General features: G+C 71.2%; 47 protein-coding genes (2 of these 47 running past the window's edge). 21 read left to right on the plus strand and 26 right to left on the minus strand.

The features are described from left to right. Positions 1–1,554 carry the 3' portion of a phosphoenolpyruvate--protein phosphotransferase gene (gene ptsP / locus PXH83_RS01625; RefSeq protein WP_274555808.1) on the plus strand. It extends 117 nt beyond the left edge of the window, so the window shows 1,554 of its 1,671 coding nt (coding positions 118–1,671); its start codon lies beyond the left edge, outside the window; its stop codon occupies positions 1,552–1,554. 62 nt (positions 1,555–1,616) lie between these two features. On the opposite strand, the gene PXH83_RS01630 is transcribed toward ptsP, so the two are convergent. Continuing rightward, the gene (locus tag PXH83_RS01630) at positions 1,617–2,516 is read right to left on the minus strand and encodes a hypothetical protein (protein ID WP_274555810.1); all 900 of its coding nucleotides are present in this window, start codon (positions 2,514–2,516) and stop codon (positions 1,617–1,619) included. Between the two features lie 87 nt (positions 2,517–2,603). Beyond that, on the minus strand, positions 2,604–4,580 hold the full coding sequence (locus tag PXH83_RS01635; RefSeq protein ID WP_274555812.1) for an acetoacetate--CoA ligase: 1,977 nt from the start codon (positions 4,578–4,580) through the stop codon (positions 2,604–2,606). A gap of 220 nt (positions 4,581–4,800) precedes the next feature. Here PXH83_RS01635 and PXH83_RS01640 point away from each other — a divergent pair, with 220 nt between their 5' ends. Continuing rightward, entirely contained in the window at positions 4,801–7,143 is a 2,343-nt protein-coding gene (locus tag PXH83_RS01640) for a glycoside hydrolase family 31 protein (protein ID WP_274555814.1), read from the plus strand. 69 nt (positions 7,144–7,212) lie between these two features. On the opposite strand, the gene PXH83_RS01645 is transcribed toward PXH83_RS01640, so the two are convergent. Further along, positions 7,213–7,782, minus strand: a complete 570-nt coding sequence (locus PXH83_RS01645; protein ID WP_274562624.1) for an NUDIX domain-containing protein — start codon at positions 7,780–7,782, stop codon at positions 7,213–7,215. Positions 7,783–7,855: 73 nt separating this feature from the next. Here PXH83_RS01645 and PXH83_RS01650 point away from each other — a divergent pair, with 73 nt between their 5' ends. From PXH83_RS01650 to glpK, 6 genes are all read left to right on the plus strand, one after another. After that, positions 7,856–8,662 (plus strand): M15 family metallopeptidase, encoded by an 807-nt coding sequence (locus PXH83_RS01650; protein WP_274555817.1) that lies wholly within the window; start codon positions 7,856–7,858, stop codon positions 8,660–8,662. Between the two features lie 121 nt (positions 8,663–8,783). Then, a complete protein-coding gene (locus tag PXH83_RS01655) occupies positions 8,784–9,131 on the plus strand; it encodes an Mpo1-like protein (RefSeq protein ID WP_274555819.1) in 348 nt (115 codons plus the stop codon). Positions 9,132–9,201: 70 nt separating this feature from the next. Further along, entirely contained in the window at positions 9,202–9,648 is a 447-nt protein-coding gene (locus PXH83_RS01660) for a Zn-ribbon domain-containing OB-fold protein (protein ID WP_274562625.1), read from the plus strand. Beyond that, positions 9,645–10,835 carry a lipid-transfer protein gene (locus PXH83_RS01665; RefSeq protein ID WP_274555821.1) on the plus strand — a complete coding sequence of 397 codons (1,191 nt, stop codon included), beginning with the start codon at positions 9,645–9,647 and terminating at the stop codon, positions 10,833–10,835. Before PXH83_RS01660 ends, PXH83_RS01665 begins: the two co-directional genes overlap by 4 nt. Positions 10,836–11,144: 309 nt before the next feature. Continuing rightward, positions 11,145–11,870, plus strand: coding sequence for an MIP/aquaporin family protein (locus PXH83_RS01670; protein WP_274555822.1), 726 nt, complete (start codon positions 11,145–11,147; stop codon positions 11,868–11,870). Positions 11,871–11,953: 83 nt separating this feature from the next. After that, a complete protein-coding gene (glpK, locus tag PXH83_RS01675) occupies positions 11,954–13,486 on the plus strand; it encodes a glycerol kinase GlpK (RefSeq protein ID WP_274555823.1) in 1,533 nt (510 codons plus the stop codon). Positions 13,487–13,596: 110 nt separating this feature from the next. Here glpK and PXH83_RS01680 read toward each other — a convergent pair whose 3' ends face one another. From PXH83_RS01680 to PXH83_RS01695, 4 genes are read right to left on the minus strand one after another with little or no spacing between them, the layout of a single operon-like run. Then, positions 13,597–14,202, minus strand: a complete 606-nt coding sequence (locus tag PXH83_RS01680) for a GTP-binding protein (RefSeq protein ID WP_274555826.1) — start codon at positions 14,200–14,202, stop codon at positions 13,597–13,599. Then, positions 14,183–14,581 (minus strand): DUF742 domain-containing protein, encoded by a 399-nt coding sequence (locus PXH83_RS01685; protein WP_214916470.1) that lies wholly within the window; start codon positions 14,579–14,581, stop codon positions 14,183–14,185. The genes PXH83_RS01680 and PXH83_RS01685 overlap by 20 nt, the downstream gene beginning before the upstream one ends. Positions 14,582–14,590: 9 nt before the next feature. Next, on the minus strand, positions 14,591–15,031 hold the full coding sequence (locus tag PXH83_RS01690; protein WP_274555830.1) for a roadblock/LC7 domain-containing protein: 441 nt from the start codon (positions 15,029–15,031) through the stop codon (positions 14,591–14,593). After that, on the minus strand, positions 15,028–17,835 hold the full coding sequence (locus PXH83_RS01695) for a sensor histidine kinase (RefSeq protein ID WP_274555832.1): 2,808 nt from the start codon (positions 17,833–17,835) through the stop codon (positions 15,028–15,030). The genes PXH83_RS01690 and PXH83_RS01695 overlap by 4 nt, the downstream gene beginning before the upstream one ends. 445 nt (positions 17,836–18,280) lie before the next feature. On the opposite strand from PXH83_RS01695, the gene PXH83_RS01700 reads away from it, so the two are divergent. After that, entirely contained in the window at positions 18,281–18,784 is a 504-nt protein-coding gene (locus tag PXH83_RS01700) for a hypothetical protein (protein WP_274555835.1), read from the plus strand. Between the two features lie 203 nt (positions 18,785–18,987). On the opposite strand, the gene PXH83_RS01705 is transcribed toward PXH83_RS01700, so the two are convergent. The 5 genes from PXH83_RS01705 to PXH83_RS01725 form a co-directional block, all read right to left on the minus strand. Beyond that, positions 18,988–24,408 (minus strand): hypothetical protein, encoded by a 5,421-nt coding sequence (locus PXH83_RS01705; protein WP_274555837.1) that lies wholly within the window; start codon positions 24,406–24,408, stop codon positions 18,988–18,990. A gap of 81 nt (positions 24,409–24,489) precedes the next feature. Continuing rightward, positions 24,490–25,416: a hypothetical protein gene (locus PXH83_RS01710; protein WP_274555839.1), complete on the minus strand. Its 927-nt coding sequence runs from the start codon at positions 25,414–25,416 to the stop codon at positions 24,490–24,492. Next, positions 25,413–25,604 (minus strand): hypothetical protein, encoded by a 192-nt coding sequence (locus tag PXH83_RS01715; protein ID WP_274555842.1) that lies wholly within the window; start codon positions 25,602–25,604, stop codon positions 25,413–25,415. The genes PXH83_RS01710 and PXH83_RS01715 overlap by 4 nt, the downstream gene beginning before the upstream one ends. A gap of 2 nt (positions 25,605–25,606) precedes the next feature. After that, the gene (locus PXH83_RS01720) at positions 25,607–27,151 is read right to left on the minus strand and encodes a hypothetical protein (RefSeq protein WP_274555844.1); all 1,545 of its coding nucleotides are present in this window, start codon (positions 27,149–27,151) and stop codon (positions 25,607–25,609) included. A 69-nt stretch (positions 27,152–27,220) separates the two neighbouring features. Next, positions 27,221–27,934, minus strand: coding sequence for a GntR family transcriptional regulator (locus tag PXH83_RS01725; RefSeq protein ID WP_274555846.1), 714 nt, complete (start codon positions 27,932–27,934; stop codon positions 27,221–27,223). Positions 27,935–28,103: 169 nt separating this feature from the next. On the opposite strand from PXH83_RS01725, the gene PXH83_RS01730 reads away from it, so the two are divergent. Genes PXH83_RS01730 through PXH83_RS01750 form a run of 5 tightly spaced genes read left to right on the plus strand, consistent with a single transcriptional unit; the run spans position 28,104 to position 32,466 of the window. Continuing rightward, positions 28,104–29,381, plus strand: a complete 1,278-nt coding sequence (locus PXH83_RS01730) for an MFS transporter (protein ID WP_274555849.1) — start codon at positions 28,104–28,106, stop codon at positions 29,379–29,381. Continuing rightward, positions 29,378–30,166 carry a putative hydro-lyase gene (locus tag PXH83_RS01735; protein ID WP_274555851.1) on the plus strand — a complete coding sequence of 263 codons (789 nt, stop codon included), beginning with the start codon at positions 29,378–29,380 and terminating at the stop codon, positions 30,164–30,166. The genes PXH83_RS01730 and PXH83_RS01735 overlap by 4 nt, the downstream gene beginning before the upstream one ends. 19 nt (positions 30,167–30,185) lie before the next feature. Further along, positions 30,186–30,950, plus strand: coding sequence for a LamB/YcsF family protein (locus PXH83_RS01740; RefSeq protein WP_274555853.1), 765 nt, complete (start codon positions 30,186–30,188; stop codon positions 30,948–30,950). A gap of 23 nt (positions 30,951–30,973) precedes the next feature. Further along, complete coding sequence (locus PXH83_RS01745; protein WP_274562627.1) at positions 30,974–31,600, plus strand: 5-oxoprolinase subunit B family protein; 627 nt, start codon at positions 30,974–30,976, stop codon at positions 31,598–31,600. Next, positions 31,597–32,466: a 5-oxoprolinase subunit C family protein gene (locus PXH83_RS01750; RefSeq protein WP_274555856.1), complete on the plus strand. Its 870-nt coding sequence runs from the start codon at positions 31,597–31,599 to the stop codon at positions 32,464–32,466. The genes PXH83_RS01745 and PXH83_RS01750 overlap by 4 nt, the downstream gene beginning before the upstream one ends. 36 nt (positions 32,467–32,502) lie before the next feature. Here the strand turns inward: PXH83_RS01750 and PXH83_RS01755 are convergent, their stop codons facing one another. The 6 genes from PXH83_RS01755 to PXH83_RS01780 form a co-directional block, all read right to left on the minus strand. Continuing rightward, a complete protein-coding gene (locus PXH83_RS01755) occupies positions 32,503–36,114 on the minus strand; it encodes a hydantoinase B/oxoprolinase family protein (RefSeq protein ID WP_274555858.1) in 3,612 nt (1,203 codons plus the stop codon). After that, entirely contained in the window at positions 36,111–37,139 is a 1,029-nt protein-coding gene (locus PXH83_RS01760) for an SGNH/GDSL hydrolase family protein (RefSeq protein ID WP_420803104.1), read from the minus strand. Before PXH83_RS01760 ends, PXH83_RS01755 begins: the two co-directional genes overlap by 4 nt. Next, a complete protein-coding gene (locus tag PXH83_RS01765; protein ID WP_274555860.1) occupies positions 37,136–38,308 on the minus strand; it encodes a glycosyltransferase in 1,173 nt (390 codons plus the stop codon). The genes PXH83_RS01760 and PXH83_RS01765 overlap by 4 nt, the downstream gene beginning before the upstream one ends. Next, a complete protein-coding gene (locus PXH83_RS01770) occupies positions 38,305–39,507 on the minus strand; it encodes a glycosyltransferase family 4 protein (protein ID WP_274555862.1) in 1,203 nt (400 codons plus the stop codon). Before PXH83_RS01770 ends, PXH83_RS01765 begins: the two co-directional genes overlap by 4 nt. 156 nt (positions 39,508–39,663) lie before the next feature. Continuing rightward, positions 39,664–41,082 carry a HEAT repeat domain-containing protein gene (locus tag PXH83_RS01775; RefSeq protein ID WP_274555865.1) on the minus strand — a complete coding sequence of 473 codons (1,419 nt, stop codon included), beginning with the start codon at positions 41,080–41,082 and terminating at the stop codon, positions 39,664–39,666. Between the two features lie 267 nt (positions 41,083–41,349). Continuing rightward, the gene (locus tag PXH83_RS01780) at positions 41,350–41,742 is read right to left on the minus strand and encodes an ankyrin repeat domain-containing protein (protein WP_274555868.1); all 393 of its coding nucleotides are present in this window, start codon (positions 41,740–41,742) and stop codon (positions 41,350–41,352) included. Between the two features lie 261 nt (positions 41,743–42,003). Here PXH83_RS01780 and PXH83_RS01785 point away from each other — a divergent pair, with 261 nt between their 5' ends. Together PXH83_RS01785 and PXH83_RS01790 are read left to right on the plus strand one after the other, a co-directional pair. After that, entirely contained in the window at positions 42,004–42,198 is a 195-nt protein-coding gene (locus tag PXH83_RS01785; protein WP_018534760.1) for a hypothetical protein, read from the plus strand. Between the two features lie 37 nt (positions 42,199–42,235). After that, on the plus strand, positions 42,236–43,906 hold the full coding sequence (locus PXH83_RS01790; RefSeq protein ID WP_274555876.1) for a hypothetical protein: 1,671 nt from the start codon (positions 42,236–42,238) through the stop codon (positions 43,904–43,906). A gap of 53 nt (positions 43,907–43,959) precedes the next feature. Here PXH83_RS01790 and PXH83_RS01795 read toward each other — a convergent pair whose 3' ends face one another. Then, positions 43,960–45,465: an SCO1417 family PLP biosynthesis transcription factor gene (locus PXH83_RS01795; protein WP_274555878.1), complete on the minus strand. Its 1,506-nt coding sequence runs from the start codon at positions 45,463–45,465 to the stop codon at positions 43,960–43,962. A gap of 101 nt (positions 45,466–45,566) precedes the next feature. Between PXH83_RS01795 and yczE the strand changes: the two genes are divergently transcribed. The 4 genes from yczE (at position 45,567) to PXH83_RS01815 (ending at position 49,015) form a co-directional block, all read left to right on the plus strand. Further along, a complete protein-coding gene (yczE, locus tag PXH83_RS01800; protein ID WP_274555880.1) occupies positions 45,567–46,214 on the plus strand; it encodes a membrane protein YczE in 648 nt (215 codons plus the stop codon). Beyond that, complete coding sequence (locus PXH83_RS01805) at positions 46,214–46,975, plus strand: glycerophosphodiester phosphodiesterase family protein (RefSeq protein WP_420803207.1); 762 nt, start codon at positions 46,214–46,216, stop codon at positions 46,973–46,975. The genes yczE and PXH83_RS01805 overlap by 1 nt, the downstream gene beginning before the upstream one ends. A gap of 54 nt (positions 46,976–47,029) precedes the next feature. Next, the gene (locus PXH83_RS01810) at positions 47,030–48,385 is read left to right on the plus strand and encodes an MFS transporter (protein ID WP_274567615.1); all 1,356 of its coding nucleotides are present in this window, start codon (positions 47,030–47,032) and stop codon (positions 48,383–48,385) included. A gap of 255 nt (positions 48,386–48,640) precedes the next feature. Beyond that, positions 48,641–49,015 carry an RNA polymerase-binding protein RbpA gene (locus PXH83_RS01815; RefSeq protein WP_003959706.1) on the plus strand — a complete coding sequence of 125 codons (375 nt, stop codon included), beginning with the start codon at positions 48,641–48,643 and terminating at the stop codon, positions 49,013–49,015. 170 nt (positions 49,016–49,185) lie between these two features. Here PXH83_RS01815 and fxsA read toward each other — a convergent pair whose 3' ends face one another. The 4 genes from fxsA to PXH83_RS01835 form a co-directional block, all read right to left on the minus strand. After that, a complete protein-coding gene (gene fxsA, locus PXH83_RS01820) occupies positions 49,186–49,758 on the minus strand; it encodes an FxsA family membrane protein (protein WP_274555887.1) in 573 nt (190 codons plus the stop codon). Between the two features lie 42 nt (positions 49,759–49,800). Beyond that, on the minus strand, positions 49,801–50,571 hold the full coding sequence (locus PXH83_RS01825) for a polyprenol monophosphomannose synthase (protein ID WP_274555889.1): 771 nt from the start codon (positions 50,569–50,571) through the stop codon (positions 49,801–49,803). Positions 50,572–51,129: 558 nt separating this feature from the next. Further along, on the minus strand, positions 51,130–52,770 hold the full coding sequence (locus PXH83_RS01830) for an amidohydrolase (protein ID WP_274555891.1): 1,641 nt from the start codon (positions 52,768–52,770) through the stop codon (positions 51,130–51,132). A gap of 44 nt (positions 52,771–52,814) precedes the next feature. Beyond that, positions 52,815–53,255: an Lrp/AsnC family transcriptional regulator gene (locus PXH83_RS01835; protein ID WP_028814025.1), complete on the minus strand. Its 441-nt coding sequence runs from the start codon at positions 53,253–53,255 to the stop codon at positions 52,815–52,817. Positions 53,256–53,458: 203 nt separating this feature from the next. On the opposite strand from PXH83_RS01835, the gene PXH83_RS01840 reads away from it, so the two are divergent. Next, positions 53,459–53,854, plus strand: a complete 396-nt coding sequence (locus tag PXH83_RS01840; RefSeq protein WP_274555898.1) for a hypothetical protein — start codon at positions 53,459–53,461, stop codon at positions 53,852–53,854. A 2-nt stretch (positions 53,855–53,856) separates the two neighbouring features. Here PXH83_RS01840 and PXH83_RS01845 read toward each other — a convergent pair whose 3' ends face one another. From PXH83_RS01845 to PXH83_RS01860, 3 genes are all read right to left on the minus strand, one after another. After that, complete coding sequence (locus tag PXH83_RS01845; protein WP_274555900.1) at positions 53,857–54,957, minus strand: phosphotransferase family protein; 1,101 nt, start codon at positions 54,955–54,957, stop codon at positions 53,857–53,859. Between the two features lie 250 nt (positions 54,958–55,207). After that, positions 55,208–56,332, minus strand: a complete 1,125-nt coding sequence (locus PXH83_RS01850) for an Rv3169 family protein (protein WP_420803105.1) — start codon at positions 56,330–56,332, stop codon at positions 55,208–55,210. A gap of 405 nt (positions 56,333–56,737) precedes the next feature. Beyond that, positions 56,738–57,671 carry the 3' portion of an acyl-CoA dehydrogenase family protein gene (locus PXH83_RS01860; RefSeq protein WP_274555902.1) on the minus strand. It continues 239 nt past the right edge of the window, so 934 of the gene's 1,173 nt are visible here — the last part of the coding sequence; its start codon lies beyond the right edge, outside the window; it ends in the stop codon at positions 56,738–56,740.

Raw genomic sequence — 57,671 nt, forward strand, 5'->3', positions numbered from 1 at the left:
GAGCGCGAACAGGGGCGTGCTCGCCAGGCCGTGGAAGCTGTGGCGGCCGACCTGATCGCGCGCGGCAATCTGGCCGGCGGCGAGGCACAGCATGTGCTTGAGGCGCAGGCCATGATGGCGCAGGATCCCGAGCTCATGGCCGATGTGGACCGGCGTATCGCCGTCGGAAGCACCGCCGAGCGTGGGGTGTACGACGCTTTTGCGGCCTACCGGGCGCTCCTGGCCAATGCCGGCGAGTACTTGGCCGGCCGGGTTGCTGACCTCGACGATGTGCGGAATCGTATCGTCGCGCGTCTGCTGGGCGTTCCGATGCCGGGTGTGCCGGACAGTGACGAGCCGTACGTACTGATCGCGCGGGACCTTGCTCCTGCCGACACGGCGCTTCTCGACCCCGCGCTGGTCCTGGGCTTTGTGACCGAAGAAGGTGGGCCGACCAGCCACAGCGCGATTCTGGCGCGTGCCCTGGGTGTGCCCGCTGTGGTGGCTCTGCCGGGCGCCGGTGAGTTGGCCGAGGGCACAGTCGTCGCGGTGGACGGCAGCACCGGCGAGGTCTTCGTCGAGCCGACCGCGGACAAGCGTGCCGAGCTCGAGGCCGCTGCCGCAGCGCGCAGGGCCGCGCTTTCCGCTTCGACCGGTCCCGGTGCGACGTCCGACGGTCACAAGGTGCCGCTGCTCGCCAACATCGGCGGTCCCGCCGACGTGCCGGCCGCGGTCGAGGCCGACGCCGAGGGCGTGGGGCTGTTCCGTACGGAGTTCCTCTTCCTCGACGACAGCAAGCGGGCGCCGTCGGAGGAGAAGCAGGTCGAGGCCTACCGCAAGGTGCTCGAGGCGTTTCCCGAGGGCCGTGTGGTCGTGCGGGTGCTGGATGCGGGCGCCGACAAGCCGCTCGAGTTCCTGACGCCGGCCGAGGAGCCGAACCCGGCGCTGGGTGTGCGCGGGCTGCGGTCGCTGCTCGACCACCCCGACGTACTGCGGACGCAGCTGACTGCGCTGGCGAAGGCCGCTGCCGGACTGCCTGTGTACCTCGAGGTCATGGCGCCGATGGTCGCGGACCGTACCGACGCCAAGGCGTTCGCGGACGCGTGCCGCGAGGCCGGACTGCAGGCGAAATTCGGCGCGATGGTGGAGATTCCGTCCGCCGCGCTCCGGGCGCGTTCGATCCTGCAAGAGGTCGAGTTCCTTTCGCTGGGGACCAATGACCTGGCTCAGTACACCTTTGCCGCTGACCGTCAGGTCGGTGCGGTGTCTCGGCTTCAGGACCCTTGGCAGCCTGCGCTTCTCGACCTGGTGGCCGTTTCGGCCGAGGCCGCTCGGGCCGAGGGCAAAAGCTGTGGCGTGTGTGGTGAGGCCGCGGCCGATCCGCTGCTCGCCTGTGTGCTGACCGGTCTGGGGGTGACCTCGCTGTCCATGGGCGCGAAGGCCATTCCTTATGTCCGCGCGACGCTGGCGAAGTACACCCTCGCCCAGTGCGAGCGTGCCGCTGCTGCGGCGCGCGCCACCGACACCGCCGACGAGGCCCGTGCGGCCGCGCAGGCGGTGCTGTCCGGGGAGTGACCGGACAGGTGCTGTTCTGACCGAGGGGCTTCCGGCCGATTGGCCGGGAGCCCCTCGGGCGTTCATCGGTGGATGTCGGGCTCTGCGATGTCGAAGCCGGCGCAGTACTCGACGTCCGGTTCCGGGGCCAGAGGGTCGCCTGTGGCAGCGTCTGTGCAGTAGGCGTTGAAGACCTCTCCCGCGGTGAGTGCGACGAGGTGGCCGCGGTGCAGCCGCCAGCCGTGGAGCCGGTCGGGGGTGCCGGCCCTGGTGATCCTCAGCACCACTCCCCCCGGGCTTTCGACCGCGATACCGGCCGCCAGGACCGTCACGAACTCGGCGCCTTCGAGGTCAGTCACATGGGCCGGTTCACCGGTGGCCCGCTCCGCATGGAGAACGGCGATCAGTTGTTCTTCCTCGGCCGGGACGCTGCAGACGAGGTGGTGGCTGCCGGGACCGGCCTCTTCGAGGATGCGGGCGACGAGGCGCGAGGCCCGGTCGAAGGCTTCGCGGCCGATGTCCTGGCCGCACTCGGCGCAGTCCCCGAGGCGGGCCAGGAGCAGGGTCGCGTAGTCCCAGGTGGCCTGGCGGACCGCCTCGCTGATGAGCTGAGGCACGAGGTGGTCGATGGGCTGGCCGGTGTACGGGACGGATGTGCCGCGGACCGCGACTTCCGCGGTGAAGCGCGTACGGCTCTCGGCCGTGTCGGGGTCGAGTCCGGTGGCTTCACAGAACTCCAGGAACTCCTCGGGATCGAAAAGGGCCACGGTGGTGTGCACGCCCTGGGCCGCGAGGGCTCGAAGCAGGCCCTCCACCTGCTGGAGGTAGGCCGTGTGGTTGTCGAAGGTGAATGTGCGGTACTCCGTCATGGATGCGAAGTCCTCTTCGTCGGCCAAAAGGCCGACGGTGCTGGGGACTTCGCGACGGAGCGTACGCCTCATGATCTTGTTGTTGCCGTGCTTCGTGCCATTGGTGTGCGCCATGATTCCCCCTGAGCGCAGTCGATCATTGCTCACTCACAGTAACCGACGGCACTGACAGCGGTGACCGGCTGCGGGGAGCGGCGGGAATCAGCGCCGGGTGCGGCCAAGGTTTTCGTAGAAGCGCAGGAGGTCGAGGTTGTCGACCGAGCCCGGGTTGACGGCCTTGTCGAGGGCCGCGCCCTGGAGAAGACGCTTGACCGGGACCTCGATGCGCTTGCCTGTGAGGGTGTGCGGGATGCCGGGGACCTCGATGACCTCGTCCGGGACGTGGCGCGGAGAGAGCTGTGCGCGGATGGCCTGCTTGATCCGGGTGCGCAGGCCGTCGTCGAGGGTGGCGCCTTCGGCGAGGTGGACGAAGAGCGGCATCCAGTAGCCGCCTTCGGGCTCTTCAAGGCCGATGACGAGGGACTCCCGGATCTCCGGGAGGCGCTCGACCACCTCGTAGATGTCCGCCGAACCCATGCGGACTCCCTGGCGGTTGAGGGTGGAGTCGGAGCGGCCGTGGATGATCACCGAGCCGCGGTCGGTGATGGTGATCCAGTCGCCGTGGCGCCAGACGCCGGGGTACGTGTCGAAGTAGCTGTCGTGGTACCGGCTGCCGTCGGGGTCGTTCCAGAAGTGGATCGGCATGGACGGCATGGGGTTGGTGACGACGAGCTCGCCGACCTCGTTGGTCAGGGGCTTGCCCTGGGGGTCCCAGGCCTGGAGGTCCGTGCCGAGGCAGGCGGCCTGGAGCTCTCCGATGTGTACGGGGAGCGTGGGGACCGCGCCTGCGAAGCAGCTGCAGACGTCTGTGCCGCCGCTGACGGAGGCGGTCCAGAGGTCGGGGGCGACCTCGTCGTGGAGCCAGCGGAAGCCGTCGGGTGGGAGCGGGGAGCCCGTCGTCGCCACGCATTTGATGCGGGAGAGGTCGTAGTCGCGAGCGGGGTGGACGTCCGCTTTGGCGCAGGCCATGACGTACGCCGCCGACGTGCCGAAGAGGGTCGCCTCGGTCAGTTCGGCCACGCGCCACTGGGCGCCGGTGTCCGGGTAGCCGGGGCTGCCGTCGTACAGGACGACCGTGGTGCCGGTGAGCAGGCCGGAGACGAGGAAGTTCCACATCATCCAGCCGGTGGAGGTGTACCAGAAGAAGCGGTCCTCCGGGCCGAGGTCGCAGTGCAGGCCGAGCTGCTTGAAGTGCTCCAGGAGGATGCCGCCCTGGGACTGCACGATGGCCTTGGGGAGGCCGGTGGTGCCGGAGGAGTACAGGACCCACAGGGGGTGGCTGAAGGGGACCTGCTCGAAGACCGGCTCAGTGTCGGCGGAGGTCAGGGCGGACCAGTCGAGGGCGCCTTCGGGGGCTTGTGTGCCGAGGAGAGGGATGTGGACGACTGCGCGCAGGGTGGGCAGTTCGCGGCGGAGTTCGGCGACGGTGTCCGTACGGTCGTGTTCCTTGCCGCCGTACCGGTAGCCGTCGACGGTGAACAGGACGACGGGCTCGACCTGCTGGAAGCGGTCGAGGACACTGCGGGCGCCGAAATCGGGGGCACAGGAGGTCCAGACTCCGCCGACGGCGGCCGTGGCCAGCAGGGCGACGGTGGCCTGGGGGATGTTCGGCAGGTAGCCGCTGACGCGGTCTCCTGGGCGTACGCCGATGGCCCGCAGTTCGGCGGCGAGCGAGCCCACCTGGCGGCGCAGTTCGGACCAGCTGACCGGTGTGGGGCGGTGGGTCTCGTCGACGTGGAGGAGGGCGGGGTCGTCCGCGCGGGCCGGGTCCTCCGCTGTACGGAGGGCGTGCTCGGCGTAGTTGACGGTGGCTCCGGGGAACCACTGGGCGCCCGGCATGGATCGATCGGAAAGGACGGTTTCGTACGGGGTGGAGAAGCGTACGTCGAACCAGTCGGCGACGGCCTTCCAGAAGGTGTCGAGCTCGTCGACCGACCAGCGGTGCAGCGCCGCATAGCCGCCGTCGGCCGGTGCTCCGTACCGCTCGGCGGCCCATGCCTGGAAGTGGGTGATCCTGGCTGCGGCGATGCGGTCGGCGTCCGGCTGCCAGAGGGGCGCGTTGTTCGCTGCTGAGGTCATGGTGGCGGCTCTCCCGGGCTGTACGCGTCGTGTGCGTGTGTCGCGCGCACGTGCGGAAGGGTGTGCGCACGCGTCGGCTGACAGGGACGATGCCATGTGATCCTCTTCCGCACCAGGGCGGGCCGCCCACAGCCGGACACCTGATCATGTGGTCCCACCACGGGTGAACGGAAGTTGAACGCCCCACGCACACGCCCGGCCGGGTGGCAGGGTGAGCGGCATGGACGGTCGTGACCTGGTGCGCTCGGTGAAACTGGTCAGCTCGGTACAGGGGCTGCGCGCCGTGCGCGCGGCCTGGCGGCGGCGTCGTACGGATGCGTGGGGGCTGCCGCCGAGAGGGGCGGAGCGCGCCCGTGTGCCCGGTCCTGTCACCGGTGCGGAGCCCCGGCCAGGCGGCGGGACGGTGCGTTTCGCCCGTTCGGAACTGCGGGTGATGGTGGCGGTGGGCGGCGCGGTGTTCTGGGGCTGGGACGGGGCGGATCCCGAGCCTTCGTACGCGCTCGCCGGTGCCTGCCCAGAGCCGGACCCGAGGGCCGAGCTGGAGCCCGACAAGGACGGCGGCTGGCGGGTCGTGTCGGAGCGGGTCATGGTCGCCGTGTCGCGGAACGGGGCCGTCGAGGTCCGTACGCCGGGCGGCGTGGTGCTCCGCCGGGATCTGCCTCCGCGCTGGTGGGAGCCGGTTGCCGGTGGGCACGCGCGCTGGCTGCAGCGCAGCGAGGTGCCGGCGGACGCGCGTTTCTTCGGTCTCGGCGGACGGGCTTCGGGGCCCCGGCTGCGGGACGGCACGTACCACCTGTGGAACACCGATCCCGGCGGGAGGTTCGCCCCGGGTGACGACCCGCTCTACATCACGATGCCGGTGCAGCTCGTCGTCTCGGACGCAGGCACTCATCTCGCCTTCCACGACAACACGTGGGAGGGCCGGGTGACCCTGCGGGAGGGTGAGGAGGGTGCGGGGTCGGGGCACGACCGGCCGGGCACCAGTGAGTTGCGCATGGACGGCGGGCCGCTGCGCTGCTGGGTCGTCGTGGGAACGCCTGCCCGCGTGCTACAGGGCTGGACGGCGCTCACCGGCGCCCCCGCGCTTCCTCCGTCGTGGGCGCTGGGCCCGCAGCACGCGCGGTGGGGCTTCGGCAGCGAGCAGGAGGTCAGGCGGATCGTCGCCGGCTATCAGGAGCGGGATCTGCCGCTGTCCGTACTGCATCTGGACATCGATCACTACGACCGGCATCAGGTCTTCACGGTCGACCGGGAGCGGTTTCCCGGTCTGCCGCGGCTCGCCTCCGATCTCCGGGAGGCGGGGGTGCGGCTGGTTTCGATCGTCGATCCGGCGATCAGGGCCGAGCGGGGCAATGCGCTGTACGACAGCGGGTCGGCCGCTGGGGCCTTCGTACGGGATGCACGGGGCAATGAGGTGCGTGGGGTGGTCTGGCCCGGGGAGTGCGTCTATCCGGACTTCACCGATCCGCGGGCGCGTGCGTGGTGGAGCGCGTTGTACGAGGAACGTCTCGCGCAGGGGTTCTCCGGGGTGTGGCACGACATGAACGAGCCGGTTTCCTTCGCTCCCTTCGGTGATCCGACGCTGCCCCGGTCCGCGCGGCACCATCTGGAGGGCCATGGTGGCGATCATCGCGAGGCCCACAATGTCTACGGCCTGGGCATGGCGCGGGCCGGTTACGAGGGTCTGCGGGAGCAGCGGCCGGATGAGCGGCCGTTTCTCTTTTCGCGCTCCGGGTGGGCGGGGATGCAGCGGTACGGCGGCACCTGGTCCGGCGATGTGTCGACCGGCTGGCCCGGGCTGCGTGCCTCGCTGTCCCTGGTGCTCGGTCTCGGGCTGTGCGGGGTGCCGTATTCGGGGCCCGATGTCGGCGGGTTCAACGGCACGCCGTCCCCGGAGCTGTATCTGCGCTGGTTTCAGCTGGGCGCTCATCTCCCGCTGTTCCGTACGCATGCGGCGCTCACGGCGGGCCGTAGGGAGCCGTGGGAGTTCGGCCCGCAGGTGCTTGGACACGCGAAGGCCGCGCTGGCCGAAAGGGAGCGGCTGCGGCCGTATTTCGTGACGCTGTCCCATCTGGCCCGCCTCACTGGTGCGCCGTATGTGCGTCCGGTGTGGTGGGGGGCGCCGGAGGACCGGGCGCTGCGGGACTGTGAGGACGCGTTTCTGCTCGGGGACTGTCTGTTGGTGGCGCCGGTACTGGAGCGCGGGTCGGACCGCAGGGCGGTGCGGTTGCCGCGCGGACGGTGGTACGACACGGCGACCGGCGAGGCGTACGAAGGGCCGGGGCAGGTACTGCTGGATGCGCCGCTGTCCCGTATCCCTGTGCTGGCGCGGGCCGGTGCGGTGATTCCGGTGCGGGGTGAGGGCGGCGGGATCGAACTTGAGGTGTGGGCGCCGGCTGTGGGGCGTACGGGAGGCGGGCTGGTGGTCAGGGATGCGGGCGACGGGTGGGAGGCCGCGGAGATCGAGCGATTCACTACGCGGGTGAATGGCGGGCGGGTGGTTGTGGAGCGGGATGGCGGCGGGGAGGTGGAGCTGCCGGTGCGCGTGCGGGGCGGCCAGTAGACGGGCCTGTGCGGCTTGTCGCCACCCCGCTCTTCCCGCTGTGGCACAGTGCGGCTCCTCCGCGTGGCCTCAATCTCCCCCAAGGACTGCGTCCAGGGGGGACCCCAACGGGCTGGAAAAGTCTGCTCGGCTGTAGCGGCCGGCGAACCAGGCTCGTACCGCTTGGGTGTGGAGGGGGAAGGCCAGTTCTGTGGGCTCGCGCAGCAGGTGCCAGCCGGTTGTTTCGTCGGTGGGGACGGAGGGCGGAAGATCCGCCGCCGCGCGTTCGGGGAGCAGACCGAAGAGGAGGATGTGGCCGGCTGGGGAGCTCAGGGCGTCGGCGAGGCGCACCCGTCCCTCATCGGCTGCGATACCCGTCTCTTCCGCCAGTTCGCGTACGACCGCGTGCCGCCAGTCCTCGCCATGGTCGATGAAGCCGCCGGGCAGCGCGATCCCGCCGAGCTGCGGCTCGATGGTGCGCGTGATGACGACCAGTCCGGTGCCCTGTGCGTCACGTACGGGCAGCAGGGCGAAGGCGACGGGCAGGGGGTTGCGATAGGCCGTGGCGCCGCACGAGGGGCAGGTGCGGGGCCAGCCGGCGGACGGGCTGTAGGGGGCTCCGCAGCTGGAGCAGTGGGCGTCCCTGAGGGGCTTGTTCATACGTCCGGACACGCGCGGACTGTATCCGATTCCCCTTCCCCAGCCCGGTGTTGACCTGATAGAGGGAGGGGCCATGACAGGACTTGCCTCCGCACTGCGCGCCCTGGCCACCGCGGCCGCCACCCTGCTCGCCGTCACCGCCGCCTCCCCCACGGCGCTGGCGAAGCCCGAGCCGAAGGCCCCCAGGGGGTTCGTCTCCCTGCGGTCCGTGGACCCGACGATCATCGAGGAGATGCGCTACACCACCCCGCACAACTTCGTGGGCGTGCCGGTGGACGGCTACCGTCAGCCGGTCTGCATCCTCACCCGGCCGGCGGCGAAGGCCCTGCACCGGGCGCAGACGAAGCTGCTGAGCCGGGGTTATTCGCTCAAGGTGTACGACTGCTACCGGCCGCAGCGCGCCGTCGACCACTTCGTACGGTGGGCGAAGGATCTCGACGACGAGGCGATGAAGGCAGAGTTCTATCCCCATGTCGACAAGTCGCGGCTGTTCGCCGACGGTTATATCGCGGAGAAGTCCGGGCACAGCCGGGGCAGCACGGTGGACCTGACGATCGTGAAACTTCCGGCGAAGAACACCAGGCCGTACGTCCCGGGTGAGCAGCTCGCGCCCTGTTACGCGCCCAAAGCTGACCGGTTCCCCGACAACTCAGTCGACATGGGGACCGGATATGACTGCTTCGACACCCTGTCCCACACGGACGACCCGCGCATCCAGGGCGCACAGCGGGCCAACAGGCAGCTGCTCAAGGGGCTGCTCGGCGAGCTGGGCTTCGTGAATCTCGCCGAGGAGTGGTGGCACTTCACGTACAAGCCGGAGCCGTTCCCGGACACCTACTTCGACTTCCCTGTCGCTCGCCGTTCGGTTGCCGGGCACTGACAGGGAGAGACGGACGGAACGGGCGGCCGGGGCCACCCCCGTGGGTCCCGGCCGCCCGCACACTTCTTTCGGACGCGGAACGCCCGTATACGGTTGTCTGCCGAGTCATTACGGTGCCCGTATGGAGCCGCAGACTTTTGATACGTACGAGGAATTCTGGCCCTACTACGTGGCGATGCACTCCCGGGCCGCGACCCGGTGGGTCCATCTGACCGGCACCCTCACCGGGCTCGCGGTGAGCGTGTACGGCCTGGCGCGCGGCCGGAAGCGGTACGCCGCGGCGCTGCCGCTCATCGGTTACGGCACCGCCTGGCCTGCGCACTTCTTCATCGAGAAGAACAACCCGGCCACCTTCGGGCACCCGGCCTGGTCGCTGCGCGGTGACGTGCAGATGATCCGGATGATGCTGGCGGGCCGCGACCGGGAGCTGGCCGAGATCGCCGCCAAGTGGCTCGCGGAGAACCGCTGACCGTGGCACACTTCTGACGTTCCGTCAGTTTCCGTGTCGGGGAGGGGCTTTGTCGCGTACGCGCACACCCGTGGTGGCCGGTTGGTTCACCGTGGACACGGATCAGGAGGACTTCCGGCTGCTGGGCACCCGGTGCTCGGCCTGCGCGTCGGTCTTCTTCCCACGCCAGGACGCCTTCTGCCGCAACCCGGCCTGCCAGGGCGGTGAGCCGGCGGAGGTGCCCCTGTCCAAGCGGGGCCGCGTCTGGTCGTACACCGACAGCCGCTACCGCCCGCCCGCACCGTACATGTCCGACCCGGCCGTCGCGTGGGTGCCGTACACGCTCGTCGCCGTCGAGCTCGCGGCCGAGGGCATCGTGGTGCTCGGGCAGGCAGCGCCCGGCCTGACGACCGCAGATCTGGTGGTCGGCATGGAGGTCGAGGTCGTGCCGGGTGTCCTCCATGAGGACGCGGAGACCGCCTGGACGACCTGGCACTGGCAGCCCGTCCCCGCGGCGCCCGCAGAGGTGCGGTCATGACCGGCGATGTGGCGGTGCTGGGCGCCGGGATGCACCCGTGGGGCAAGTGGGGGCGCAGCTTCGTCGAGTACGGGACGGTGGCGGCCCGTGCCGCGCTCGCCGACGCCGGGATCGGCTGGCAGGAGGTGCAGTCGGTGGTCGGTGCGGACACGGTCCGCGGCGGCTATCCGGGGTACGTGGCGGGGGCGACGTTCGCGCAGGCGCTGGGGTGGCAGGGGGCGCGCGTGACGAGCGTGTACGCCGCCTGCGCGTCCGGCGCGCAGGCCGTCAACACCGCCCGCGCCCAGATCCTGTCCGGCATGGCCGACGTGGCGCTGGTGGTGGGCGCGGACGCGGCGCCCAAGGGCTTCTTCGCGCCGGTCGGCGGGGACCGTCCCGACGATCCCGACTGGCTGCGGTTCCGGGTGCTCGGGGCGACGAACCCGGCGTACTTCGGGCTCTACGCGCGCCGCCGCATGGCGCTGTACGGCGACACGGTCGAGGACTTCGGCCAGGTCAAGGTCAAGAACGCGGCGGCGGGCGCGCTCAACCCCAACGCCCGCTACCGCAGGGCCGTCACCGCCGAGGACGTAGCGGCTTCCGCCGTCGTCGCCGATCCGCTGCGGCTGCTCGACATCTGCGCGACCTCCGACGGGGCCGCCGCGCTCGTCCTGTGCAGCATGGAGTTCGCCCGTCGGCACGGGGCCGCGAATCCGGTCCGTATCCGCGCGGTCTCCACCGTCACTCCCACCTTCCCGAAGGCCGTGCTCGACCTGCCGGACATCGCCACAGACTCGACCGTGGCGGTGGCCCCCTCCCCCGACTCCTTCCGCGCCTCGATCGCGGGGGCGGCGTACGAAGAGGCTGGCGTCGGGCCCGGGGACCTTTCGCTCGCCGAGGTGTACGACCTCTCCACTGCCCTGGAGCTGGAGTGGTACGAGGACATCGGACTGTGCGGGACAGGGGAGGGCGCGAAGCTCGTACAGGAGGGCGCGACGGCTCTCGGTGGCCGGATTCCGGTCAACGCGAGCGGCGGCCTGGCGTCCTTCGGGGAGGCGGTGCCCGCCCAGGCGATCGCGCAGGTCTGCGAGCTGACCTGGCAGCTGCGCGGTACGGCGGGTGAGCGGCAGGTGCCGGGAGCGCGCGTCGGGCTCACCGCGAACCAGGGTCTGTTCGGCCACGGCTCCTCGGTGATCGCCGTCCGCTGAGGGGCGGTCCAGCGGTCGGTCCAGCGATCGGTTCAGAGCCGGTCCGGAGCCGGTTCGGAGGAGGCTCCGCGTCCCGTGCCCCCGGACAGCGGTTGGTGTCCGCGACCTTGACGCTCCATCAGCACCGGTGAACACTTCCCGTTGTCAGTCGGCGTCGCCGTACGACGGCTCCCAGGAGCGCGGGAAACAGGCCTGCTTCCGGGGCCCTCCCTGTCGCGGGCCAGGGGCTTCCCCACGGGCGATTCCGCCGGCACCCCCCTGCACTTCAGAACCGGGGATCCGTCCCCGGGCGAGGGCCTAGGAGCCGCCATGAGCAACGGGGACATCTTTGTCGGTGAGGTCATCGGCACCGCCATCCTGATCCTGTTCGGCGCAGGTGTGTGCGCCGCAGTCACTCTCAACTACTCGAAAGCGAAGGCGTCCGGCTGGATCGTCATCTCCTTCGGCTGGGGATTCGCCGTACTGGCCGGGGCGTACACCGCCGCCCCGCTGTCCGGAGGTCATCTCAACCCGGCGGTGACCCTGGGCATCGCCGTCGACACCGGCGAATGGGGCAAGGTCCCGGTCTACGTCCTCGGGCAGATGGTCGGCGCGATGCTCGGGGCCGTACTCGCCTGGCTGGTCTATTACGCGCAGTTCGCGGCCAACAGAGACGGGGCGACGGCGCTGCCGACGCTGGGGATCTTCTCCACCATTCCGGAGATCCGCAGTCCCGTCGCCAACCTCCTCACCGAGACCATCGCGACAATCGCACTGGTCCTGCCCGTCCTGGCGTTCGGGATGACCAAGGGGCTCGGCGAGTCCGGCACCCAGGCGCTGATCGTGGCCCTCCTGGTCGTCGGCATCGGCCTGTCCCTCGGCGGGCCCACGGGCTATGCCATCAACCCGGCCCGCGACCTGGGCCCGCGCATCATTCATGCGGCGCTGCCGATACCGAACAAGGGCACGTCCGACTGGGGTTACGCCTGGGTGCCGGTCGCCGGACCGCTGCTGGGAGGTGCCGTCGCGGGCCTCATCTACAACGCAGCCTTCTGAGTGCGGTCTCTTCCGAGTGCATCTTCTGAGTGCAGTCTTCTGAGTACTGACAGCTTTCAGCCAATTTCGGACGAGGGGACGTCATGACGGAACACTCCGGGCAAGCCGAGAAGTACGTCGCCGCAATCGACCAGGGCACCACGTCGAGCCGCTGCATCATCTTCGACCACGACGGTGCGATCGTCGCCGTCGACCAGCGCGAGCACCGTCAGATCTTCCCCAAACCCGGGTGGGTGGAGCACGACGCGACCGAGATCTGGTCCAAAGTGCAGGCCGTCGTGGCGGGCGCGCTCGCCAAGGCGGGACTGCGCGCCGGGCAGCTCAGCGCGCTCGGCATCACCAACCAGCGCGAGACGACCGTGCTGTGGGACCGGGCGACCGGCAAGCCGGTGCACAACGCGATCGTCTGGCAGGACACGCGCACCGCGGCCCTCTGCCACGAACTGGGGGGTACGGACGGGCAGGACCGATTCAGGGACGCGACCGGCCTGCCGCTCGCGAGCTACTTCTCCGGGCCCAAGGCGGCCTGGCTGCTCGACAACGTGCCCGGGCTGCGCGGCCGCGCCGAGCGCGGTGAGATCGCCTTCGGGACCATCGACTCGTGGCTGATCTGGAACCTCACAGGCGGCACGGACGGCGGCGTACACGTCACGGATGTGACCAACGCCGGGCGCACCATGCTGATGAACCTGCAGACGCTCCAGTGGGACCCCGCGATCCTGTCCGCGATGAATGTTCCCGAGGCCGTCCTGCCCGAGATCAGGTCGTCCGCCGAGGTGTACGGGACGGCTGTCGGGCAGCTCTCGGGCGTGCCGGTCGCCTCCGCACTCGGTGATCAGCAGGCGGCCGTGTTCGGGCAGGCCTGTTACGACACGGGGACCGCGAAGAACACGTACGGGACGGGCAGTTTCCTGCTCCTCAACACCGGTAACCGGCCGGTCCCTTCGAAGAACGGACTGCTCACCACCATGGGCTACAAGATCGGCAGCGATGCGCCGGTCTACTGCCTGGAGGGCTCGATCGCGATCACCGGGGCCCTGGTCCAGTGGTTCAGGGACCAGCTGGGGATCATCCGCAGCGCGGACGAGATCGAGACCCTGGCGGCGAGCGTCGACGACAACGGCGGGGCGTACATCGTGCCCGCCTTCTCCGGGCTGTACGCCCCCTACTGGCGCTCCGACGCCCGAGGTGTGATCACCGGGCTGACCAGGTACGTCACCAAGGCGCACCTGGCACGGGCGGTCCTGGAAGCCACCAGCTGGCAGACCAGGGAAGTCGTCGACGCGATGTACCAGGACTCGGGCGTGGCCATCACCACGCTCAAGGTGGACGGCGGAATGACCGGCAACAACCTGCTGATGCAGCACCAGGCCGATGTCCTCGGCGTTCCGGTCATCCGGCCGAAGGTCTCCGAGACGACCTGCCTGGGCGCTGCGTACGCCGCCGGGCTCGCCACGGGCGTCTGGTCGGACCTGGACGAGCTCAAGGCGCACTGGCAGCGCGACGTCGAGTGGACGCCGCGGATGGAGGCGCAGGAGCGCGACCGGGAGTACGGCAACTGGCGCAAGGCAGTGGAGCGGAGCTTCGGCTGGCAGGAGGAGGACGGTCAGGGCTGACAAGGGGCCTGTCCCCGAGGACGGCGTCCCGTACCCCTGTCGGTGGGGGTACGGGACGCTAGGGGCGGTTACGGCGGTGCTGTTACAGCGATACGGTTACGGCGTTGCGGTTACGTCGATGCCGTCTGGCGCCGGTCGGCCGAGCGGGTCATGGCGTGCTCGACCACCGCGATGAGTACGCCCTTGACCGTCTCGCGGTCACGCGCGTCGCACAGAAGGAGCGGCACTTCCTCGTCGAGATCGAGCGCGGTACGTACCGTCTCCACCGGATAACGGGCGGCGCCGTCGAAGCAGTTGACGGCGACCGCGAAGGGTATGCCACGGCGCTCGAAGTAGTCGATGCCCGCGAAGCAGTCCTCCAGGCGCCGGGTGTCGGCGAGCACGACCGCGCCGAGTGCCCCCTGTGCCAGCTCGTCCCACAGGAACCAGAAACGGTCCTGTCCCGGGGTGCCGAAGAGATACAGCACCAGGTCTTCGCGGAGCGTGATCCGCCCGAAGTCCATCGCCACAGTGGTGGTGTTCTTGCCCTCGACACCGTCGATGTCGTCGACAGGGCGGCCCGCCTCTGTGAGCGTCTCCTCGGTGCGCAGTGGCCTGATCTCACTGACTGCCCCCACCATGGTGGTTTTGCCCACCCCGAACCCGCCTGCCACCAGGATCTTGAGGGTGACCGGTTCAACCGGCCGCTTCTTGCGGCTAGAGCGCCCGAAGACCATTGATTACCTCGCGAAGGATGCTCTCGTCCGGCAGCTCCGCCGGCGGTACGGGACGGGTCACGTGCACCAGCTCGTCCTCGACGAGGTCGCCGACGAGCACCCTGACCACCCCGACGGGGAGGTCGAGGCCCGCGGCGAGCTCGGCGATCGACTGCGGCGCCTCACTGCAGAGTTCGACGATCTCGACGTGTTCGGGAGCGAGCGTCTGGTCGCGTCCCGGATCGTCCGCCGCGGGCTCCGGCACGACCACCGCGATCAGGTCGAGCCGGTGCCGGCTCGCGCTGCTCGTACGGCCGCGCGTCATGGCGTACGGGCGTACGACCGGACCCGCGTCGTCGTCGAACCAGTGCGGCGAACCCTGCTGGGTTGCTTCGCTCATGCCACCCACTCACCCTCCGGCGGGCAGACCGGAGCGTGGCGCGGTCGTCAGGTGGACCCCGACCCGCTTGACCATCAGCGTCATTTCGTAGGCGACCTGGCCCACGTCGGAGTCGGAGTCCGACAGCACGGCCAGGCAGCTGCCGTCGCCCGCCGCCGTGACGAAGAGGAACGCGTCGTCCAGCTCCACCACGGTCTGCCGGACCCGGCCCGCCTCGAAGTGGCGGCCGACGCCCTTGGCGAGGCTGTGGAAGCCGGAGGCGACGGCGGCGAGGTGTTCGCCGTCCTCGCGCGTCAGGTCCTTGGAGGCACCGGTGGGGAGCCCGTCGCTGGAGAGCACCAGCGCCTTGCGGATGCTGCCGACGCGGTCGACGAGCTCGTCGAGGAGCCAGTTGAGCTCTCCGGAGCCCCGGCCCGTGGCGTCGTGTGCTGCGGCGTTCGGTGCGGTCATCGACCGTCCCCCTCTGGTGTGGTTCCTGGTGCTGTCTCGCCCGGGCCCGGCTCGTCCTCGGCGTTCTGCCTGCGGCCGCGCTGCCAGCCGCGCTGGAGCGAGGCCATACGGCTGCGCACCTCCTCCGCGTCGCGCTCGGCGTCCTGCTCGGTGCCGGGTGCGTCGTTCGCGGGTTCGGTGCGGCCCGAGGCGGCCTCGCGCAGTTGCGGCGCGAGGTTGGCCTGGCGGACACGGCGGGGCAGGCCGCCCAGCGGGAGGCCGGGACCCTGGTCTGTGGGTGCCTGTTCCCGTGCGGGTGATCCGGGTGGTGCGGTGGGCGTGGTCGGTGGTGTCGGCGTGATCGGCCTGGTGGGCGTGGTCGGTGTTGCCGGTGTTGCCGGTGTTGTCGGTGCTGCTGGCGTGGTCGGCCTGGCCGGCCTGCTTGGCGTTGGCGGCGTGCGCCTGGCGCCGCTGACGCGGCGGCCGTTGTCGGCGACGAGGGTCGGCATGGTCGGCGTGTCCGGTGCCTTGCGGCGGGGCAGCGGCACCGCCTCGCCGGGGCGCGCGCTCTCACCTGCCTCGGGCACCTGGTCGGATGCCTGCTGGTGCTGCTCGCGGGCGGAATCGCGGGCGCGGTCACGGGAGCGCTCGCGCGCCCGGAACAGGCCTCCGCGCTCGCTCTCCGTATCGTCGATGTCGCCGAGGCCGCCGAGTCCGGGGCCTGTGCTGCCCACGCCGTCGAGCGAGGCCTCTTCGAGGCCCAGGGCGCCCAGCGGGGGCTCCAGTTCGACCGGGCCGTCCAGGACGGCCTGGGCGGCCAGCTCCACGGGGACACGGGTGAGCGTCGTCAGTGTCGGGCGGCCCTCTCCGGGCCCGCCTCTGCCGCCGGTGTGCTTGCGGTCGAGCCGGAAGCCGGTGCCGTTGGTCTCCGGTGCGTCCGTGAGCAGTGTGGCGGGGATGAACACCACGGCGGTGGTCCCGCCGTACGGGGACTGCTGGAGCGAGACACGGACGTTCTGCCGCTGGGCGAGCCGGCTGACCACGAAGAGGCCGAGCCTGTCGGTGTCCGACAGCTCGAACTCGGGCGTCTCGGCGAGCCGCAGGTTCGCGTCCAGCAGAGCTTCGGCGGTCATGCCGAGCCCGCGGTCGTGGATTTCGAGGGTGAAGCCGTTGGCGACGCGTTCGCCGTGCACCTGGACCGCGGTGTGCGGCGGCGAGAATACCGTGGCGTTCTCCAGGAGTTCGGCGATCAGGTGCGTGAGGTCGGCGACTGCGGGGCCGCCGACGCCGATGCGCGCCAGGCGGCGTACCTCGATGCGTTCGTAGTCCTCGACCTCGGCGACGGCCGCTCGTACGACGTCCATGAGCTGCACGGGCTTGCGCCACTGCCGGGACGCCGAGGCGCCGGAGAGGATGACGAGGCCCTCGGCGTGGCGGCGCATGCGGGTGGTGAGGTGGTCGAGGCGGAAGAGGTCCGCGAGCTCGTCGGTGTCCTCGGTACGACGCTCCATGGTGTCGAGGAGCGTGAGCTGGCGGTGGAGGAGGACCTGGTTGCGGCGGGCCAGGTTGACGAAGACCTCGGACACGCCTCGGCGCATGTCGGCCTGCTTGACGGCCGATTCGACGGCGGCGCGCTGGAGGGTGTTGAGGGCCTGGCCGACCTGGCCGATCTCGTTCTTGTCGTACTCCAGGCGCGGCGCCTCGGTCTCTACGTCGACGTGCTCGCCGGCCGCAAGCCTGCGCATCACGCTCGGCAGCCGGACGCCGGAGACCTCGTGGGCCTCCTTGCGCAGGCGGGAGAGGTCGCGGATGAGGCTGCGGCCGATCCGTACGGACAGGAACAGCGAGACGATCAGGGCGAGGAAGCCGAGCACACCGGCAAGGGCCGCTCTGACGAGGACGTCGAGGGCGACGGGCTCCACACGGTCCTGGTAGCGGTTGCCCGCTTCGGTTCCCTCGCGGGCGAGGTGGTCGAGTACGGCTGTCGCGGCCTCGTCCCAGCTCTTGGCGGTGACGCCGCGCGGGCTCTTGGTGGGGCCCGCGTCGATGAGGCGTTCCTCGGCGGTGCGCAGGGGCTCGGTGGCCGGGCTGCGCCAGTATTCCGCGAAGGCGCGGCGCTCGGTGGCGGGCAGGACCTCCAGGTTGGAGTCGTAGAGCAGCTTGCGATTCGCGACGAGGGCGGAGGCTTCTCGCAGTTCGGGAGCGTTGAACTGGCGGGCGACAAGGCCGGATGCGATCAGGGCGTCCTCGCGGGAGAGCATCTCCCGTGCTCGGGTGATGCCAACGAGGGCGCGGCCCTGTTTGTCCATCTCCACGTCTTCAAGGGCGTGGAGGCTCATGAGGAAGGAGTAGCAGGGGTCGACGAGGCGGCTGTAGCGGTCGAGGGCCTGACGCCTGGTGACCGTGCTGTTCTCGACGGAACGGCGCAGGGTTTCGATGTCTTCGAAGGCTTCGAGGAGAGTGCCGAGGCGCTTCGCCGCCTGGGGGCGGATCTCGTCGCGCACTGCGGGTTTCTGCGCGTGCGCCTTGATCTTCGCGACGGATTCGTCGGTGGCCGCGCGCTGGCGGCGGAGGGCGGCGAGGGCGTCGGAGGCCCGCGGGTCCGCCAGGTAGATCAGCGTCTGGCGGCGCTCCTGCTGGATCACCCTGACCGTGTCCTCGATGGGATAGCCCACCTGCTCGACGATGTAGGCGACGTCCAGCAGTTGGTTGGCTTCGCGACCCGTGATCACGGTGGCGAATCCCCACAGCGACGTGAGGGACACGAGCGGCACCAGCAGCAACGCCACGATCTTCCGGCGGATTGACTTCCCGCGAAAGCGCATGGCCTCCCCCAGCTCGGACCCCGCCGGGGCGGGGTGGTCTTCCGTCGACTGTCAACAAACGGCGTGAGCCTACTACTGCCACTCCCGCAACTCGAAGAGACGTCCGGGCGATTTTCGGCCGCGCTGTGGTGAGTTGATCATGAGTTGTCCTGTAATTGCGGGAGTTGGCGGGCGCCGTTGTGGTGGAGGACACCTGTACAGCGCGTCTGGGGCCGTACGGGGGCAGATGGCTGGAATTCTCCGTTCCGCGGGAATCTTCGGCGCTGCCCGTTCGTCCTGTTGTACGGGGAGCGGGTTCCGCATGAGGGCGCACGTGCCACATTCGGCCCGGGGGAACGGCGTAAATGTGCTCAACACGGGCAGCCAATCGTCAAGGCGCGTCAAGGCGGAGGATCCGCACCCGAGTTGAGTGGTACGCCAGGCGGTGGTGGGGAGTGAAGGTTCGATGGACACGGAAGAACGCCGTACGGCGTCCGTAGCGCCAGTGGCGTTCGAGGGGTCCGAAGGCGTCGAAGGCTTCGAGAAGCGGGCGGCGGGGACGGCCGGGGCGGGGGCTCATCGGCAGTTGTGGGTCGAGGAGCCTGCCGTACGGCCGCGGCTGCCCGATCCGGTGCGTACGGCAGCCGTTCGCGCGGTGATCATCACGTCCTTGACGATGATCCAGGCGATGGTGGCCTATCTGTGCACGCTCGCGGGGTCGTGGCTCGCCTTCCCGATGGTGCTGAGCAGTGTGGGCAGCACCGTGGTCGCCACATGGGGCGTGCTGGACGTGTGGGTCACCCGCCAGGTGTGGAACCAGCGCAACGGCGTGGTGTCCGTGCCGAGCAGTACGGCGCGTCAACTGCGGCGTGAGCGGCGGCGGGCACGCCGGGCGGCCCGGAGGTCGGCGCGGATACGGCCACGGGACGAGCGTTCGCAGCGAAGTACGGGCCGGCTCTCCCAGGCGTGAGGCGGGGGAGAGCCGTAACTGCTGTGCCCGTTTCGTTGGGGCGAATGCGCTGTGCGTGCTCGTCGGGGCCGTTACGTACGCGTCGTGCATGCTCGTCGCGGCCGTGGCGTACGCGTCGTGCATGCTCGTCGCGGCGTAGACGTCGTGCGTGCTGAGCGCGGCGTACGCGTGGTGCTTACGCGCCGTTGCGTACGCCGCGCCCGCTACTCGGCCTGTGCCGGTGTGCGCTTGAACATCCGCGTCGCCGTGATCTCGCCGTGCACCGTCTCGACGTCCGGGTCCTGCTGCGGCAGCCCCGGCCTCAGGTGCTCCTCCACGCTGATGTACTTCAGCCCCGCCCTGAGGTCGGCGTCATTCCGCAGCCGGATGACCAGCGGGAACTCGGCGAGCGCCGTCGTGTCGAACAGCCCTGTCGTATAGAGCAGCTGGACACCGAGGGCGTCCGAGACCGCCCGCTGGAGCTCCAGCAGATACGTGGCGTTGGCGCGGCCGATCGGGTTGTCGAGGAACAGCGTGCCCGCGTGCCGGTGCTTGTCGCGGCCGCGGTCGTTGCTGCGCAGCGCGGCCATCGTGCAGTACAGCGCGATCGCGGCCGTCAGCAGCTGGCCGCCCGAGAAGACGTCGCCCATCTGGCCGACCGGCACCCGCTCGGCGCGCAGCACGGCGTCCGGCTTCAGGATCTCGACCGAGATGCCCTTTGGCTCAAGCGCGGCCTGAACACCGCGCAGGAGCAGGGACATTCCGTCCCTGCGCAGGTCCGAGTTCTTCTTGACTGCGGCTCTCGTCGCCTCGTCGATGACCTCGCCGAGCCGCTCGACGAGCGTCGCCTGGTCGGGCTCCTCGAACCGGATCCGCAGGAACTCCTGGCCGGACCACTCGCCAAGCCCTTCCGGCAGCTGGGACAACCGCTGGGCCGAACGCAGCGTCGTCAGGGCCGACTCGACGAGGCCCCTCAGCCGGTCGACGATGCTGTCGCGGTTGCGCTCCAGCTGCGCCAGCTCGTCGGTCAGTACGCGCAGCCGGGGCGCGAACGCCGCTGCCCAGGCCGCGGCGTGCTCCGGCAGGGCGGCGGCCGGCAGCTCGCGGATCTGCTGGCGCGCGGGGGTGCGGACCTGCTCGTACCGCGTGGCATTGGCGTGCCGTACGAGCACGTCGCTCGCCTCGCGCACCGATGCCTCAGCGGCGGACAGGTCGGCCGCGCAGCCGCGCAGTGAGCGGCGGGATTCGGCGGCCGACTGCCGGGCCTCCTCCAGGGTGCCCGGGAAGGGCTCGGGGGCGTCGGCTTCCTCGTCCGCATGCTGGTGGTCCCTGAGCAGGTCGCGCAGCAGCGCCGCCGTCTCGTCGAAGCCGCCTGCGGCGTCCTCGGCCGTGCGGTGCGCCCGCAGCAGCTCGGCGTGGGCCGCGCGGGCCGACTCAAGGGCGTCGGTGCGGGAGGCGAGTTCGGAGGTGGCGGTGCGGAGCAGGGTCTGCGCGTGCTCCGCGTCGGCGGGCACGAGCTCCTCCGGGAGCTCGGTGTGCGCCGCGCCGTCCTCCGGGGCGAGGCGCTCGGCCTCGCCCCGGAGCCTGCCGAGCTGCTCGCTCGCAGTGGACGCCCTCGATTCCAGCAGCTGTACGAGGGATTCGGCGCGGGCTGCCGCTGCCTGACGGGACGGGCCGTCGGCGCCGTCCGTGCCTTCCAGCATCTGGGCGGCCCTGGTGCGGACCTTGTTGGTGAGCCGGTTGAGCTCGGCGAGGGCGGCGCTCTCGTCGCTCTCGGCTCTGGCCTGCTCGGCGCGCAGGTCGGCCCCTACGCCGACCTTTTCGTACAGCTGGGAAGCGGCTCGGTAGGCCTCCCGCAGCGTGGGCAGCGCGACGCGCGGAGCTTGCGGGTCCGGCTCCGGCAGCGTTTCGGGCGCACCGGCGATCTCGGCCCGCTCGGCGCGCAGGGTGCGCGCGGTCCTGTGGGCATCGTCGGCGGCGCGCTGAGCGGCGCGACGGTCCTCGTCGGCGGCTCGGGCGCGCTCCAGGAATACCGTGGCTCTGGCCTCCGACTCGGCGGCCTCGTCGGCCAGTTCACGCGCCCTGACCTGCCAGCCTGCGCGTTCTCGCAGGCGGTGGGCGAGGCCGGCGAGGACGTCCGCGACGCGGCGGGCGCGTTGGGCGGCGTCCTGGCGCTCGTCCCGGACGCGGGCGGCGTCCGCAGCGGCCTCGTCGGCCTCGGCGCGTGCCGTACGGGCCTCGGCCAGCACGGCTTCGGCGGCCTCGGCCGCTTCGCCGGCTGCCCTGGCCGTCTCCGCCAGCTCGGCGAGCATCCCGGGCGGGCAGTCCGCACGCCAGGAGCCCAGGCGGGCGGCGAGCGTACGGTCGCCGGTCAGCCGGGCCGCGAGCCTGCGGATCTCCTCGTCGCGGGCCGCCGCGCGGGACCTGAGCGCCTGGCGCTCTTCGTCGGCGGCGTGCTCGTCGTGCATGGCCGGGTTCGGCGGTACGAGAAAGACGTCACCGATGTCGGACGGCTCGGCGCCGGGCGCCGGTACGGGCGCGAGCAGGGCTGCGGCCGTACCGACAGCGACGGCGGAGCGGGGCAACAGGGCGGCGCCTGAGAGGGCTTCGCGGGCCCGGACGTGCGCGTCGGGGTCGGTGATGACGACGCCGTCGACCAGCTCCGGCCGTGCGGCGAGCACGGCGGCGTGGTCGGCCGGGTCGACGGCCTGCGCGAGGTAGCGCCAGCCGGGCAGGGCGGGGATCCCGTGCTCGCCGAGGAATTCGACGGTGGCGAGGACGTCGGGGCCCGGGGGCAGGAGGCCGCCGTCGCCGAGTGCCCCGAGGATCCGGGCGTCGTCGGCGGCGGCGGTACGCAGTTCGAAGAGCTGCCGCTCGGCGGAGGTGACGCCCTGGTCGAGGAGTACGAGGAGATCCTCGGCGTTACGGTCCAACTCCTCGACGGTGAGCGGGCCTTCGGCCGCGAGCCGGATCGTACGGCCGACGTGCGGGGCGCTGGCTTGGGCTGCGGCTGCGGCCTCCCGGTCGGGGCCAACCGGCGCGGCACTGAGTGCGGCTGGGCCACCCCCCGGCCCGGTGCCCGGTCCGTGCGGCTCGCTGACCTGCCCGGCGGTACCCGGTGTCGTACCGGGGGCGCCGGTCTGTCCGGCGGCACTCCCGGTGCTCGGTGCCGCGTCGCCTGCGGTGCCATTGGTGTGTGCACTGGTCGTCGGTGCCCGGCCTGCGGCACCCGCGCCATCAGCGGCGGCACCTTCAGGCGCCCTACCGGGGGCACCGGTCTGTCCGGCGGCGCTTCCGGTGCTCAGTGCCGCGTCGCCTGCGGTGCCATTGGTGTGTGCACTGGTCGTCGGTGCCCGGCCTGCGGCACCCGCGCCAACAGCGGCGGCACCTTGAGGTGCCCTACCGGGGGCGCCGGTCTGTCCGGCGGCGCTTCCGGTGCTCGGTGTCGCGTCGCCTGCGGTGCCATTGGTATGTGCACTGGTCGTCGGTGCCCGGCCTGCGGCACCCGCGCCATCAGCGGCGGCACCTTGAGGTGCCGTCCCCGCGGTCGTGCTCGGCCCCTCCGGGACCGCGCTCTGGGTGCGCGGCGTACCGGTGTCCGCTCCGGATTGCGCTTCAGATGCCTGACTGGCAACCGTACTTGGGCTGTCGGCGGCGGAGTCGGTGCCGGTCGTCTCGTCGCCGACGACGGCGTGCACGCCCCGGCGCGGCGGGCTCGCCTCGGCGCCGACCGCTCGGTTGGCCTCGCCGCCGTCCCTGCCGCGTCGGGGGTGCGGCACGCCCGACGATGCGGACGGGGCCGACGGGAGACTGAGCAGCTCCGCCAGTCGTTCCTCCGCGGCGATCGACTCGGCCTCGCGGCGCTCCGCCTCGTACGCGTGCTCTGCGGCCCGTGCGGCGTCCGCCGCGCGCGCCGCCGCCAGTTCCGCGCGGCTCTCCGCACCGGCGGCTTCCCTCGCACGGTCGCCCGTCGCCCGGGCGGCCTCCCGCGCCGCGTCCCAGGCTGCGACCGCCGTCTTCTCCGCGTCGGTCGCGGCCAGCGCGGCCCTTGCCGGGTCGGCGTCGGGGGCGGTGTCGTCGAGCCAGCCTGCCCGTACCGCCTCTGCCGTCTCCTGTTCGACCTCGGTAAGGCGCTGACGCAGGTGTCCTGCCTCGCTCCGGGCTCGCTGGGCCTGGGTCGCGGCCGCCGTGGCGTCGCGGTGCGCGGCCTCGCCGGCCTCCTGGAGAGCGGCGGAGCGCTCTTCCTCCTCGCCCGCGACGCGCTCGCCGTCCTCGGCGGCGGACTGCAGCGCCCGTACGAGCTCAGCCGCGGCCGTGGCACGGGCGGCCAGCGCCGGGGCTGCGTCCCGCTCCGCCTCGCGGATGGCGACGGCCACGCGCGCGGAGCGGTCGGCAGCGGCACGGTGGCGCAGTACGACTTCGGCGGCCTGCCAGGCAGCGTGCAGCGTACGGGCGTCGGCCAGCTCGCGGCGCTGCGCGCCCGCCGCCTTCTCGGCGGCCGTGAGGGCGAGCGAAGCGTGCCGGTAGGCGAGTTCGCTGGCGATGAGGGAGCTTCGGCTGCGCGCCTGCTCGGCCTCGGTGACGGTGTGCGCGGTGGCGGTGACCTGCTGGGCGAGCTCGGCGGTGCGGCCGCGCTCCTCGGCGGCGCGCGCGGAGAGTCTGCGGGCGAGCGTACGGGTCCTGCGCTCGGCGCCCGCGTGGATGTCGCGGGCGCGCAGCCGGGTCTCGGCTGCGTCGACGATGCGGCCGAGGAGGTCGACGGAGCCCGCCGTGAAGTCCCGCTCGGCGGTGAGTTCGGCCCTGCGGCCGAGCTTGTTGCCGAAGCCGTGGACGAGGTCGGCGAGGCCGTCGGTGTCCCGGGTGTCGGTGACGGCGCGCAGCAGCAGATCGGTGAAGTCGGAGTCCTTCTTGACCGCGAAGAGGCCCGCCGCCTCGCCCTCGTCCGCGTTCATCTCCCGCTGGTAGCGGAAGAGTTCGGGGTCGAGTCCCAGGTCGCCGAGGTGTTCGTTCCAGCGGTCGTGGATCTCTTCCCAGTGGATGTCCAGGTGCGGATACACCTTGCCCGCGTCGGTGATCGCGTCGCGGAAGCCCTTCATCGTGCGGCGGCGGCCCTGCGCGCCCGACGCGCCCTCGGCGGACGGGCGGACGGCGGTGGACTCGGCGACCGGCAGTGAGTCGAGGCTGAGTCCGGGCCCGGGGCGGAAGGAGTACCAGGCCTCGGCGAACTTCCTCGGGTCGTTGGAGACCTGCCGGCCGCGCCACTCGCTGACCTTGCCGACCACCACGCACTCGCCGGTGAGCGTGTGCTGCCATTCCAGCGCGACATGGCCGCAGTCGTCGGCGAGCAGGAACTTGCGCAGTACGCCGGAACTTGCACCGCCGAGTGTGTTGCGGTGGCCCGGCAGCATCACCGAGAAGATCAGCTTGAGGAGGACGGACTTGCCTCCGCCGTTCTCCAGGAAGAGGACGCCGGCGGGCGCGGGCCTGCGCGGCGGACCGACCGGCTCCTCCTCGAAGAACTCCGCCTGGGTGGGGGCGGGGTTGGGCACGGGCTCGCCGACTCCGCGCAGGTCGAGCACGGTGTCGGCGTAGCGCGCACCGGCAGGCCCGATGGAGTAGAGGCGGACCCGGGACAACTCGTACATGGCGGCGGACTCTCGTCGTAAGTCGTGAAGCGGCAGGTGTTCGGCGGCGCTGGAGGCACCGGGGGGCGCTGGGGGCCGGGCTCAGGTGTGGAAGGGCAGGCCCGCGTCGGCGGCCAGTTCGAGGTCGTCGGCGTCGGAGGGCGGCACGAGGGTCGCGCTGCCGTCGGCCACGGGCACCACGCCCAGTTCCAGCAGCTCGGCCATGGCTGCGCTGCCCGCCATGTCGCGGACCTGGAGCTGGTAGCGGGCGGTGGTGCGGTACGTCCCTCCCGCATCGTCGCCCGTCCGCTGGAGGAAGCCGGAGTCGGTGAGGAAGGCGACGGCCTTGCCGACGATGCCGGTGGTGGAACCGGCCAGCCGTCGTGCGTCCTTGGTGGCGCCGGTCGCGCTGCGTCGGGCGTAGACCCGCCAGGCGGCTTCGAGGCCGGGGGCTTCGGTGGCCGGGTCGGTGTTCTCGCCCTGTTCGTCGGCGCGCTCTTCCAGGCGGCGGCAGGCCTGGCGCACGAAGGCGTCGACGCCATTGACCGTGATGCGGCCGATGTAACCGTCGTCGGCGAGGTCTTCGGGGCGGGGGAAGGCCAGTGCGGCGACGGCGAGGTGGGCGAGGCCGTGCAGGAAGCGGTCGGCGGAGTCGGCGGAAGCGCGGCGGGCGTAGTCGCCCATGCGTACGGCGAAGACGGAGTCCTCGTCGGCGGACACGGCCATGCCGGCGCGGGTCGAGACTTCGAGCACGACCAGTCCCAGCCCGGTCGCGACGGCGTCGGCGAGGCGGGCGAAGGCGGGCTCTTCGCGGTAGCGGCGGAGGAGGTCGGCGTACTCGAGGTCGCGGGCGGGGAGCAGCTTGGGCTGCAGCCCGAAGGACACGAGGCGGGCGGCGTCGGCCGCGTCGGCGGGGGTGACGGCGCCGCCCCCGGCGGGCGTGGGCGCGGGCACCCCGGCCGGTTCGGCTGCCTCGACACCGCCCTGCTCGCTCCACGCGTCGGCGTGCTCTGCGTGGTGGTCGCTCACGGCTGCTGCTCCTCGATACGGATCTTCTCGGGTACGGATGGGACGACGGGGCCTGGGCCTGCCGGGCGTCGGCCGGTCATGCCGGCGCACGCTGTACCGGGGGTGGTCGCTGTACCGGGGGTGGTCGCGGCGATGGTTGTCCAGGAGACGGGTCTCCTCAGGAGCCCGGTGATGCTGCTCGTACGCATGCCTATGCCGCCTCCGTCCGGTCCGCTGTCATCCCGGCCGCGTTCAGCAGCGCCATCCCCACGATCAGGTCGGCCCCGCCGAACTCCGGGTCGTCGAGTTCGGTCCCGTCGTCCACGGCGAACAGCAGCCGCTCCTCGCCCTGCCGGTATGCGGTGCCGACCGGCGGGCTTGCCGCGTGGACGGCCAGCAGTGCGACGAGGTAGGGGAGCTCGGGGTCCCGGAGGCGGGCGTCGGCCAGCAGGCCGGAGAGCCTGCGCGGTGCGTCGGGGGGCAGGTCGAGCAGCTCCATCGCGCTTGCCAGCTGCTCCTCGCTGAACCGGCTGTCGTCGGGTGTGGCGATCAGGTCCGGTTCCGGCATTTCGGCGCCCAGGTGCTCCCGCTCCACCGGCGGCGTCAGCAGTATGTCGATCAGGTCCCCGACGCGTACGGATACTGGCGTGCGCAGGCCGGTGCCCCTCGCGAAGAACGCGTCGGTGACCCGGATGGCCTGCTCGACCGGGAGCGGCAGCAGTGGGGCCACCAGCTGGCCGTACACGTCGAGTCCCGCCTCCGCGGTGGGCGTGGCGAAGGCCTGGCGGTCCTGTTCCGCGCGGAACAGCGGTCCGGCTTCCAGGAGCCGCGACTGCAGCTGCGTGTGCCGGCGGATGCAGTCCTTGACGATGTCGACGAGCTCGGCCGCGCGCCGCTTGTGCTCGCCTGTCTTTGGATCAAAACCAGTTTCGGCCTCGTCGCGCGCCTTGCGGATGTTGGTGAGGATCGCGTTCTCGTGGCGGTAGCGGTCGGCGACGTGGTCGAGTGCCTCGGCGATCATGTCGGGCACGGCATTGAGCCAGTCGACGGCCCGCACATTGCGCCGGGTGGCCTCCAGCGTCCTGCGGAGCGTCTCGGCGTACTGCACGGTCCGGTAGCGCGCCTGCTCGGCGGCGAGCTGGGCGTCGGCGAGCCTGCCGCGGCTGATCAGGACTTCGAGCTTCACCTCGGCGGCGATCTGTGCGCTGGTGACGTCCGTGTCCAGGGCGCCGACCAGGACGTTGACGGCTTCGTCGGTGGTCCGCAGATAGACGCTGCCGCCGTATCCGGGGACCTCCTCGATGAGCTTGAAGTCGTAGTCCCTGCGCACATAGGCACCGTCGGGGCCGAACGTGCCGTAGACGGCGCGGAAGCCGCGGTCCACGCTTCCGACGTTGACCAGGTTCTCCAGGACCCAGCGCGCGACCCGCTCGTGCTCTGCGAGCGGGCGCTGCGGGGCCTGGGCGGCGACCCGGGGGAGCAGCCTGGCCACTATTTGCTCGTGGTCGGCGCCTGTGTCGAAGTCCATGTTGAGCGTGACGAGGTCGATCGCGGCCAGCGCGACTTCCGCCATCGCGTAGACCGAGTACTCACCGGCCAGATTCGCCTTGCGTACGTCGAGATCGTGCAGCGGCGCCGTGCAGGCGAGCGCGCGAAGCCGCCGCGCGAGCCCCTCGTCGGCGGCCGGGCCCTGTGCGGGGCGCGGCCCCGCGCTGAGCTGGGGCGGAACGAATTCCGTCGATGCAGGCGAAGTCACGTGGCACAGATTAGGTCCTCGCACCGACAACGGTCGAAACAGCGCAGAAGCGACCCCTCAAGACCCCCGTCAAGACCCCCAGCTCCCGGCTGCGATGTGGCGTGCGTACACCTCGACGAGCTGGGTGCGGGAGTCGTCGAGATAGCCCGCGAGCAGCTGCTCGGCGGCCGCGCTGTCGCCCGCCCGCAGACATTCCAGAATTTTCCGGTTTCGTACGAGATAGGGCTCGTGCAGACGGCGCGGATCGGCCACCACGTGGAAGGCGAGGCGCAGTTCGGCGAGGACGCTGCGCATGAGCTCGTCGGTGCGCGGGCTGGCGGCGAGGGCGACGAGTTCGCGGTGGAAGTGGATGTTGGCCGTGGACACACCCTTCCAGTCGCGGTTGCCGGCCGCCCGTTCGCCGTCGGTGACGGCCTTGTCGAGGCCGGCGACGGCGAACGGCGGTGTGCCCAGGCCGCGGACGACAGCGCACTCGACGAGTCGCCGGATGCGGTAAATGTCCTCGACGTCCTCGACGGCGAGGATCCGTACGAAGACCCCGCGGTTGAGCTCGTGCACGAGGAGCCGCTCGTGGGTCAGCAGCCGGAAAGCCTCGCGCAGCGTGTTGCGCGAGACACCGAGCGCCTTGCCGATGCTGTCCTCCGAGAGCCGCTCCCCGGGAGGGAAGTAGCCCTCAGCGATACGGGTGCGGAGGATGTCCGCGACGCGCTCCGCCGTGCTGGTGCGGCCCAGCAGTGGGCGGTCGTCGGCCAGCCCGCCGGCCTCGGACTCCGTCGTCCTCACAGCGCTCTCTCCCTCACGTCTGCCGCAGCGGCTGCTCCCACCGGCGCGCGGCCTCCATCGTAGAAGCAAGAAACGACCCGACATGACTCTTGTCGGATCGTTCAACAATCCCCTACGTTGTCGTCACCGCACGGTCTCCAGCACTCTCCTCCCCCTCTGCGAGGTGCAGATGAGTACCACCCAGGCACAGACGAAGCAGGACGAACTCCCCGACGACACCGGCGCGTTCGCCTGGCTGCGCGCCCTCGGGCCGCGCGGCAGGCGCGCGTTCGGGGGCGCGTTCGGCGGATACGCCCTCGACTCCTACGACTTCTTCACTCTGCCGCTGAGCATGGTCGCGATCTCCGCGTACTTCAGTCTCAGCACCGGCCAGACCGGCCTGCTCACCACCGTCACGCTGGTCGTTTCCGCCATCGGCGGTGCCGTCGCCGGGATCGCCGCCGACCGCATAGGCCGGGTGAAGGCGCTGATGATCACGGTGATCACGTATGCGCTTTTCACCGTTCTGTGCGGTTTCGCCCCGAACTACGAAACACTGCTGGTGTTCCGCGCGCTCCAGGGCCTCGGCTTCGGCGGCGAGTGGGCGGTCGGCGCGATCCTGGTCGCCGAATACGCCTCCGCCAAGCACCGCGGCCGTACGCTCGGCGCCATCCAGAGCTCCTGGGCGATCGGCTGGGCGCTCGCGGTCATCGTCTACACGGTGGTCTTCCAGTACGTCGACCCGGACACGGCCTGGCGCGTGATGTTCTGGACCGGCGCCCTTCCCGCACTCCTCGTGATCTATGTACGGCGCCACGTCAGCGACGCACCGGAGGCGAAAGAGCGGCGTCTGGCGAGCAGCAACAAGGGGTCCTTCACCGCGATTTTCAAGAAGGACCTGCTGCGCACCACGCTCTTCGGTGTGCTGCTCTCGACCGGCGTACAGGGCGGCTACTACACGCTCGCCACCTGGGTGCCCACCTACCTCAAGACAGAGCGGGGTCTCACCGTCGTCGGCACAGGCGGCTATCTGACGTTCCTCATCTCCGGCGCCTTCATCGGCTACCTGACGGGGGGCTATCTCACCGACAAACTGGGCCGCAAGAAGAACATCGCGCTGTTCGCCTTCCTCTCCGCCGGGTGCATCCTCGCCTACACGAACATCCCGTCCGGGGCGAACAGTGTGGTGCTGGTCCTCGGCTTCCCGCTCGGCTTCTGCATGTCGGCCATCTTCAGCGGGTTCGGCTCGTTCCTCAGCGAGCTCTACCCGACAGCGGTACGCGGCACAGGCCAGGGATTCACGTACAACACCGGCCGTGCGGTGGGCGCTTTCTTCCCGACGCTGGTCGGGTTCCTGGCCGGCAGCTGGGGGGTCGGGGGCGCGCTGATCTTCGGCGCCGTCGGCTACGGGCTCGCCGTACTTGCCCTCTTCGGGCTGCCCGAGACCCGCGGAAGGGAGCTCCTGTGAGCGCGACGGCCACCACCAGGGCCCCTGCCGACGCCCGCGCCCGGTTCCGTACCGGCCTCAGGGTGCACACCGCCGGGTGGGCCCCCGGGCACGCGCAGGCGAACCTCATCTCGGTGCCTGCCGACTGGGCATACGAAGTGCTGCTCTTCTGCCAGCGCAATCCGAAGCCCTGTCCGGTGCTCGACGTCACGGATGCCGGATCCTGGACCACACCGCTGGCGCCCGGCGCCGATCTGCGGACCGATCTTCCCGGCTACCGGATCTGGAAACACGGCGAACTCGTCGACGAACCGGCCGAAGTCACCGGCCGCTGGCGGGACGACCTGGTGTCCTTCCTCATCGGCTGCAGCTTCACCTTCGAGACGGCCTTGTCCGAGGCCGGCGTGCCGATGCGCCACATCGAGCAGGGCCGCAATGTCGCGATGTACACAACGAGCCGCCCCTGCCGCCCCGCTGGGCGGCTGCACGGCCCGATGGTGGTGTCGATGCGGCCCGTCCCTCCGCAACTGCTCTCCACGGCGATCCGGGAGAGTGCCCTGCTGCCCGACGTGCACGGCAGCCCGGTGCACTGCGGCGATCCGGCCGGGCTCGGCATCACGGATCTCGGGCAACCGGATTTCGGCGATCCGGTGGACGCGCTGCCCGAGGACATTCCGGTCTTCTGGGCCTGCGGAGTGACACTTCAGGCCGCTGTAATGTCCTCGCGCCCGCCCTTCGCGATCACCCACGCGCCGGGCCAGATGTTCATCACCGACGCCCGCGACGAGCAGTACCGCGTGGCCTGACCGGAAGACGGATCCGTACATGACCTGGGCTTCGATCGACCTCAATGCCGACCTCGGAGAGGGATTCGGACGCTGGCGCCTGACCGACGACGAGCAGTTGCTGTCCGTTGTCACCAGCGCCAATGTCGCCTGCGGCTTCCACGCCGGCGACGCCGCCACCATGCGGCGTGTCTGCGACCTCGCGGCCGAGCGCGGGGTACGCATCGGTGCCCAGGTTTCGTACCGCGACCTGGCCGGTTTCGGCCGACGCTCGATGGACGTCCCTCCGGACGAGCTCACCGCCGAAATCACCTATCAGATAGGGGCTCTGGAAGTGTTCGCACGGGCGGCAGGGGCGGCCGTTTCGTACGTCAAGCCCCACGGCGCGCTCTACAACCGCGTGGTTCACGACGAAGAGCAGGCCACTGCTGTCGTCGACGGTGTGCTGCTTGCGGGCGGTTCGCTGCCGGTCCTCGGGCTGCCGGGTTCGCGGCTGCTCGACATCGCGGACAAGGCTGGACTGCCCGTCGTCCCCGAGGCGTTCGCGGACCGTGCGTACACGGCGGAAGGGACGCTCGTACCGCGCGGACAGGACGGCGCCGTTGTCACCGATCCGGTGGCGGTCGTCGAACGCTCCGTCTCCGTGGCCCGCTTCGGTGTGGTCACCTCGCACTGCGGGCAGCCCGTCGGGGTCCGCGCCCGGTCACTGTGCCTGCACGGGGACACGCCGGGTGCTGTCGGCCTCGCCCGGCGCGTACGGAGCCGTCTGGAGGACGCGGGTGTCCGGGTGGAGGCCTTCGCATGACCGCCGCCGTCGCCACGACAAGCATGAGGGCCCTGCCGGTCGGCGACCGGGCCCTCCTGATCGAACTCGGCAGCGGCGAGGAGGCCGAGGCGCTCCACGCCGAGCTCCTGCGCCACCGTGCAGCGGGCTCCCTCCCCGCCGTACGGGAGATCGTGCCAGCGGCGCGCACCGTGCTGCTCGACGGCCTCGACGATCCGGAGGCATTCGCCGAGCGGCTGGCCGGCTGGGAGATACCGCCGCTCACGCCGGGCGTCCGGGACGCGATCGAGATCCCTGTGCGGTACGACGGCCCCGACCTCGCGGAGGTGGCCGCACTGTGGGGCGTACCGCGAGACGAGGTGGGACGGATCCATTCCGCGGCCGAATTCCGCGTCGCCTTCTGCGGATTCGCACCCGGCTTCGGCTACCTGACCGGCCTCGCGGAGCGGTACGCCGTACCGCGCAGGGCCACACCGCGTACGGCTGTCCCGGCGGGCGCCGTCGCGCTGGCCGGCCCGTACACCGGCGTGTACCCGCGCTCCTCCCCCGGTGGCTGGCGGCTCATCGGCTCGACCGACGCCGTGCTGTGGGACCACGAACGCGTGCCTGCCGCGCTGCTGGCGCCGGGCGCCCGGGTGCGCTTCGTCCCCGTCGTGGCGGAGGCACTGTGACGGACCGGGCCTTCGCGGTCGTAAGGGCTGGGGCGCTGACGTCCGTTCAGGACCGGGGGCGGTCCGGCCACGCGCATCTGGGCGTGCCGCGCTCGGGGGCGCTGGACCGGCCCGCGAGCGGCCTCGCCAACCGCCTGGTGGGCAATCCGCCGGATGCGGCTGTCCTGGAGACGACGCTCAACGGTTGTGCGGTGCGACCGCGTTGTGCGGCCACTGTCGCGGTCACCGGTGCGCCGTGCGCAGTCACCGTCGACGGGCGGCCCGCCGCGTGGGGGGCACCGGTACGGGTGGCGGCGGGAGCGGTGCTGGAACTGGGCCCGGCGGTACGCGGCGTACGCAGCTATCTGGCCTTCGCCGGAGGGGTCGCCGCCGAGCCGGTGCTGGGCAGCCGCTCCACCGATCTGCTGTCCGGGCTGGGCCCTGCGCCGCTCACCGACGGAGCGGTGCTGCCGCTGGGCGGCGTAACAGGGCTGCCTGTGTACGCCGATGCGCTGCCGTTGCAAGGGCCTCCCGGGGAACTGGTGTTGCGGATGGGTCCGGGGCCGCGTGCGGACTGGTTCACGGGACGCGCGCTGCACACCCTGGCGACGGCCACCTACCGGGTCTCATCGGCGAGCAACCGGATCGGGCTGCGCACCGAAGGCCCCGCTCTGGAGCGCGCCGTACACGCCGAACTGCCCAGCGAGGGCATGGTCCTCGGAGCGGTACAGGTGCCGCCGGACGGGCGCCCGGTGGTGTTCCTGGCCGACCACCCCACCACGGGCGGCTATCCGGTGATCGGGGTCGTCAGGGAGCCGGATCTGGCCGCTGCGGCGCAGGCCGCCCCCGGCACACCGGTCCGCTTTGTCCCGGCGGGGCGGCGCTGAGGGGCGCTGAGGCGCCCCAGGGGCCATAAGGAGCCGTCAGGAGCCGTCAGGCACGCCGTATCCGCCACCGCCGGGCGTACGAACCACCAGCGCGTCGCCAACCCCGACTTCGGCCGTGTCGCACCCCTCCAGCGGCGTGACCGTACCGTCGGCGCGCTCGACGAAGTTGCTGCCCGTCGCGCCGGGACCGCCGCCCTCCATGCCGTACGGCGGGACGCGGCGGTGTCCGGACAGGAGGGCCACCGTCATCGGTTCGAGGAAGCGGATCCTGCGCTCCACACCGCACCCGCCCCGCCACCGGCCGTCTCCCCCGCTGCCCTCGCGGACGGAGAAGTTCTCCAGGAGCACGGGGAAGCGCCACTCCAGCACCTCGGGGTCCGTGAGGCGGGAGTTGGTCATATGGGTCTGTACGGCGTCGGCACCGTCGAATCCGTCGCCGGCGCCCGAGCCGCTCGCCACGGTCTCGTAGTACTGCACGCGCTCATTGCCGAAGGTGAGGTTGTTCATGGTCCCCGAGCCCTCCGCCTGGACGCCGAGCGCGGCGTACAGCGCACCGGTGACGGCCTGCGAGGTCTCGACATTGCCCGCCACCGTCGCGGCCGGATAGACGGGCGCGAGCATGGAGCCCTCAGGGACGCGGACCTCCAGCGGTTTCAGGCAGCCGCTGTTGAGTGGGATTTCGTCGTCGACGAGTGTCCTGAAGACGTACAGAACAGCCGCCATGACCACGGACTTGGGGGCATTGAAATTCCCAGTCTGCTGGGGCGCGGTCCCGGTGAAATCCAGCACCGCACTGCGTGCCTGACGGTCCACGCTCAGTGCGACCCGGATGACCGCCCCGCTGTCGGTCTCGTAGCGGTAGGAACCGTCCCGCAGTCCCGCGACGATACGGCGTACGGACTCCTCGGCATTGTCCTGTACGTGCTGCATGTACGCATGGACCACATCGAGGCCGAACTCGTCCACCATGCGGCGCAGTTCGGCAATCCCCTTCTCGTTGGCGGCGATCTGGGCCCGCAGGTCGGCGATATTGGTGTCCGGGTCGCGCGAAGGGTACGCGGCGGTGGTCAGCAATTCGCGGGTCTCTTCCTCGCGCAGCCTGCCGTCCCTCACGAGCAGCCAGTTGTCGAAAAGCACCCCCTCTTCGTGCACCGTACGACTGAAGGCGGGCATGGATCCCGGGCTGATACCGCCGATCTCCGCGTGGTGTCCGCGCGAGGCCACCAGAAACCGCAATGGCCCGCCCTCCCGGTCGAATACGGGTGTCACGACAGTGACGTCCGGCAGGTGCGTACCGCCGTGATACGGGTCGTTGATGGCGTATACGTCGCCCGGGCGCATGGCGCCCTCATTGCGCCGCAGCACCTCCTTGATGGACTCGCCCATCGAGCCGAGGTGTACGGGAATGTGCGGAGCGTTGGCGATCAGGTTGCCGTCCGCGTCGAAGAGTGCGCAGGAGAAGTCCAGCCGTTCCTTGATGTTGACGGAGTGGGCGGTGTTTTCGAGGCGCACGCCCATCTGCTCGGCGATGGCCATGAAGAGGTTGTTGAACACCTCCAGCATCACGGGGTCGACGTCCGTACCGACCGCCGTCCTGCCGGCCCGCGGGCGCACCCGCGTGAGCAGCAGATGGCCGTGTTCCCCGGCGGTCGCCTGCCAGCCCGGGTCGACCACGGTGGTGGCGTCGTCCTCGGCGATGACAGCGGGCCCTTCGACCGTGTCCGTGGGGCGCAGATCCTCGCGCCGGTACAGCGGGGTGTCCTGCCTGCGCCCCTGCGTGAACATCCGCACCGTCGCACGCGCCTTCAACGCGCCCGCGCTCTCATCGACGGTGGTCTGCGCTCCGACCGCGCTGTGCGGTCCCGCCGCGCCCACTGCCTCGACCGAGACGGCCTCGACGACCAGTGGCTTGTCCATGGTGAAGGCATAGCGCGCCCGGTGGTCGGTTTCGAAGGCCGCGGTCATGTCCGGGACGCTGCCCAGCGCCACGGGCAGGCTCGCGTCCGTACCGGCGTAACGGAGCAGCACCCGGGCGCGTGTGGTGATCGCCGAATCCGCGATGCCGTCGGCGCGCAGCTCCTCGCGGGTGCGCCCGGCCAGTTGGTCGCACAGTTCGCGTACGCGCCGGAGCGCCCCCTCGTCCAGCTCCGCCTCGACCGACTGCTCGCGCATGGCGGTGGCGTCGGCGAGCCCGATGCCGTACGCGGAGAGCACTCCCGCGAGCGGCGGCACGATCACCGTGTTGACGCCGAGCTCGTCGGCGACGGCGCACGCGTGCTGGCCGCCGGCGCCGCCGAAGCTGGTCAGGGCGTACCGGGTGATGTCGCGGCCGCGCTGTACGGAGATTTTCTTGACGGCGTTCGCCATGTTGAGGACGGCGATGTCGAGGAAGCCGGACGCGACCTCCTCCGGGCTGCGCCGTACCCCTGTTGCCTCGGCCACCGTATCGGCCAGCTCGGCGAAGCGACGGCGCACCGTCTCGCCGTCCAGGGGCTGGTCGCCGTGCGGGCCGAAGACGGCGGGGAAGTGCTCCGGCTGGACGCGGCCGAGCATCACATTGGCGTCGGTGACGGCAAGCGGGCCGCCGCGCCGGTAGCAGGCGGGGCCCGGGACGGCGCCGGCCGAGTCGGGGCCGACGCGGTAGCGCTGGCCGTCGAAGTGCAGGACCGAGCCGCCGCCCGCGGCGACAGTGTGGATGTTCATCATCGGAGCGCGCATCCGTACGCCCGCGACCTGGGTGCCGAATTCCCGCTCGAACTCACCGGCGTAGTGCGACACATCGGTGGATGTGCCGCCCATGTCGAAGCCGATGACGCGGTCGAATCCGGCCTGCCCCGACGTACGGACCATGCCGACGACGCCGCCCGCGGGGCCCGAGAGCACGGCGTCCTTGCCGCGGAAGTGGGCGGCTTCGCGCAGGCCGCCGTTGGACTGCATGAACATCAGCCGGACGCCGCGCAGTTCATCGGCGACCTCGTCGACGTAGCGGCGCAGGATCGGTGACAGATAGGCGTCCACGACGGTGGTGTCGCCGCGCGGCACCAGCTTGATCAGCGGGCTGACCTCGTGCGAGCAGCTGACCTGGGTGAAGCCGAGGTCGCGGGCCACGTCCGCGACGGCACGCTCGTTGTCGGGGTGGCGGTAACCGTGCATCAGCACAACCGCGGCGCTGCGGAAGCCGTCGGCGTGCACGGCGCGCAACTGCTCGGTGACGGCGGCGATTTCGAGCGGCCGTACGGTCACCCCGTGCGCGTCGATCCGCTCCGACACCTCGACGACTCGCTCGTACACCGACTCGGGCAGGACGATGTGGCGGTCGAAGAGGCGGGGACGGTTCTGGTAGGCGATGCGCAGGGCGTCCCTGAAGCCCTCGGTGACGACGAGTACGGTCGGCTCGCCCCGGCGTTCGAGGAGCGCGTTGGTGGCGACCGTCGTGCCCATCCTGACGGCGTCGATCCGGTGGGCCGGGACGGGCTCGTCGGGGCCGAGCTCCAGCATCAGCCGGATCCCGGCGACGGCGGCGTCCCGGTAGCGCTCCGGATTGTGCGAGAGCAGTTTGCGGGTGGCGAGCCGTCCGTCGGGACGTCGGCCCACCACGTCGGTGAAGGTGCCGCCACGGTCGATCCAGAATTCCCAGCGCCCGCTCATTCCCCCATTCTGGCAAGAGGCGGCGCCGAAACCGGTGTGCTTACGGCGGCGAGCGCGGCCGAAAGCGCCTGGGAGGCGCGGAGATCAAGCCGCGCGCTGGTTCCGCGCGCCCCGTGCCGCAGCTCTGCGGCAGCCAGCTGGAGCAGCTGCGGCAGCAGGTCGGTGGACCGGCGGGCCAGCCATCCGGTGCCCGCCGTGAGCAGCCAGAGGAGCGAGGCGGCACGGGTGGGCGGGGGCTGCTCGGGTTCGTGTCGCGGCGGGGCACCGGAGGCGAGCCCTTCGGCGGCGAGGAGGGCGTGAAAGCGTGCGGCGATCAGCCGGTGCCCTCGCTCGCCGGGGTGGAGCCGGTCGGCGCTCCAGAGGTCGCGGTCGGCGACCCAGGGCCCGTCGGCGATGTGCAGGTGTACGGCGCCGTAGCGGGCGGACAGGGCGTGCACGACGGCGTTGACTGCGCGCTGTCTGCGGGCCAGCGGGCGGGCCAGCGGGGCCGGGAGCCCCAGCATGGTCCCGGGGTCCGGCAGACAGGCCGTCAGCAGCACGGCGCCGCTTCGGGTGAGCGCGGCACAGACCCCGTCGAGCCGCACCGCCAGGTCGTGGATGTCGAAGGTGTGGCGGAGGGTGTCGTTGACGCCGACGACGACGGAGGCGATGTCGGGGGCGTAGGCGAGGGCATCGCGTGCCTGGCGTTCGGCGACGTCGCGGGTGAGGGCGCCGCTGACGGCGAGGTTGCGGAACTCCGCGGGTTGGCCGGGCGCGGCGAGGCCGGAGGCGAGCAGTGCGGCCCAGCCGCGCCATCCGCCGGGCACGGGGTCGCCGACGCCCTCGGTGAGGGAGTCGCCGAGCGCGGCGAAGCGGAGGGTGGGCGCGGGGCGGTGGCAGGCTGCCTGTGGCGCTTTCCCCTCCCCGTCCCTTCCCGCTGTGACATTTTGCGGCTGCCGCCGCGTGGGGGCTCCGCCCCCGACCCCGCTCTTCGAACTCCCCCGAGGACTGCGTCCAGGGGGACCCCCAGGGACTGAAAGTTTCACGTCGGCACCCCCGGCACCCGCATCCGCATCCGCACCGGCACCCGTACCTCCGCGTCGTGCGCCGCCAAGAACGCCTCCACCGCCGTCGGCCACCCGAAGAGCTCCGCCCGTGCCCTGGCCGCCGTGCGGCGTTCCGCTTCCGGGCGGGCGAGCAGTTGCTGTACGGCGTCGGCGAACGCCTCGCCCGAGTCGGCGGCCGCCAGTCCCGCGCCTCCGATCACCTCCGGCAGCGCCGACGACGCACTCGCGACGACGGGAGTGCCGCAGGCGAGCGCCTCCAGTGCGGCCAGACCGAAGGTTTCGGCGGGGCCAGGGGCCAGGCAGACGTCCGCCGCCGCCTGGAGGTCCGCCAGCTCTTCGCGGTCCCCGACGTGCCCCAGGAAGACCGCAGGCAGCCGCTGTGCCCGCGCCCTGCGCTTCAGCCCGTCCCGCAGTGGCCCGTCTCCCGCGACCGTCAGCACGGCCCGTACGCCCCGCCCGCGCAGAGCGGCCAGCGCGTCGAGTGCGGTGCCGGGCCGCTTCTCGACCGACAGGCGTGAGCACAGGACCAGCAGTACGTCGGCCCCGTGCGCATGGCGGGCGCGCAGCGCCGTACTGCGCCGCCCCGGCCTGCATCTGCGCAGGTCGACGCCGAGGGGGGCGCGCACCACATTGCGTGCACCGATACGTACGAACTCGCGCTCCGCCCACTCCGTCGTGCACACGATCCGCGAATACGCCCACGCACTGCGCAGGTTGAGCCGGTCCGCGGCCCGCCCCGCCGCTGCCTCCGGCAGGCCCCAGGTACGCAGCACGCCGTCCGCCGTCTCGTGCGACACCATCACCGAGGGGACCCTGTGGCGCCGCGCCCACTCCCCTGTCCAGCGCAGCGACGTACGGTCGGAGACTTCCAGGCGGTCCGGTGCGAGGGTTTCGAGGAGGCGGCGCAGGCGGCGCCGGTTCGCGAGGATCCGGTAGCCGCCGGTGCCGGGCAGCACGATGCCCGGCAGCGTGATCACCCGCCCCTGTGCCGTGAGTTCGTCGCTCTCCCGCTCGCCGGGAACCACCAGCACCGGCTCGTGCCCCGCCGCGCAGTAGCCCCGGCCCAGTTCCCGCAGGGCGGTGCGCAGGCCACCCGACGAGGGCGTGACGAAATTGGCCAGCCGTACGATCCGCAGCGACCCGCTCATGCCGCCACCACCGTGCGCTCGTACAGCACCTCGGCATAGTGGCCGAGCAGTTGGTCGCCGACAGCGGCCCAGGTCCTGCCTTCGACGGCCACCCGCCCCGCCCTGCCGTACGCCGTCCGCAGTGCGGGTGCGCCCGCGAGTAGGGACACCGCCGCCCGTAGGGCATCGGAGTCGCGCGGTTCGACCAGCAGGCCGGTGCGCCCGTGGTCGACGAGGTCGAGCGGGCCGCCCGCCGCGGGGGCGATCACCGGCACCCCGCTCGCCATGGCCTCCTGCACGGTCTGGCAGAAGGTCTCGTACGGTCCGGTGTGCGCGAAGACGTCCAGGGAGGCGAAGAGGCTCGCGAGGTCGTCGCCGGTCCTGCGCCCCATGAAGACGGCGCCCGGCAGTGCGGCCCGCAGCGACGGCTCGCTCGGCCCGTCCCCCACGATCACGACCCGTACTCCCGCGAGGCCGCACACGCCCGCCAGGAGCTCCACCTGCTTCTCGGGAGCCAGCCGCCCGACGTATCCGACGAGGAGTTCCCCGCGGGGCGCGAGTGCCCGCCGCAGCGCCTCGTCTCGCAAAGACGGCCGGAACCGCGCCGTGTCCACACCGCGCCCCCACAGCCGGACGCGGGGCACCCCGTGCTCCTCCAGGTCCCGCAGCGAGGCCGTGGAGGGCGCGAGAGTGCGGTCCGCCGCGCTGTGTACGGCCCGGATCCGGCGCCAGGCGGCTCCTTCGCCCGTTCCCATGTACGTACGGGCATAGCCGGCGAGGTCGGTCTGGTAGACGGCGACGGCCGGTATGCCCAGCCGGGCGGCGGCCGCCATCCCGCGCACGCCGAGGACGAACGGGCCGGCCAGGTGAACCAGTTCGGCCCGGTGCGCGGTGAGTGCAGCGGCCACCCTACGGCTGGGCAGCGCCACCCGTACCTGCGGATAGCCGGGCAGCGGAAGGGAGGGCACGCGCACTACGGGGTACGGCGGCCCGTTTTCGTGGCCGGGTCCTGAGCCGGCCACAGAGCCCCATCCGGAGCCGGATCCAGATCCTGAGCCGGATCTTGAGGCGGATCTTGAGCCTGTCCCGGACGCAGTGGCCGGGGCTATGACGAGCGGGTCATGACCGCGGGCGGCGAGGTGCCGGGCGGTTTGCAGGGCGCAGTGGGCAACGCCGTTGACGTCGGGCGGGAAGGACTCGGTGACGATGGCGACACGCATATCCGTGTTGTCGTCCCGCCGGGAGTGGCCCGGCCGACTTGGATCTTTCCGTGCGGGGAACGTCCTATGAGCGTTTGGCCCCCGTGCCCGTAGCCCGCTCGCCGCCGGGCCGAGGCCGGCCCTTAGCGCCCGCTCGGCGCCCCCCGTAGCGCCCGCTCAGAGAGCGGGCGCGTCGGGCCCGATCCTGCTGCGTACGGCGGTCTGTACCTCGGCCTCCTCGGCCGGGTCGGCGGCCAGTCGCCGCAGTCTCTCCGCCACGCGTGCGTCGCCTGTCTCGGCGTGAAGTGCCGCGACTTCTCTGGTGGTTTCCTCGCAGTCCCACAGGCACTCGACGGCGAAGCCCGTGGCGTAGGAGGGGTCGGTAGCGGCCAGGGCGCGCGCCGCGCGGCCGCGCAGGTGCGAGGAGGCGGTCTCCCGGTAGATGTGTCGCAGTACGGGTGCGGCGGCACAGATGCCGAGCCGGCCCGCCCCGTCGACCAGGGTCCACAGGAGCGGTGCGTCCGGCCCGTCGGACCGTACGGTCTCCCGCAGCGCGCCGAGTACGAGCGGGGCGTCCTGTGCCCCGCCCCGGCAGGCGAGCACGCCGGCCGCCGATGCGCCGAGGGTGTCGGGACGGTGGACCCACCCACGGGCCCGGTCCACCGCGTCGTCGCCGCACATCCGCTCGAAGGCGGCGACCGCGGCGTCCGCGACCGTACGTGAGAGGTCCTGCGCGCCCGCTTCGATCAGGTCGAGGACGGCAGGGTCCCGTGATTCAGCGAGGTAGTGCAGCGCGGTGCTGCGCGCCCCGTCCTGGCCGCTGCGGGCGGCCTCGACGATCGCCGCGCGGTCGGAGGGTCCCGCCACGGCGGTCAGACATCGGGCGGCCGGCACATGGAGCGGCGTACCCCGGTCGAGGCCCTGCTGTGCCCAGTCGAATACGGCCTGGACGCTCCAGCCGGGGCGGGGCCCGGTCGGCCGCATCTGTCGTTGCCAGCGGTCGAACGATCCCCGCTCGCCCGCCGCCCGCACTCGGGCGCCGACCGTTTCGCGCGGATCCTCCGCCCACAGGCGCCAGGGCCGGGGCTCGTAGGCGTCCCGTACGGCGGCGGCCAGTTCGGCCTCGCCCTGCGGGGTCGCGGGGAATCGGTCGAGGACGGGCACGGCGAGGCCGCGCAGTCCGGCGTCGTCGTCGCGCAGGGCGAGCTCGTCCAAGGCCCAGGCCCAGTTGGCACCGGTCCTGGCATACCGCCGCAGCAGCACGAGGGCGTCGTTCCTGCCGTACGAGGCGAGGTGGCCGAGGACGGCGAGTGCGAGGCCGGTTCTGGCCTCGTCGGAGTCGACGAGGTCCTCGGGGTGGAAGAGGTGCTGCTCGATCGATTCGAGCCCACCGTCGAGATCCAGATAGAGGCGCGCGTAGTACAGGGAGCGGTTCTCGACCTGCCAGTCGTGGCGGGGGTCGTCGAGAACACAGTGGCTGAGGGCCGCGAGCGCTTCGGAGCGGGGCGCGGCAAGCGCGTGCAGCGTGCCGTCGCCGCGGCCCCTCTGCAGGAGGCCGAGCAAGGTGCCGCTCGGCGCTATGACTGGATCGAACATGGGAAAAGCCTCACATCAAGCTGTCGACGCAACCGGGGACGTGCCGTGTCTAGGCCGCGCGACAACATGTCCGGCCGTCCGTCGTCGTCTCGTGCTCGGTGTAGACCATTTTCCTCTGCCTCTCGTCGGTGGGCCCGGAGCGGGCCCGCTCACATTCCCGTGGTCCGGCAACTTCTGCCCTTACCTCGTGCATGTGAATCCGACGTCATGATGACCCAGCCATTTCGCCGACGCGACCACATTTACGGCGCCCCGCGGCGGCGGCGCTCACTGGGCGCCGAACAGCTCCAGCACGTCCTTCTTGTCGAACATGCGCGCCGTGTCCAGCGCTGACGGCGTTCCGGCGGCCGGGTCGGCCCCGCCGCTCAGGAGGGCGCGGATCACCGCGTCCTCGCCCTTGAAGACCGCGCCGGCGAGCGGCGTCTGGCCGCGGTCGTTGGCCCGGTCCGGGTCGGCGCCGCGGGCGAGCAGCGCGTCCACCGCCGCCGCGTGGCCGTGGTAGGCGGCGAGCATCACGAGGGAGTCACCCCGGTCGTTGGTGAGGTTCGCGGATACGCCTGCGTCGACGTACGCGGCAAGCGCCTCGGCCTCTCCCTGGCGTGCCAGGTCGAAGATCTTCGTAGCCAGTTCGACCACTTCGGGATCCGGGGTTTCGCTCATCGGACGGACCGCCCTCCTCTGCCGTTCACTGCTGTGACCTGTGCGTACGGCAGCAGCGCCGTACGAGTGAATCGTCAGGGTACTGCCCGTCGGACGACATGACCCGGCCCACCTGCGGCAAAGATCCACGCGAGCGGACCAAGATCGGCCAGTCCAGTGAAAAAACCGACAAGTAACCCATTTGCACCTTTTGCCGTATAGATACATGCTGTGAGCCTGGAAGAACTCAGGGTGACTGTCCCCATCAACCAGGAGACCCACATGATCCTGTCCATCTCAGGCGTCGTGCTGCTTGGAATCATCGTCTTTCTGTTCTTTCGGAAAGACGGCCTCAAGGCGTCCCACGCGCTCGTCTGCGCACTGTTCGGCTTCTACCTCGCGGGTACGGCGATCGCCCCGAGTATCAAGGCAGGGGGCGCCAGCCTCGCCAGCCTTCTGGGCGGGATCAAGTTCTGACCTGCCGTAACCGCTTCAACACATCCAGGAGACCGAAGTGGCCCGGCGAATTCGTCCACTCCCCCGCATTCTGAGCAGCGGCAGTGCTTCGATCACCCGCAGTCGCGAGATCGCGCGCACTGCAGCCGACAGCGCCACCGACGTCCTCCATCCGCTCATCGTCATCACCCGTGGCCTGCGGCAGCTGACCGCCGCCGGCCGGCGCAAATGGACCGATACGCCCAAGGAGCGGCGTGGTTCCGCGCTATTTCTGGTGGCGGCGATCGTCCTGGTGGTCGCGCTCATCCCGTACGGGCCGCTGCTCGCCCTGATTACGGTGATGGGCGCGGCCGCCTGGAAGGGACGGGGATACATCGCGGTGCACGCCGGTCCCAACCCGGCCGAGACCGACCGGCTCCGCGCCATTTACGAAGCGCTCGTCCCGTACTTCTCGGTGGCCGACGACCCCAGCCCTCTGTTCGCCCACGGCGGCGAGTGGGACAAGGCCTTCTGCGAGTACGCCTTCGAGGACGGACGGCTCGTCCGGCTCCTCGTGCAGTACCCGGCGCACTTCACCGACGGCGAAGCCGCGAGCCGCCGGCGCATCGAGCAGCTCCTGCACGCCAAGTCGGGCCGCGGCCGCGAGTACCACTTCGACTGGGACGAGGAGGGCAACCTGCTGCTCATGACGGTGCTCCCCGGACTCCCCACCTCCATCGCGGCACAGCGTTTCGTCACCGCACCCGGTGAGACCGTGCTGGGCTTCACCGACGCCGACGCGGTCCAGCGCACCGTGCCGGTCACTCACGGAGACAAGACGAATGACGCTCCCCCGGTGATCTGGCGGACGGGTACGCGCTCGACGGAGCCGCACCTTCTCGTCGTCGGACAGCCCGGGAGCGGTACGACCAGTCTGCTGCGCTCGATCGCACTGCAGGCCCTCCAGCACGGCGACGTCGTGATCGTCGAGGGCAGCGGCACCGGCGAGTACGCCTGCCTCACCGGGCGCAGAGGCGTACTGGCCGTCGAATGCGGCCTGGCAGGGGCGCTGGCCAGCCTGGAGTGGGCCGCGCACGAGACGGAGCGGCGGCTCATCGCCTCGAACCGGGCCCGCCAGGCGGGGCATCCGGCGCCCGACGACACCAGACGGCCGCTGTGGGTCCTGCTGGACCGGCCGAGCGTCTTCGGTCATCTGGCCGCGGCCGACGGCCGCACCGACCCCCAGGAGCTGCTCCAAGTGCCACTGCGGCACGGCAGGGCCGCGAATGTGACGGTGGTGGTGGCCGAGCAGTTCGACACGATGGAAGCCCTCAGCGAGAGCGTACGGACGCACACGCGCGCCCGTGCGGTGCTCGGCCCGGCAACCCCCGCCCAGGTGGAAGCCGTACTGGGAGCGCCGCCGCACACCACACCGACCCGCGACGTGCCGCCCGGCCGGGGCTACGCGCGGCTGGGCACCGGGCCTGTGATGCGGCTCCAGGTCCCGGCGACGCCCGACCCCTACGACGACGCGACGAGCGAGGCGCACCGGCAGGCCGTACTCGACCTGCTCCCCGAGTACCAGGTACCGCCGGAGCTGGAGCCTGAGCTGGAGCCTGAGCTGGAGCCTGAGCTGGAGTCGGAGCTGGAGCCGGAGCCGCCCGAGCCGCGGCCCGGCCCGGGACGTCAGACTCCGGCCCAGGGCCAGGCCCCGGTCCACGGACCGGAACCGGTGCCTGCCGAGGGCTGAGCCCCCGGCAAGCGACCTCTCAAGCCTCCCGAGCGGCCTCCTCCGACGACCTGTCAGGCGACGAAGGTCCGCGGCGTTTCCGAACCGGAGCTCGCCCCGCTCTCCACCAGCCTCGCGGCCGCCGCCAGACGCACCGCGGCCTCGTCCGCCACCGGGCCGCTCACGGTGAACGGCAGCCGCACATACCCCTCGAAGGCCCCGTCGACACCGAAACGCGGCCCTGAAGGCACCCGTACGCCGACCCGCTCGCCCATCTCTGCCAGCCGGGATCCGGAAAGCCCGCCGGTACGGACCCAGAGCGTAAGCCCGCCGCGCGGCACGTCGAACTCCCAGTCGGGCAGCTCCCTGCGAACCGCCGCCACGAGCGCGTCGCGGTTCTCCCGTGCCTGGGTACGGCGGATGTCCACGGCCTGCTCCCAACCGCCCGTGCTCATCAGCCAGGTGACGGCCAGCTGTTCGAGAACCGGCGTCCCGAGGTCGGCGTACGCGCGCGCCGCCACCAGACTGCGGATCACGTCGGGCGACGCCCGGACCCAGCCGATGCGCATGCCCGCCCAGAACGCCTTGCTCGCGGAGCCCACCGTCAGGACCGTGCTGCCCGCCGGGTCGAAGGCACAGACCGGCCGCGGCATGCCGACGCCCTCGTCCAGGTCCAGGGACAGCTCCGACATGGTCTCGTCGACGACGAGTACGGTCCCTGCCGAGCGCGCCGCGTCGACGAGACCGCGACGCTGCTCGTCGTCGGCCAGGGCGCCGGTCGGGTTGTGGAAGTCCGCGACGACGTACGCGAGACGGGGGGCGGCGTCGCGCATGACCTGGCGCCAGCGCGGCAGGTCCCAGCCCGAGAGCCCTTCGGCCATGGCGACGGGCACCAGGCGGGCGCCCGCCTCGCGCATGAGCTGAAGGATGTTGGCGTACGACGGCGACTCGACGGCGATGCGTTCGCCGCGGCCCGCGAAGAGATGGCAGATCGCGTCGATCGCACCCATCGCACCCGTGGTCACCATGATCTGCTCGGGCATCGTGGGGATGCCGCGCGCGGTGTAGCGGTCGGCGAGCATCTCGCGCAGCGCGGGCAGGCCCGCCGGGTAGTCGCCGTGGGTGTGCGCGTACGGCGGCAGCTCCTCCAGGGCGCCCTGGACCGCGCGCGTGAGCCACGGCTCGGGCGCGGGCAGGGCGGCGCAGCCGAGGTCGATCACCGAGCCGAGGGACTCGGGCGGCAGGGGTTCGAGGCCCCGGGCGGGCAGCGGATTTCCGGCCGGGACGGCGGTCCAGCTGCCTGCTCCCCTGCGCGACTCCAGGAAGCCCTCCGCGCGCAGCGCCTCGTAGGCCGCGGCCACGGTCGTACGGCTGACGGCCAGCGCCACGGCGAGCTCGCGCTCGGCGGGGAGCCGGGCAGCGACCGGAACGCGCCCTTCCAGGACGAGCAGCCTTATGCCGTCGGCGAGGGCCCGGTAGGCCGGCGGCTTGCGCGTACCGGGCCCCGCGGGGCGGGGCTGCTGGGCGTTGAGCTGCCTGGCGAGCTGAGCCGCCCCGACCGCTGAAGTCCACTGAGCCATGATTTCCAGTCCACCTAACCCGAATTGGCCATGGATGGCATCTCCTGCCAAGCCACAGGGTGTCACGTGTCGGTCCACCAGCACTACCCAGGGAGCACTCCTTGTCCAGAGAACTCACCCGTCGGCTGATTCAGCTGTACGTCGGTCTGGTGCTGTACGGAGTGAGTTCGGCGGTCCTCGTACGGGCCGGCCTCGGCCTCGAACCCTGGGGAGTGCTGCACCAGGGGCTCGCCGAACGGACCGGGATGACGATCGGAGTCGTGTCGATCATCGTGGGCGCCGCGGTCCTGCTGCTCTGGATCCCGGCCCGGCAGCGTCCGGGCCTCGGCACCGTTTCCAACGTCGTGGTGATCGGCATCGCGATGGACGGCACCCTGGCCCTCGTGCCGGACGTGCACGGACTGGCCGGGCAGATTCCGCTGATGCTCGGCGGCGTCGCGCTCAACGGGCTGGCGACCGGCCTGTACATCGCCGCCCGCTTCGGGCCGGGTCCGCGCGACGGGCTGATGACCGGGCTTCACCGGCTCACCGGGCGTTCCATCCGGCTCGTGCGTACCGCCATAGAGGTCGCCGTCGTCGCCGCCGGTTTCGTCCTCGGCGGCTCGGTCGGCGCCGGGACCGTTGTCTACGCCCTCGCGATCGGACCGCTCGCGCAGTTCTTCCTGCGTTTCTTCGCCGTCCCCTCGCCGGGCTCCCGCAGTACGGTCGTCGCCACGCATACACAGGAACGCGCAATAATCCCCCGGTGATTCGCGTACGCCATCCCTATCTGGACCACCCCGCTCCGATCGCCTTCGCGCACCGTGGCGGGGCCGGTGACGGTCTTGAGAACACGGCGGCGGCCTTCAGGCGCGCTGCCGGGTCCGGGTACCGCTACTTCGAGACCGATGTGCACGCCACGGCGGACGGCCGGCTCGTCGCGTTCCACGACGCGACCCTCGATCGGGTGACGGACGTGCGCGGGCGCATCGCCGCGCTGCCCTGGAGGGACGTCAGCCGGGCGCGCGTGGCGGGCACCGAACCGCTGCCCCTCTTCGAGGAACTGCTGGAGGAGTTCCCGGACGCCCGCTGGAATGTGGACATCAAGGCGGAGCCCGCCCTGGGCCCGCTGGTCGACCTGGTCCGCAGGACCGGGGCCTGGGACCGGGTGTGCGTCGGGTCGTTCAACGAGAACCGCGTCGCCAGGGCGCAGCGCCTCGCCGGTCCCCGCCTCGCCACCTCGTACGGCACCACAGGCGTCCTGGGCCTGTGGCTGCGCGCACGCTCGGTGCCCGCCACCCTGCGCCGCAGCGCCGTATGCGCTCAGGTTCCCGAGGTACAGAACGGCATCAGGGTGGTCGACCACCGCTTGGTACGGACGGCGCACGCCCTCGGCCTGCAGGTCCACGTCTGGACCATCAACGATCCGGGCCGGATGACGGCGCTCCTCGACCTCGGCGTGGATGGCATCATGACGGATCACATCGAGACGTTGCGCACGGTGCTGACCGAGCGGGGTGCCTGGAACTGACCCGCCCGCCCCGTGGCCCGCACCGGCACGGGGACGAGCGTAGGGGGGCGCACGGTGAGAACTGACACCGTGGATCGCACGGACGGGGCCACCGGCCGCAAACGCGAGCAACAGGGCTGGTATTTCTACGATTTCGCCTGCTCCGTCTACTCGACGAGCGTGCTCACCGTCTTCCTCGGCCCCTACCTGACGACGGTCGCCAAGGCGGCCGCCGACGCCGAGGGCTTCGTCCATCCGCTGGGCATCCCGGTGCGGGCCGGCTCTCTCTTCGCGTACACCGTCTCTGTATCGGTCGTTGTGGCCGTTCTGGTCATGCCTCTGGTGGGCGCGGTCGCGGACCGTACGGGCAGAAAGAAGCCGCTGCTCGCCGCCGCCGCGTACCTGGGGGCGACCGCTACAGCGGGCATGTTCTTCCTGGACGGGGAGCGCTATCTGCTGGGTGCGTTCCTGCTGATCGTCGCCAACGCTTCCCAGTCCGTCGCGATGGTGCTCTACAACGCCTATCTCCCTCAGATCGCCGAGCCGGAGGAGCGCGACAGAGTCTCGTCACGGGGCTGGGCGTTCGGCTACACATCGGGCGCCTTCGTCCTCGTCCTCAATCTCGTCCTCTATTCCGGCCATGAGAGCTTCGGGATTTCGGAGGGGACCGCAGTACGGATCTGCCTCGCTTCAGCCGGTCTGTGGTGGGGCGCCTTTACGCTCGTACCCCTGCGCCGGCTGCGCGACCGCAGGGTGGAGCGGAGCGAGCCGCAGGCCGCGGGCCGGGTCGGTGCGGGGTGGCGCCAGCTGGTCGCGACGATCAAGGACATGCGCCGCCATCCGCTGACGCTGTCCTTCCTGCTGGCCTATCTGGTCTACAACGACGGTGTACAGACGGTCATTTCGCAGGCCTCGATCTACGGGTCCGAGGAGCTGGGCCTCGACCAGACCACGCTCATCACCGCCATCCTGCTGGTGCAGGTGCTCGCGGTGGCGGGCGCGCTGGGCATGGGCCGGCTGGCTCAGCGCTTCGGAGCCAAGCGCACGATCCTCGGCTCCCTCGCCGCCTGGACGCTGACGATCGGCGCGGGCTACTTCCTGCCGGCCGGGGCTCCGGTCTGGTTCTTCGCCCTGGCGTCGGCGATCGGGCTGGTGCTGGGCGGCAGCCAGGCCCTGTCCCGCTCGCTCTTCTCCCATCTGGTGCCGCGCGGCAAGGAGGCCGAATACTTCTCGGCCTACGAGATGAGCGACCGGGGAATGAGCTGGCTGGGGCCGCTGGTCTTCGGCCTCGCGTACCAGCTGACCGGCAGTTATCGGGATGCGATCATCTCTCTCGTGGCCTTCTTCGCGCTGGGCTTCGTACTGCTCGCACGGGTGCCCGTACGGCGGGCCGTGGAGGCGGCTGGAAACCCCGTACCGGAGCGGATTTAGTGCTTGAAGTGAAAGGCCGGTAGTGTACGCCTTTGGCCTGCCAGGCGGACCGTTACTGCGCGCTCGGACATCGACAACGCTGGGTGACATCTGCTGCCAGAAGTGACAAACCGGGCACTGGTGGGTACAACAAGGGGCGGCACGACGGGCGACGCATGACCCGCAACGGGAATCTTTACCGCCGACCGGACGTTGACCGGATGACGACGACAGCGACACCTGTCCTGTGGGCGACAAGCCCGGGAGGCACGATTCATGAGTGAGCGAGCTCTCCGCGGCACGCGACTTGTGGTTACCAGCTACGAGACGGACCGCGGCATCGATCTGGCCCCGCGCCAGGCGGTGGAGTACGCATGCCAGAACGGACATCGATTTGAGATGCCGTTCTCGGTTGAGGCAGAAATTCCGCCGGAGTGGGAGTGCAAGGCGTGTGGCGCCCAGGCACTCCTTGTAGACGGCGACGGGCCTGAGGAGAAGAAGGGCAAGCCCGCGCGTACGCATTGGGACATGCTCATGGAGAGGCGCACCCGCGAGGAGCTCGAAGAGGTCCTGGCCGAGAGGCTTGCGGTACTGCGTTCAGGCGCCATGAACATTGCGGTGCATCCGCGGGACAGCCGCAAGTCCGCGTAATGCTTCGGCGTTGCGCCTGACGGCAGTCAGCACAACGGCAAGAGCCGCGGGGGTGTGACACAGCGAGTCTGTGTCACACCCCCGCGGCTCTTGTTTCATTTCCGGCCCGTGATCTCCGGGCCCATGGTCCTGGCCCAAGATCCTTGTCCCGATCGCGCCTGATCACCTGATCACGGGGCGATCGGCGGCCTGGGTCCGTCGTCCCGGCGCGGCGCGGGCGCCCCGTCCTCCCTGATGACCTCACCCTGTACGACCTTGCCGTCCGGGCGGTGAATACGGGCCTGCTGGAAGGCGTCGCCCAGGCTGCCGGGAGTCGCCGCGCGCATCCTGCGCTCCAGCGACCGTTCGGCGTACCTGCCGAGCAGCGAGCGGACGGGCGGCACGAGGAACAGCAGCCCCGCCACGTCAGAGATCAGTCCGGGCAGCATCAGCAGCAGGCCGCCCAGCATCAGGAAGCCATTGCCGCTGCTGCCCTCGCGCTGGGCCGGCGTCACGCCCGACTGCTGCTGCTGGAGGGTCTCGGTGAGGTTCTTGAAGGCGCGGCGGCCGGCCCGCTTGATAACCACGGCGCCGAGCACGACGCCCGCGATCAGCAACGCCAGGACGGTGAGTCCGCCGGCGGCGTCGGCCACTACGGTCAGCAGCCAGATCTCAAGCACCAGCCAGACGGCGACGCCAAGAGGTGCGAAGGTGCGGGCGCGCGAGCGCCCGGGAGCTGTCGGGGTCGGTGAGCCGGTCGTCATGCCTCCAGTGTGCCTGGCGGGGCGCCTGGACGGCGTAAGAGATCAGGAGGAGGGCTTGCGGCCCAGGAGTTTGTTCGCCCGGGAGCCGATGCCCCAGGCGGTCACCCGCCACAGCGCCTCGACGACGATGTCACGGCTCATCTTGCTGTCGCCCAGTTCACGTTCCACAAAGGTGATGGGCACTTCGACGACGTTGTATCCGGCTTCGACCGCGCGGCGGGCGAGATCGACCTGGAAGCAGTACCCCTGGGACGCGACCTCTTCGAGCCCGAGCCCTTCCAGGGTCTCCGCTCGGAAGGCCCGGAAGCCGCCCGTGACGTCGCGGATCGGGACACCGAGGAGCACCCGCGAGTACGTGCTGCCGCCGCGGGAGAGCATCTCGCGGTGCTTGGGCCAGTTGACGACGCGGCCACCGGGCACCCAGCGCGAGCCGAGGACCAGGTCGGCGCCCTTGAGGGCGGTCAGCAGGCGGGGCAGTTCCTCGGGCTGGTGGGAGCCGTCGGCGTCCATTTCCACGAGTACGCCGTAACCGTGCTCGATGCCCCAGCGGAAGCCCGCCAGGTAGGCCGCACCCAGCCCCTCCTTGCCCTTGCGGTGCAGGACGTGGACCTGGTCGTCGCCGACCGCGATCTCGTCCGCGATCTTGCCGGTGCCGTCGGGGCTGTTGTCGTCGGCCACGAGGACGTGCGCGTCGGGCACCGCGGAGCGCACCCGGGAGACGATCGGCTTGATGTTCTCGGCCTCGTTGTAGGTCGGAATGATCACCAAGGCTCTGCCGAGCGGGCCGTAACGCCTCTGACCGCCGTCGTTCACTGCTGCCCCTTAATGTCCGTACACAGATGCACCACCATAGCGATCGTGCTCCGCGGGCCCGCACGGAAGGCTTCCCGATACCGGGGAAACCGGGGAAATCGGGGAAAACAGAAATTCGTTTCTGCGGATCGGGGCCCGGCGTCCTTCGGGCCGACCTCGGACCCGCCGGCTGCGGGTCGGCCGAGAGCCGTTGTCTACTGAACATCCGGGCCCCACCCGGGTCACACCCTCCCCCGAGCTCGCGAGAGCAGGAGGGGACACCCTCCCGGCTGAAACCTTCCCTCGCCCCCGAGGCGCGGGCGCTGAACCTGGCTCCGAGTGCTGGTGCGCCCGTGCGGCACACCACCCCATGACCCAGCGGCGTTCGACGACTGCGTGGAGGTTTGCCGGTCGGACATCCTGCGGTGGACTCGGCCGAACCTACCCGCCGCTGGCCGCTTTCTGTCAACAGTCGTGTGACCTGCGGTGTTTGCCCAAATCACCAGGTCAGTGCCGAAGATACGCAAGTGGCAGGAAGACCCCTGGGAACACCGATCGGCGGTACGCGCCCCGCGCACATCACTCGTCCGGGTGTACGAAAACTGTTTGTCCGAAAACCACCGTACGCAGACAGACCGGGAGTTCGGCGCCCGGAGTGAGATCGGGCAGGCCGGGCGTACCGGAGCGCGGGTCGGTCGACCAGCGGGCCACCCGGTCGTCCGGGGCCTGCACCACGAGTTCGTCCGCCCGCCAGACCGCATAGTCGGCGGGAGCTCCGGGCACGAGCGTGCCCGCGTCGTCGCGGCCGACTGCCCGCCAGCCGCCGCGCGTGTGCGCGGTGAAGGCGGCGCGTACGGACACCCGGTGCTCGGGCGTGCGATGGAAGGCCGCCGCCCGGACAGTGCCCCACGGGTCGAGCGGAGTGACCGGGCTGTCGGAGCCGAAGGCCAGCGGCACGCCGGCGCGCAGCAGGTCGGCGTACGGGTTGAGCGTACGGGCCCGCTCGACGCCCAGGCGCTGCGCGTACATCCCTTCGTCGCCGCCCCAGGCCGCGTCGAAAGCGGGCTGGACAGAGGCAGTCAGTCCCAGGTCGGCGAAGGCCGCGATGGTGGCCGGGGTGAGCATCTCGGCGTGCTCGACGCGGTGGCGGGCGGCGCGGATCCGGGCGAGGCCGAGCTTCTGCGCCGAGGCGCGCACGCCGTCGACGACGGAGCTGATCGCGGCATCACCGATGGCGTGGAAGCCCGCCTGCAGTCCGGCCTCCGTGCAGGCGGTGACGTGGGCGGCGACGGCCGCGGCATCGAGGTGGGCGGTGCCGGTGTGCGCGGCGTCGGCGTACGGGGCGTGCAGGCAGGCCGTGTGGGAGCCGAGCGAGCCGTCGACGAAGAGGTCTCCGGCCGCGCCGATCGCGCCGAGTTCCCGGATCCGCTCGGCGTCCTTCGCATCTGCGACGCGTTCCGCCCAGTAGCCGAAGACTCGCGGACCCGGCTCCTCGGCGGCCAGCTTCAGCAGGCCGGTGAAGTCCTGCTCGTCGGAGATCTCGGGGCCCGCGCACTCGTGGACCGTACCGATGCCGAGCGACGCGGCGCGGGCGAGCGCCGCGCGCTGCGCCTCGGCGCGCTGCTGAGGCGTGACGGCGCCGTGGGCGGCGGCGCGTACGGCGTGGTGGGCGGCGGCCGTGAGCGGGGCGTCCGGGTGGTAGCCGGTCAGCGCTGTGACGCCGGGGACGAGGTCGAGGAGGGCAGTGGTGACGACGGCCGAGTGGACGTCGACCCGGGGCAGGTACAGCGGCCGTCCGCCCGCCGCTTCGTCGAGTTCGCCGCGGGACGGGGGGCGCTGCTCGGGCCAGCGGGTGGCGTCCCAGCCGTGGCCGAGAAGAATCTGGCCGGCCGGAGTGGCCGCGGCATGGGCCCGTACGAGATCCAGCGCGTCGGCGAGGGAGCGCGCGCCGGACAGGTCGAGGCCGGTGAGGGCGAGACCGGTGGACGTGGTGTGCACATGTGCGTCCGTGAAGGCGGGGGTGACCAGGGCGCCTTCGAGGTCGATCACCTCGTCGACACCCGAGGCGAAGGCGTCGGCCGCGCCTTCGGAGCCGACCCAGGCGACGTGTCCCCGCTCGACGACCATCGCGGTGGCGAAGGGGTCGGCGGGGCTGTGGACGTCTCCACCGCGCAGCAGCACGGTGCGGTGTTCGGCCCGGGGGGCGTTGTGCTCGGTCATGGGGACCAGTCTCGCCCCTCGGACGGGGTGTTCTGTGCCCGGGGTCAGACCTGCGGCGGGCGGGCCTCGTACGGGGTGGAGAGGACCACGGTCGTACGGGTGGACACGCCGGCCAAGGAGCGGATGCGGGTCAGCAGGTGCTCCAGTTCGAGCGGGGTGGCGACGCGCACCTTGAGGATGTAGTTCTCTTCGCCCGCCACGCTGTGGCACGCCTCGATCTCGGGGACGCCCGCGAGGCGTTCCGAGATGTCGTCGGGGGCGCTGGGGTCGAACGGTTTCACCGAGATGAACGCGGTGAGCGGCAGCCCGACGGCCTCGGGGTCGACAACGGCGGCATAGCCGCGGATGACGCCCCGCTGTTCGAGCCGGCGCACCCGCTGGTGCACGGCCGACGTGGACAGGCCCGTGGCCTTGCCCAGGTCGGTGTAGCTCATCCGCCCGTCCTTGACGAGCAAATCCACGATCTGACGATCCAGCTCCTCCATAGCGGATCAACCTATGCCCCTGAGCGCTCCAGGCACAGCCTGGGGCTCCCCCGGCGGGCACCTGCGGGCGGCATGTGACGAATGCCACAGGCCTGCGACCGTGTCCACGGCGGCTGCGCGGTTACCGCGCGTGTGCGGCGGGAATTGGTTGCTGTGGTCGAGGCCGCAGCGCCTTGTCGGCCCACCCGAGGGGGAGTGTCTCCATGCAGAGCCTGAAGCGCACCGGACGTACTGAACCGGAGCCTGTTGAATCCGTCGACGACGATGATCTTCTCGACGACTACGACACTTTTGAGATGTACCGGGTGATCTGCCCGGACTGTGTCCAGCCGATCGCGCTGCTGGCGGACGAGACCGTCCTGCCCGAGCACGCGAAGTGCCCCACTCCGTGGAACCCGTTCGTGCTCACGGCATGCGCGGGCACCGGCCGCCCGGCGGCGGACGCGAAGCCCGCCGACGAGACACTGGAGGTCCAGGAGCAGGACACCGCACTGCTGTTGACGCTCCCTCAGGAGCTGGACTGGCGGACGCAGCCCTTCTCGCACGTCGGCGGTCCGGGCTCGCGTCCCGTCAAGGCGCAGCTGCGGCACGCTGCCTGAAGTCAGGGCTCACTCCAGTACGTTCCCCGGACCATCGCGTCGAGCGACGCCCGGTGCAGGATCATCGCGTCCGGGTCCGCGGGAACCAGGACCTCACCGAAGTGCACCTGCCGGTAGGCGACGCGCAGCATCACGACGGCGTGCCGCAGGGCGGCGTACAGCGTGTAGAACTCCATGTCGCGGGGCGTGTGGCCGGTCAGTTCGGCGTAACGCCTCTCGACGGAGTCGCGGCGCAGGAAGTCCGGCAGGCCCGGCTGGCCGAAACTCACCGTGAGGTCCTGGAAGAAGCGGTGGAGATAGACCGTCCAGCCGAGGTCGACCTCGCGCGGGGCGACGGCCGCCATCTCCCAGTCGAGTACGGCCGCCGGCTCGAAGCCGTCGTAGATGACGTTTCCGATGCGTGCGTCGCCCCAGTTGAGCACCGGTTCGCCCTCGTCGTCGGGCCAGTGCTCCGCCAGCCAGTCGAAGCCGCGCTCGATGAGCGGGGAGGCGGGCAGCCCTGCCACTACCCAGTCGTAGTAGGCGCGTTGGGCCTCGACATGGCGGCGCAGTGCGCTTCCCTCACCGGGCGCGGCAAGGAATTCCGCCTCCTTCACGGGAAATTGGTCGTGCAGCCGGGCGATCAGCGAGACCGAGGCCTCTTCGAGGCGGGCGCGCTGCGCGTCGGTGGCGGAGTGCAGCCAGTTCCCTTCGTACGTATAGGGCATGACGTCCGGCGGCACACGGCCCTCGGCGCGCTCCATGACGAAGAAGGGCGCCCCCAGCGGCTCAGGGTCCTCCTCCAGCCAGAGCACACAGGGCACGGGCAGATCCGTGTGCTCCGCGACCAGGCTCATGGTGCGGTGCTGGCGAGCCATGTCGTACGTGGGAAAGATGGTGTACGCGTCCGGGTCGGCGGCCAGCCGCAACGCACAGGCGCGCAGGGGCGGTTCGGGGTGCTCGATGTCGAAGAGCAGGGTCTCGCTCGACATGCCGTTGGACTCGGGGACGCTGACGCCCGTGACGTCGGCGCCGGGAAGCCGGGTGCCAAGCCAGGCGGTGAGCCGGCGGCCGAGTTCTCCGGGGTCGCGGGTGGTCGTGCGGGGGCGGGGCGCGGTGGCCATGGCGGTGCTCCTCGCAGGTGGGTGGGGTGACTCGCAGGTGAGTGGGTTGAACAGCGCACAGCGGGGGGAGTTGCCTCCGCACGCCGATTACGGACCGTATGCAGCAACCACACCGATGCCATCGCCGAGGTCTGGACAGGGCCCGACTGCACGGGTGAGGTCGACTGGCTGGTCTACCCCGGAGAGACGTACTGCACGGAGACCGCGCAGAGCGTCTTCGTCCTCTGAGGTGATGCGGCGGCCCGGGCGGCTAGCCGGCGACCGAGTCATAGCCGGTGAAGCCGCTCGGGTCGTGACGGCCGAAGGTGCCGTGTTCGAAGATGCCGTGGCCGATCCGCCCGTCCAGGGTGAAGCGGGCGGCGTGGTCGGTGACGCCGTACGCGGCCATGGGGTGCGCGGTGGGGTCGGACAGGTCGTACGTACGCCGGTCCGTCCAGCCGCGGCCCTGCCAGCTGCCGTGCTGCCAGTCGGCCGCGGGCGGGTATCCGGCGCCGACGGCCAGCGGCGACGAGTTCAGGATCTCCACGCCCAGCTCCAGCGGCTTGCGCGCGGGGTCCGTGAGGTGGATGACGGCGCGCTCGGGGTGGCGGGTGCCCGGGCGGTACGTGATGTCGGCGTGCGGCCAGCCGAGCTGTACGTCGCGTTCGCCCTCGCGCACGAGGAGGGCTTCGTTCAGGGTGCGGTGGCCGTCGGCATCCTCCTGGGCGATCACCATCAGGAAGCGGTCGTCGAAGCGCACCGGGATCCAGAGCCAGTGGAAGCCCTCCGGACGGTGTTCCTCGGCGGCGCGGCCGCCGTCCTCGCCGGGGATGGGCCGCACGCCCCAGCTCCGGTCGCGGGTCCCGGTCCACTCCCCCGCCGCCAGGCGTATCTCCTCTCCCGCCACGCGGATCGTGCCCGCGGCGCCACCCGCCTGGACGAAGCGGCGGCCTTCGAGCATGAGACGGTCGCCGCGCCGCTGGACGTGGTGCGGTTCCCATACGGCGGGGAACTCCGCCGTCCAGGTGACGTCGTACGAGAGGGAGTCCGGGTCCGCCGGATCGGCGTCGCAGTGCAGCGAGAAGCGGCGCAGCGGCTCGTCGACGGTGATGCGCAGCGGGCCGACGGAGAGGTTCATACGGTCGTCGGTGAGGGCGTCGGATGCGCGGACGGCATGCAGCCGGTCGCCGATGCGCAGGGTCGCGTAGGCGTCGATCACCCCGGTGTTCGGGTAGACGCCGAGACCGGCGATGAGCAGGGCGCGGCCGGTGTGGTCGACGAGGTGGAAGATGCATCGGTCGTAGGCGTTGCGGTCGCCCGTCGCGACGTGCTTCATCGACAGCGGGGCCTGGTGGATGGGGTATTCGTCGAGCGCGATGGGGCGGTCCTCGGCCACGGCGGTCCTCCTGGGCGGACGTAGCTGGATACGGCGTCGCCCGGAGGGTGCGGCCCCGGCGGCGGACATGACGGTACGTCAGGAATGGCGCCCGGGGCCATACTCGTGTCACCGCCGGAGCGGTACGGTCACTGTGCGAACGGACGCTCGGACGGTCCGTGCGATAACCCCGACGGCCCCGCGGCTGTTGCCCAGGCATGACCTTGCAGTACATCGAGGCCGGTGACGGACGCCGGCGCCTCGCTCCCCTGTCGCTCGAAGAATCGGTTCCGCATGCTCCGGATCCGCCCCTCTACCGGGCCCTCGTGTACCAGTGGCAGAGCAGCGGCCGGACCCTGCCGGGACGCCGCGACCCCGAGTGGGTGCGGCTCGTGGCGTCCCCGGCATGGCCGGACGCGGATCGGATCAGCGCGTTTCGGGCCCGGCGAGATGGCGGGCGATGACCATGCGCTGAATCTGGTTCGTCCCCTCGACGATCTGGAGCACCTTCGCCTCGCGCATGAAGCGCTCGACCGGGAAGTCCAGCGTGTAGCCGTAGCCGCCGAGCACCTGGACGGCGTCGGTCGTCACCCGCATCGCCGCGTCCGTGCAGAACAGCTTCGCCATCGCCGCCTGCCGCGAGAAGGGCCGCCCGGCGTCCCGCAGACGCGCCGCCGCGAGATACAGCGCCCGGCCCGCCTCGATCTGGGTGGCCATGTCGGCGAGCATGAAGCGCAGGCCCTGGAAGTCGGCGATCGGCCTGCCGAACTGCTGCCGCTGGGTGGCGTACGAGACGGCCTCGTCCAGTGCCGCCTGCGCCACCCCGACCGCACAGGCCGCGATGCCGAGCCGGCCCGAGTCGAGTGCGGACAGCGCTATCGCGAAGCCTTGACCCTCCTCGCCGATACGGCGGGAGTCCGGGATGCGTACGCCGTCGAAGTTGAGCTGGGCGGTGGGCGAGCCCTTCATGCCCATCTTCTTCTCGGGGTGCGCGGCGTTCAGCCCCTCGGCGTCGCCGGGCACCAGGAAGGCCGTGATGCCCCGGGCGCCCTCCCCGCCCGTACGCGCGAGGACCGTGTAGAAATCGGCGATCCCTCCGTGGGTGATCCAGGCCTTCGTACCGCTGATGACCCAGCTGTCCCCGTCACGGACGGCCTTGGTGCGGAGCGAGGCTGCGTCGGAACCGGACTGGGGCTCGGAGAGGCAGTAGGCGCCGAGCAGGCCGCCACCCAGCATGGCGGGCAGGTGTTCGGCCCGCTGTTCCTTGGTGCCGTATCCGGCGAGGGCATGGCAGGCGAGGCTGTGGACGCTGACGCCGAGGCCGACCGTGAGGCGGGCCGAGGCGAGCTCTTCCAGGACC

Source organism: Streptomyces spiramyceticus (assembly GCF_028807635.1).
In the GTDB taxonomy this organism is placed as follows: domain Bacteria; phylum Actinomycetota; class Actinomycetes; order Streptomycetales; family Streptomycetaceae; genus Streptomyces; species Streptomyces spiramyceticus.

Coding starts and splice junctions, on each gene's coding strand:
- PXH83_RS01630 (WP_274555810.1), bottom strand. CDS start 2,516: ATGGCGCACACCAATGGCACGAAGCACGGCAACAACAAGATCATGAGG.
- PXH83_RS01635 (WP_274555812.1), bottom strand. CDS start 4,580: ATGACCTCAGCAGCGAACAACGCGCCCCTCTGGCAGCCGGACGCCGAC.
- PXH83_RS01640 (WP_274555814.1), top strand. CDS start 4,801: ATGGACGGTCGTGACCTGGTGCGCTCGGTGAAACTGGTCAGCTCGGTA.
- PXH83_RS01645 (WP_274562624.1), bottom strand. CDS start 7,782: ATGAACAAGCCCCTCAGGGACGCCCACTGCTCCAGCTGCGGAGCCCCC.
- PXH83_RS01650 (WP_274555817.1), top strand. CDS start 7,856: ATGACAGGACTTGCCTCCGCACTGCGCGCCCTGGCCACCGCGGCCGCC.
- PXH83_RS01655 (WP_274555819.1), top strand. CDS start 8,784: ATGGAGCCGCAGACTTTTGATACGTACGAGGAATTCTGGCCCTACTAC.
- PXH83_RS01665 (WP_274555821.1), top strand. CDS start 9,645: ATGACCGGCGATGTGGCGGTGCTGGGCGCCGGGATGCACCCGTGGGGC.
- PXH83_RS01670 (WP_274555822.1), top strand. CDS start 11,145: ATGAGCAACGGGGACATCTTTGTCGGTGAGGTCATCGGCACCGCCATC.
- glpK (WP_274555823.1), top strand. CDS start 11,954: ATGACGGAACACTCCGGGCAAGCCGAGAAGTACGTCGCCGCAATCGAC.
- PXH83_RS01680 (WP_274555826.1), bottom strand. CDS start 14,202: ATGGTCTTCGGGCGCTCTAGCCGCAAGAAGCGGCCGGTTGAACCGGTC.
- PXH83_RS01685 (WP_214916470.1), bottom strand. CDS start 14,581: ATGAGCGAAGCAACCCAGCAGGGTTCGCCGCACTGGTTCGACGACGAC.
- PXH83_RS01690 (WP_274555830.1), bottom strand. CDS start 15,031: ATGACCGCACCGAACGCCGCAGCACACGACGCCACGGGCCGGGGCTCC.
- PXH83_RS01695 (WP_274555832.1), bottom strand. CDS start 17,835: ATGCGCTTTCGCGGGAAGTCAATCCGCCGGAAGATCGTGGCGTTGCTG.
- PXH83_RS01700 (WP_274555835.1), top strand. CDS start 18,281: ATGGACACGGAAGAACGCCGTACGGCGTCCGTAGCGCCAGTGGCGTTC.
- PXH83_RS01705 (WP_274555837.1), bottom strand. CDS start 24,408: ATGTACGAGTTGTCCCGGGTCCGCCTCTACTCCATCGGGCCTGCCGGT.
- PXH83_RS01715 (WP_274555842.1), bottom strand. CDS start 25,604: ATGCGTACGAGCAGCATCACCGGGCTCCTGAGGAGACCCGTCTCCTGG.
- PXH83_RS01730 (WP_274555849.1), top strand. CDS start 28,104: ATGAGTACCACCCAGGCACAGACGAAGCAGGACGAACTCCCCGACGAC.
- PXH83_RS01740 (WP_274555853.1), top strand. CDS start 30,186: ATGACCTGGGCTTCGATCGACCTCAATGCCGACCTCGGAGAGGGATTC.
- PXH83_RS01745 (WP_274562627.1), top strand. CDS start 30,974: ATGAGGGCCCTGCCGGTCGGCGACCGGGCCCTCCTGATCGAACTCGGC.
- PXH83_RS01755 (WP_274555858.1), bottom strand. CDS start 36,114: ATGAGCGGGCGCTGGGAATTCTGGATCGACCGTGGCGGCACCTTCACC.
- PXH83_RS01765 (WP_274555860.1), bottom strand. CDS start 38,308: ATGAGCGGGTCGCTGCGGATCGTACGGCTGGCCAATTTCGTCACGCCC.
- PXH83_RS01770 (WP_274555862.1), bottom strand. CDS start 39,507: ATGCGTGTCGCCATCGTCACCGAGTCCTTCCCGCCCGACGTCAACGGC.
- PXH83_RS01775 (WP_274555865.1), bottom strand. CDS start 41,082: ATGTTCGATCCAGTCATAGCGCCGAGCGGCACCTTGCTCGGCCTCCTG.
- PXH83_RS01780 (WP_274555868.1), bottom strand. CDS start 41,742: ATGAGCGAAACCCCGGATCCCGAAGTGGTCGAACTGGCTACGAAGATC.
- PXH83_RS01785 (WP_018534760.1), top strand. CDS start 42,004: ATGATCCTGTCCATCTCAGGCGTCGTGCTGCTTGGAATCATCGTCTTT.
- PXH83_RS01795 (WP_274555878.1), bottom strand. CDS start 45,465: ATGGCTCAGTGGACTTCAGCGGTCGGGGCGGCTCAGCTCGCCAGGCAG.
- PXH83_RS01815 (WP_003959706.1), top strand. CDS start 48,641: ATGAGTGAGCGAGCTCTCCGCGGCACGCGACTTGTGGTTACCAGCTAC.
- fxsA (WP_274555887.1), bottom strand. CDS start 49,758: ATGACGACCGGCTCACCGACCCCGACAGCTCCCGGGCGCTCGCGCGCC.
- PXH83_RS01830 (WP_274555891.1), bottom strand. CDS start 52,770: ATGACCGAGCACAACGCCCCCCGGGCCGAACACCGCACCGTGCTGCTG.
- PXH83_RS01835 (WP_028814025.1), bottom strand. CDS start 53,255: ATGGAGGAGCTGGATCGTCAGATCGTGGATTTGCTCGTCAAGGACGGG.
- PXH83_RS01840 (WP_274555898.1), top strand. CDS start 53,459: ATGCAGAGCCTGAAGCGCACCGGACGTACTGAACCGGAGCCTGTTGAA.
- PXH83_RS01845 (WP_274555900.1), bottom strand. CDS start 54,957: ATGGCCACCGCGCCCCGCCCCCGCACGACCACCCGCGACCCCGGAGAA.